The sequence below is a fragment of the Amycolatopsis sp. NPDC041971 genome (assembly GCF_055588925.1).
Genome location: NZ_JBVJCE010000021.1, coordinates 72,574 through 130,244, shown reverse-complemented (window position 1 = coordinate 130,244; position 57,671 = coordinate 72,574). Strand labels below are relative to the sequence as shown.

General features: G+C 67.2%; 51 protein-coding genes and 2 pseudogenes (1 of these 53 running past the window's edge). 30 read left to right on the top strand and 23 right to left on the bottom strand.

Annotated elements, in window-relative coordinates; all coding sequences use genetic code 11:
• On the bottom strand, positions 1–1,151 hold the start of the coding sequence (locus tag ACZ6DT_RS33585) for a LamG domain-containing protein (protein ID WP_465602852.1). The gene continues 5,458 nt to the left of window position 1, outside the view; the window shows 1,151 of its 6,609 coding nt (coding positions 1–1,151); its start codon is at positions 1,149–1,151; its stop codon lies off the left edge, out of view.
• Between the two features lie 479 nt (positions 1,152–1,630).
• Between ACZ6DT_RS33585 and ACZ6DT_RS33580 the strand changes: the two genes are divergently transcribed.
• The gene (locus ACZ6DT_RS33580) at positions 1,631–2,140 is read left to right on the top strand and encodes a hypothetical protein (RefSeq protein WP_465602850.1); all 510 of its coding nucleotides are present in this window, start codon (positions 1,631–1,633) and stop codon (positions 2,138–2,140) included.
• 100 nt (positions 2,141–2,240) lie between these two features.
• On the opposite strand, the gene ACZ6DT_RS33575 is transcribed toward ACZ6DT_RS33580, so the two are convergent.
• The 4 genes from ACZ6DT_RS33575 to ACZ6DT_RS33560 form a co-directional block, all read right to left on the bottom strand.
• The gene (locus ACZ6DT_RS33575) at positions 2,241–3,596 is read right to left on the bottom strand and encodes a hypothetical protein (protein WP_465602848.1); all 1,356 of its coding nucleotides are present in this window, start codon (positions 3,594–3,596) and stop codon (positions 2,241–2,243) included.
• A gap of 217 nt (positions 3,597–3,813) precedes the next feature.
• Positions 3,814–4,032 carry a hypothetical protein gene (locus ACZ6DT_RS33570; RefSeq protein ID WP_465602847.1) on the bottom strand — a complete coding sequence of 73 codons (219 nt, stop codon included), beginning with the start codon at positions 4,030–4,032 and terminating at the stop codon, positions 3,814–3,816.
• 255 nt (positions 4,033–4,287) lie between these two features.
• Positions 4,288–5,547 carry an RICIN domain-containing protein gene (locus tag ACZ6DT_RS33565; protein WP_465602845.1) on the bottom strand — a complete coding sequence of 420 codons (1,260 nt, stop codon included), beginning with the start codon at positions 5,545–5,547 and terminating at the stop codon, positions 4,288–4,290.
• Between the two features lie 280 nt (positions 5,548–5,827).
• Positions 5,828–6,370 carry a GNAT family N-acetyltransferase gene (locus tag ACZ6DT_RS33560; protein WP_465602844.1) on the bottom strand — a complete coding sequence of 181 codons (543 nt, stop codon included), beginning with the start codon at positions 6,368–6,370 and terminating at the stop codon, positions 5,828–5,830.
• A gap of 162 nt (positions 6,371–6,532) precedes the next feature.
• Between ACZ6DT_RS33560 and ACZ6DT_RS33555 the strand changes: the two are divergent.
• The 3 genes and pseudogenes from ACZ6DT_RS33555 to ACZ6DT_RS33545 all read left to right on the top strand — a co-directional run.
• Positions 6,533–6,676: pseudogene (locus ACZ6DT_RS33555) on the top strand (IS5/IS1182 family transposase); the annotation flags it as partial.
• A 303-nt stretch (positions 6,677–6,979) separates the two neighbouring features.
• A complete protein-coding gene (locus ACZ6DT_RS33550) occupies positions 6,980–8,317 on the top strand; it encodes an LLM class flavin-dependent oxidoreductase (RefSeq protein WP_465602842.1) in 1,338 nt (445 codons plus the stop codon).
• Between the two features lie 430 nt (positions 8,318–8,747).
• Positions 8,748–9,242 (top strand): MarR family winged helix-turn-helix transcriptional regulator, encoded by a 495-nt coding sequence (locus ACZ6DT_RS33545; protein ID WP_465602840.1) that lies wholly within the window; start codon positions 8,748–8,750, stop codon positions 9,240–9,242.
• Positions 9,243–9,248: 6 nt separating this feature from the next.
• Here ACZ6DT_RS33545 and ACZ6DT_RS33540 read toward each other — a convergent pair whose 3' ends face one another.
• On the bottom strand, positions 9,249–9,854 hold the full coding sequence (locus ACZ6DT_RS33540; protein ID WP_465602839.1) for a DUF6506 family protein: 606 nt from the start codon (positions 9,852–9,854) through the stop codon (positions 9,249–9,251).
• Between the two features lie 676 nt (positions 9,855–10,530).
• Here ACZ6DT_RS33540 and ACZ6DT_RS33535 point away from each other — a divergent pair.
• The 3 genes from ACZ6DT_RS33535 (at position 10,531) to ACZ6DT_RS33525 (ending at position 12,597) form a co-directional block, all read left to right on the top strand.
• Complete coding sequence (locus ACZ6DT_RS33535) at positions 10,531–10,941, top strand: hypothetical protein (RefSeq protein ID WP_465602837.1); 411 nt, start codon at positions 10,531–10,533, stop codon at positions 10,939–10,941.
• Between the two features lie 234 nt (positions 10,942–11,175).
• On the top strand, positions 11,176–11,658 hold the full coding sequence (locus ACZ6DT_RS33530; protein ID WP_465602835.1) for a hypothetical protein: 483 nt from the start codon (positions 11,176–11,178) through the stop codon (positions 11,656–11,658).
• Positions 11,659–11,703: 45 nt separating this feature from the next.
• Positions 11,704–12,597 (top strand): carbon-nitrogen hydrolase family protein, encoded by an 894-nt coding sequence (locus ACZ6DT_RS33525; RefSeq protein ID WP_465602833.1) that lies wholly within the window; start codon positions 11,704–11,706, stop codon positions 12,595–12,597.
• 526 nt (positions 12,598–13,123) lie between these two features.
• On the opposite strand, the gene ACZ6DT_RS33520 is transcribed toward ACZ6DT_RS33525, so the two are convergent.
• On the bottom strand, positions 13,124–14,245 hold the full coding sequence (locus ACZ6DT_RS33520; RefSeq protein WP_465602831.1) for an epoxide hydrolase family protein: 1,122 nt from the start codon (positions 14,243–14,245) through the stop codon (positions 13,124–13,126).
• Positions 14,246–14,297: 52 nt separating this feature from the next.
• Positions 14,298–15,698, bottom strand: a complete 1,401-nt coding sequence (locus tag ACZ6DT_RS33515; RefSeq protein WP_465602829.1) for an MFS transporter — start codon at positions 15,696–15,698, stop codon at positions 14,298–14,300.
• An 83-nt stretch (positions 15,699–15,781) separates the two neighbouring features.
• Here ACZ6DT_RS33515 and ACZ6DT_RS33510 point away from each other — a divergent pair, with 83 nt between their 5' ends.
• From ACZ6DT_RS33510 to ACZ6DT_RS33500, 3 genes are all read left to right on the top strand, one after another.
• Positions 15,782–16,366, top strand: coding sequence for a CGNR zinc finger domain-containing protein (locus ACZ6DT_RS33510; protein WP_465602827.1), 585 nt, complete (start codon positions 15,782–15,784; stop codon positions 16,364–16,366).
• A 695-nt stretch (positions 16,367–17,061) separates the two neighbouring features.
• A complete protein-coding gene (locus tag ACZ6DT_RS33505; protein ID WP_465602825.1) occupies positions 17,062–17,865 on the top strand; it encodes an SDR family oxidoreductase in 804 nt (267 codons plus the stop codon).
• Between the two features lie 112 nt (positions 17,866–17,977).
• Complete coding sequence (locus ACZ6DT_RS33500) at positions 17,978–18,868, top strand: MmyB family transcriptional regulator (RefSeq protein ID WP_465602824.1); 891 nt, start codon at positions 17,978–17,980, stop codon at positions 18,866–18,868.
• 463 nt (positions 18,869–19,331) lie between these two features.
• Here ACZ6DT_RS33500 and ACZ6DT_RS33495 read toward each other — a convergent pair whose 3' ends face one another.
• Positions 19,332–19,964, bottom strand: coding sequence for a TMEM175 family protein (locus ACZ6DT_RS33495; protein WP_465602823.1), 633 nt, complete (start codon positions 19,962–19,964; stop codon positions 19,332–19,334).
• Between the two features lie 22 nt (positions 19,965–19,986).
• Complete coding sequence (locus ACZ6DT_RS33490) at positions 19,987–20,511, bottom strand: DUF6790 family protein (protein ID WP_465602821.1); 525 nt, start codon at positions 20,509–20,511, stop codon at positions 19,987–19,989.
• A 56-nt stretch (positions 20,512–20,567) separates the two neighbouring features.
• On the opposite strand from ACZ6DT_RS33490, the gene ACZ6DT_RS33485 reads away from it, so the two are divergent.
• From ACZ6DT_RS33485 to ACZ6DT_RS33465, 5 genes are all read left to right on the top strand, one after another.
• On the top strand, positions 20,568–20,987 hold the full coding sequence (locus ACZ6DT_RS33485) for a MarR family winged helix-turn-helix transcriptional regulator (protein WP_465602820.1): 420 nt from the start codon (positions 20,568–20,570) through the stop codon (positions 20,985–20,987).
• A 268-nt stretch (positions 20,988–21,255) separates the two neighbouring features.
• Entirely contained in the window at positions 21,256–25,827 is a 4,572-nt protein-coding gene (locus tag ACZ6DT_RS33480; protein WP_465602818.1) for a DUF6531 domain-containing protein, read from the top strand.
• Positions 25,828–25,838: 11 nt separating this feature from the next.
• Positions 25,839–26,210, top strand: a complete 372-nt coding sequence (locus ACZ6DT_RS33475; protein WP_465602817.1) for a hypothetical protein — start codon at positions 25,839–25,841, stop codon at positions 26,208–26,210.
• Between the two features lie 769 nt (positions 26,211–26,979).
• Entirely contained in the window at positions 26,980–27,789 is an 810-nt protein-coding gene (locus tag ACZ6DT_RS33470) for an ESX secretion-associated protein EspG (protein WP_465602937.1), read from the top strand.
• 386 nt (positions 27,790–28,175) lie between these two features.
• A complete protein-coding gene (locus tag ACZ6DT_RS33465; RefSeq protein ID WP_465602815.1) occupies positions 28,176–28,343 on the top strand; it encodes a hypothetical protein in 168 nt (55 codons plus the stop codon).
• Between the two features lie 156 nt (positions 28,344–28,499).
• Here ACZ6DT_RS33465 and ACZ6DT_RS33460 read toward each other — a convergent pair whose 3' ends face one another.
• From ACZ6DT_RS33460 to ACZ6DT_RS33445, 4 genes are all read right to left on the bottom strand, one after another.
• Positions 28,500–29,708, bottom strand: coding sequence for a PP2C family protein-serine/threonine phosphatase (locus ACZ6DT_RS33460; protein ID WP_465602813.1), 1,209 nt, complete (start codon positions 29,706–29,708; stop codon positions 28,500–28,502).
• Positions 29,709–29,776: 68 nt separating this feature from the next.
• Entirely contained in the window at positions 29,777–30,679 is a 903-nt protein-coding gene (locus ACZ6DT_RS33455; RefSeq protein WP_465602812.1) for an alpha/beta fold hydrolase, read from the bottom strand.
• Between the two features lie 117 nt (positions 30,680–30,796).
• A complete protein-coding gene (locus tag ACZ6DT_RS33450) occupies positions 30,797–31,009 on the bottom strand; it encodes a DUF3072 domain-containing protein (protein WP_465602810.1) in 213 nt (70 codons plus the stop codon).
• Positions 31,010–31,295: 286 nt separating this feature from the next.
• Positions 31,296–31,508, bottom strand: a complete 213-nt coding sequence (locus ACZ6DT_RS33445) for a hypothetical protein (RefSeq protein ID WP_465602808.1) — start codon at positions 31,506–31,508, stop codon at positions 31,296–31,298.
• Between the two features lie 451 nt (positions 31,509–31,959).
• On the opposite strand from ACZ6DT_RS33445, the gene ACZ6DT_RS33440 reads away from it, so the two are divergent.
• A complete protein-coding gene (locus tag ACZ6DT_RS33440; protein ID WP_465602806.1) occupies positions 31,960–32,694 on the top strand; it encodes a phosphotransferase family protein in 735 nt (244 codons plus the stop codon).
• Positions 32,695–33,035: 341 nt separating this feature from the next.
• Here ACZ6DT_RS33440 and ACZ6DT_RS33435 read toward each other — a convergent pair.
• Positions 33,036–33,332: pseudogene (locus ACZ6DT_RS33435) on the bottom strand (peptidase inhibitor family I36 protein); the annotation flags it as partial.
• A 785-nt stretch (positions 33,333–34,117) separates the two neighbouring features.
• Between ACZ6DT_RS33435 and ACZ6DT_RS33430 the strand changes: the two are divergent.
• The 3 genes from ACZ6DT_RS33430 (at position 34,118) to ACZ6DT_RS33420 (ending at position 37,523) form a co-directional block, all read left to right on the top strand.
• A complete protein-coding gene (locus tag ACZ6DT_RS33430; RefSeq protein WP_465602935.1) occupies positions 34,118–34,942 on the top strand; it encodes an SAM-dependent methyltransferase in 825 nt (274 codons plus the stop codon).
• A gap of 526 nt (positions 34,943–35,468) precedes the next feature.
• On the top strand, positions 35,469–36,326 hold the full coding sequence (locus ACZ6DT_RS33425) for a phosphotransferase family protein (RefSeq protein WP_465602805.1): 858 nt from the start codon (positions 35,469–35,471) through the stop codon (positions 36,324–36,326).
• Between the two features lie 663 nt (positions 36,327–36,989).
• Positions 36,990–37,523: a GNAT family N-acetyltransferase gene (locus tag ACZ6DT_RS33420; RefSeq protein ID WP_465602804.1), complete on the top strand. Its 534-nt coding sequence runs from the start codon at positions 36,990–36,992 to the stop codon at positions 37,521–37,523.
• A 940-nt stretch (positions 37,524–38,463) separates the two neighbouring features.
• On the opposite strand, the gene ACZ6DT_RS33415 is transcribed toward ACZ6DT_RS33420, so the two are convergent.
• Complete coding sequence (locus ACZ6DT_RS33415) at positions 38,464–38,994, bottom strand: TetR/AcrR family transcriptional regulator (protein ID WP_465602802.1); 531 nt, start codon at positions 38,992–38,994, stop codon at positions 38,464–38,466.
• A gap of 119 nt (positions 38,995–39,113) precedes the next feature.
• On the opposite strand from ACZ6DT_RS33415, the gene ACZ6DT_RS33410 reads away from it, so the two are divergent.
• Positions 39,114–40,469, top strand: a complete 1,356-nt coding sequence (locus ACZ6DT_RS33410; protein ID WP_465602800.1) for a carotenoid oxygenase family protein — start codon at positions 39,114–39,116, stop codon at positions 40,467–40,469.
• A gap of 96 nt (positions 40,470–40,565) precedes the next feature.
• Here the strand turns inward: ACZ6DT_RS33410 and soxR are convergent, their stop codons facing one another.
• Positions 40,566–41,069 (bottom strand): redox-sensitive transcriptional activator SoxR, encoded by a 504-nt coding sequence (soxR, locus tag ACZ6DT_RS33405; protein WP_465602799.1) that lies wholly within the window; start codon positions 41,067–41,069, stop codon positions 40,566–40,568.
• 34 nt (positions 41,070–41,103) lie between these two features.
• Positions 41,104–42,531, bottom strand: a complete 1,428-nt coding sequence (locus ACZ6DT_RS33400; RefSeq protein WP_465602797.1) for an MFS transporter — start codon at positions 42,529–42,531, stop codon at positions 41,104–41,106.
• A 678-nt stretch (positions 42,532–43,209) separates the two neighbouring features.
• Here ACZ6DT_RS33400 and ACZ6DT_RS33395 point away from each other — a divergent pair.
• Complete coding sequence (locus ACZ6DT_RS33395; protein WP_465602795.1) at positions 43,210–43,938, top strand: hypothetical protein; 729 nt, start codon at positions 43,210–43,212, stop codon at positions 43,936–43,938.
• Between the two features lie 2 nt (positions 43,939–43,940).
• On the opposite strand, the gene ACZ6DT_RS33390 is transcribed toward ACZ6DT_RS33395, so the two are convergent.
• Positions 43,941–44,195 (bottom strand): FHA domain-containing protein, encoded by a 255-nt coding sequence (locus ACZ6DT_RS33390; protein ID WP_465602793.1) that lies wholly within the window; start codon positions 44,193–44,195, stop codon positions 43,941–43,943.
• A gap of 492 nt (positions 44,196–44,687) precedes the next feature.
• Here ACZ6DT_RS33390 and ACZ6DT_RS33385 point away from each other — a divergent pair, with 492 nt between their 5' ends.
• Both ACZ6DT_RS33385 and ACZ6DT_RS33380 read left to right on the top strand, forming a co-directional pair.
• Complete coding sequence (locus tag ACZ6DT_RS33385) at positions 44,688–45,710, top strand: LLM class flavin-dependent oxidoreductase (RefSeq protein WP_465602792.1); 1,023 nt, start codon at positions 44,688–44,690, stop codon at positions 45,708–45,710.
• A gap of 76 nt (positions 45,711–45,786) precedes the next feature.
• Positions 45,787–46,452: a S1 family peptidase gene (locus ACZ6DT_RS33380; protein ID WP_465602791.1), complete on the top strand. Its 666-nt coding sequence runs from the start codon at positions 45,787–45,789 to the stop codon at positions 46,450–46,452.
• On the opposite strand, the gene ACZ6DT_RS33375 is transcribed toward ACZ6DT_RS33380, so the two are convergent.
• Entirely contained in the window at positions 46,449–47,834 is a 1,386-nt protein-coding gene (locus tag ACZ6DT_RS33375; RefSeq protein ID WP_465602789.1) for a DUF6351 family protein, read from the bottom strand. The two genes, ACZ6DT_RS33380 and ACZ6DT_RS33375, sit on opposite strands and share 4 nt — an antisense overlap.
• A 224-nt stretch (positions 47,835–48,058) precedes the next feature.
• Between ACZ6DT_RS33375 and ACZ6DT_RS33370 the strand changes: the two genes are divergently transcribed.
• The 5 genes from ACZ6DT_RS33370 (at position 48,059) to ACZ6DT_RS33350 (ending at position 54,617) form a co-directional block, all read left to right on the top strand.
• Positions 48,059–49,234 (top strand): acyl-CoA dehydrogenase family protein, encoded by a 1,176-nt coding sequence (locus tag ACZ6DT_RS33370; protein ID WP_465602787.1) that lies wholly within the window; start codon positions 48,059–48,061, stop codon positions 49,232–49,234.
• Positions 49,231–50,397 carry a CaiB/BaiF CoA transferase family protein gene (locus tag ACZ6DT_RS33365; protein WP_465602785.1) on the top strand — a complete coding sequence of 389 codons (1,167 nt, stop codon included), beginning with the start codon at positions 49,231–49,233 and terminating at the stop codon, positions 50,395–50,397. Before ACZ6DT_RS33370 ends, ACZ6DT_RS33365 begins: the two co-directional genes overlap by 4 nt.
• A 46-nt stretch (positions 50,398–50,443) precedes the next feature.
• The gene (locus tag ACZ6DT_RS33360; RefSeq protein ID WP_465602783.1) at positions 50,444–51,283 is read left to right on the top strand and encodes an LLM class F420-dependent oxidoreductase; all 840 of its coding nucleotides are present in this window, start codon (positions 50,444–50,446) and stop codon (positions 51,281–51,283) included.
• A 116-nt stretch (positions 51,284–51,399) separates the two neighbouring features.
• The gene (locus ACZ6DT_RS33355) at positions 51,400–53,028 is read left to right on the top strand and encodes a GMC family oxidoreductase (RefSeq protein WP_465602781.1); all 1,629 of its coding nucleotides are present in this window, start codon (positions 51,400–51,402) and stop codon (positions 53,026–53,028) included.
• Positions 53,029–53,042: 14 nt separating this feature from the next.
• The gene (locus ACZ6DT_RS33350; RefSeq protein ID WP_465602779.1) at positions 53,043–54,617 is read left to right on the top strand and encodes a succinic semialdehyde dehydrogenase; all 1,575 of its coding nucleotides are present in this window, start codon (positions 53,043–53,045) and stop codon (positions 54,615–54,617) included.
• On the opposite strand, the gene ACZ6DT_RS33345 is transcribed toward ACZ6DT_RS33350, so the two are convergent.
• From ACZ6DT_RS33345 to ACZ6DT_RS33335, 3 genes are all read right to left on the bottom strand, one after another.
• Positions 54,614–54,781, bottom strand: coding sequence for a hypothetical protein (locus ACZ6DT_RS33345; RefSeq protein ID WP_465602778.1), 168 nt, complete (start codon positions 54,779–54,781; stop codon positions 54,614–54,616). The two genes, ACZ6DT_RS33350 and ACZ6DT_RS33345, sit on opposite strands and share 4 nt — an antisense overlap.
• Positions 54,782–54,935: 154 nt before the next feature.
• Positions 54,936–55,829, bottom strand: coding sequence for an NAD(P)H-binding protein (locus ACZ6DT_RS33340; RefSeq protein ID WP_465602776.1), 894 nt, complete (start codon positions 55,827–55,829; stop codon positions 54,936–54,938).
• Entirely contained in the window at positions 55,826–56,209 is a 384-nt protein-coding gene (locus ACZ6DT_RS33335; RefSeq protein WP_465602774.1) for a nuclear transport factor 2 family protein, read from the bottom strand. Before ACZ6DT_RS33335 ends, ACZ6DT_RS33340 begins: the two co-directional genes overlap by 4 nt.
• A 120-nt stretch (positions 56,210–56,329) precedes the next feature.
• On the opposite strand from ACZ6DT_RS33335, the gene ACZ6DT_RS33330 reads away from it, so the two are divergent.
• Positions 56,330–56,920 (top strand): TetR/AcrR family transcriptional regulator, encoded by a 591-nt coding sequence (locus ACZ6DT_RS33330; RefSeq protein WP_465602772.1) that lies wholly within the window; start codon positions 56,330–56,332, stop codon positions 56,918–56,920.
• 31 nt (positions 56,921–56,951) lie between these two features.
• A complete protein-coding gene (locus tag ACZ6DT_RS33325) occupies positions 56,952–57,563 on the top strand; it encodes a SecDF P1 head subdomain-containing protein (RefSeq protein WP_465602770.1) in 612 nt (203 codons plus the stop codon).
• The last annotated feature ends 108 nt before the right edge of the window (positions 57,564–57,671 follow it).

Here is a 57,671-nt window from a genome sequence, read left to right as displayed (position 1 = left end):
GTGCCCAGCAGGACCGCGCTCACCGTGCCGGCACCGGCCGAGCGCACCGCCTTGGCGGGGACGGGGTGGTCGCCGGTGTCAGGGGTGAAACCGCCGTCGTTCAACGTGCCGTCGATCAGCACACAGCCGATCCCCGCCGGGAACATCGGGATGGTCCCGTCCGGTAGCACGCCGAAGTCGTAGACGGCCAGCGCTCCCGGCAGCCCGGCCCCGGCGTTGGCGACCGGGACGGTGACGCCCAGCCGGACGGCCCTGCGCAGGCTCGACGGCAGACTCGGCTCCGCACCGGTCCTTTCCTGCTCGGCGTACAGGCTCGCGCCGACACCGGCGGTCGGGGTCAACGGGGTGCTCTTTCCCGAATTCCAGACCGTGGGGGTGATCGTGAAGGTACGTGCCAGCGCCGGATCGACCTCGATGCCGCCGGTGCTGTCCTGCGGATACGAGACGAAGGTGAGGACTTCGCCGGTGACGGCGATGATGTGCCAGCGGCGGACATCGGCGTCCGAGGTGGGCGCGAGAACGACGTCGAAACGGCCGCCGGTGATACCGGCCAGCGCCGACAGTTCGATGGTGGGCTCCGGGAACGGCTCGTCGATCATGTTGCGGAAGCCGAGTTCGTCGCCGGGGCCCGCCGGCGCGTCGCGGCGCTCACTGCGCCGGTACCGCACCTCCCACACCCGCTCCATCCGCCAGTCGCCTTGGTTCTCACCGTCACGCGAGCCGCTGGTCTGCTGAGGCGGAGTCCGCACGAGCGCGAAGCGATCCACGTAGAGAGTGCCGGTGGCGGACTGGCGGAAGCACGAGATGTACCTGCCGTCGGTGACGGCCCGGAAAGGCGCATCCGCGGGCTTCGGAGCGGCGACGGCCGAATCGACGGTGATCAGGTCCATGCCGGCGATCCGCAACAGTGGACGGTCATCCGCCGCCCCGGCGGTTTTCCCGGTGAGCCGCAGTTCGTTCCAGCCCGCCCATTCCTGGGGAACGCCGGGGTCCGCCCCGGAGACACGCACGTTGTAATACAGCGAAGTGACCGTCGTGGCGGCTTTTCGGGCGAGTAGCACCACTGTTCCCGCGAGGGTGAGACCGACGGGATCGACCAGCGTAATACCGTTGCAGTCGGTCGAGGGCCAGGTCTGTTCCGAGGTCGTCATAACCATCCCTCACTCGGGGAAAACGTCGGCGACCTTTCATGTTATTGAGGCGGGAGCACGCGGACAGCCCCCTGGAATGGTGAAAAAAGGTGACGCACCGTTTTCCGGACGGCGGTTGGTGAGCCTGTTCGGGACGATGGCTTTCCGACAGTGTGTTTCTCGAGCTTTCAGCGCGGCGGTCAGTTCTTCTGAAGCCCGTAGACCGTGCCGAACGTCGAGGACGGCGCCGATGGTCTTCACTTGGCGCCCGCGGTCCTGGAGTCCACCGGCTCGGCCTGGCAGAGCGGATTCGTGCCTCTCGAGTGGATCGTGGGGCGTGCGGAAGCGCGTGGCCTGTCGCACAGGACGAAAGCCGCGCTCGTCACTGACCTGGCCGCGAGGTTCCGGGACCTGCCCGCACCCGCGCCGCCCACGACCCATCGAGCCGGGGGCGGGCGGATCTCGGCGCCATTCGCCATCGCCTGGCCGAGGGCGTCGATGTGCACATCGCCGAGAACTGCAGCCGCTACACGCCGCTGCATTTCGCGGTGCAGGAAGGCAACGTGGACGCCGCCCGGGCGCTGCTCGACGCCGGAGCGGACGTCCAGGCTGTCTACACACCGGGGGGCGACACCGCTGCATCTCGCGATCATCCGGTGGCGCATATCGTCCGACGGCGCGAGGACCAAGCTCCTGCTCGACCACGGCGCGGACAAGACCGCGACCGAGACCAACGGGAACACCCCGGCCGAGATCACCAAAGGCCAGTTCGGATTTCCCGCCGACCTGACGGAGCTGCTGCAACCATGACCGATCAGGCCCTCTCCGACCATCTCACCCGCTACCTAGGCCAGGGCAGGCAAGAGACCGACGTCGACGGAACCGAACTGGCCAACGAGATCTTCCAATACCTCGAGATCTTCCACAACCGGCAACGCCGCCATTCCAAGCTTGGCTACCTCACCCCAGTCGAGTCTGAAAGACTCCACGAACTACAACAACGCGCCTGACACTTCGCAGGCGACGGTCCGGAAAACCGGGGCAACGCCAAGGTGTCCGGACAACCGGGGGAACTCCCGACCAGGGAAAGCGCCTCCACGGCGTCACCACTCAGGTGCGGCTCAAGAGCCGCCTGGCTCCCGCGACGACCGCGGTCGCCAGCAGCCAGCCCGCGACCACCAGCGCCATCGCCACGATTTTGTCGGTGCTGACGGGATCCCAGGCTTTCTCCTGACCGAGGTCGACAATCGGTACCACGAGATCGAGCGCGTACACGAACGGATCCCAGGTAGGGTGCTCGTTCTGCTTGAGCGGGCGCACCGGGTGGCCGGAGAACCACCATCCCCCGGCGCCGACCATGGCCGTGAGCCATAGGAGCGCCCTTGTCGTAACGAATCCGTACCCGAACAACGCGTCCTGGATCCTGCCCCAGACCCGGCCCGCGAAGTGACGGCGGCGCAGGAGATGCCGTTCCCTTGCCAGCCGGACCGACCGGGCGGACCGCTCGTCACCCGCGCTCTGATAGTGCGTGGCCAGTCGCTCGAATGAGGCCGCGCTCACTTCCGGATCACGGGTGAGCCAGCCGATCCGCTCGCGGGCCGTCAGGGACTCCGTGGCCCCGATCCGGTCGTACCCCAGTCCTTCCAAGTCCAGGTCGCCATCGGCGGGCCAGGCCGAAACCGCATCGATCAGTGAGCTGACCCGTACGTCGCGCAGGATGAGGCGCCCGCTCGGAGCGACGCGGGTGTCCAGCCTGAGACGCGAGGTCGTGAGCCTGGTGAGGTTCGCCGAGGTCGGCGATCCGCGCAGTTCGGCGTCGTGGAACGTGACGATGTTTCCAGCCTGCATGGCCAGCAGATCCACCGGGCCGGACGCAACGAACCCGTGCGCGGCGAAGAAGCCGCCGCTCACCGTCACGATGCTCGCGTCAACCTCGCCGACTTCCGCCCCGTCGAGCACGATGGAGTTCGCCAGTTCCGCTTCCCAGAGACTGATTCCACTGGTCGCATGGAGTCGACTGGCGATCAACGACCCGGACGCCCCCAGCCGCGGCGCGTAGAGCGCCCACCTCTCGCCGGTGCGGATCGTGGCCTCCGACAGGACGACGTCGCCGTCGATTCGGCTGCTCGTCAGGGTCACCGGAGCGACCACGTCCCGGTCCGGTGTCCGTATCGGAGTCTGCACCTGGTCACCTTTGCGACGGCGGAACTCCTGCGTGGCGGACCGTGGTCCGCTCTGGTTCGCCTGCCCTATCCGGGCCTGGTGCAGCACGAGGTCGCCGCCTATCCGGGCGCCGGCGGCGAGGAAGGCGTTCATCTCGGTGCCGGACAGCTCGATCGAACCGACGGTGGTGCCCGCGAGGATCAGCCCGCCGGAGATCACGCATCCCGCCAGATCCAGGTCGCAGGCCAGGCGAAGGTGAGAGAGATCCAGAGAACCGATGATATGGATATCGCGGATCCGCACGGGGCGCAGTGACGATATCTTGTGCTGTGCGCACGCCAGTAAAAGTTCTCGTACTTCTTCTGCGGGCATCGAAAGGCCACGGTCGGTCCCGTCGATTCCGCCGTCGAGCACTGTTTTGATCGAGTGTCGCGACCTCCTCCGGCGATTCAGCACTGGTTTCCCTCGTTTCCGTCGACGGCGAATCACCGAATATAGCGACGTGGGACGAGCGGTCCGGCTATTTCACGCCACAGTCCGCCGGATAGGCGGTGCTGTTCCCGATGTCCGCGTTCGACACGCAGCCCGCCGCGTTGCCACTGGACACCGGCGGGTTCGAGGTGGAAGCGTGCCGGGTGCGCGGCGCCAGGTCGCGGCCTGGCTGGTGGAGCACCACCACGAGTTTCCAGCGGACGGCTATCCCTGGATCGAGCGAAAGCAGTCCAGGGACACCGCGCATCACGCCTGCTGCAGCGTCCGCGCGGGGACTGTGAAACGAGTGTGTAGCTCCTGATCATGCAAATGCACCGGGTGACAGACATGATGTTCGGCGTGGAGAACGCTGAGGACTCGAAGCCAGCTGGAAGTCCGGGTACTGGGGTAGGCCGCCGGGGTCGTGGCCGGGGCGCTGACTTTGCATCGCCCCGGCCGTCCTGAAATGGGTGACTCCGGACAATTTCAATGATGGGTTGGAAGAACGATGGCCTCGAGTTGCTCAGATGTTGAGGTACCAGCGCTGGTTGACACGGCCGCCGTCGCAGGTGTGCAGGCTCAGCTGGTCGTCGTGGCCCTCATAGGTCGCGCAGAGGCCATTTTCGTCGTTCCGAAGCTGTTTCTGGTTGCGCTCTCCCAGGACGCGCCACCGCTGCCCCGGGTCGTCGCCGTTGCAGTCCGCGCCGATGACCCGGCCGTAGTGGGCGGTGGCGCACAAGTCGGTTCCCGTGTTCTGGATCGTCCGGTTCCCCCAGAAAATCCAGTGCTGGTTGTCGCTGCCACGGAAATCCCCGGTGATGGTGGGCTCGCCGTCCCACCACGTCTGCTGCCACACTCGCTCCGTGCCGTTCGCCGACTCGATCACGTAATCGGCCGGTTCGTCCGCGGCGGCGGACGGCACGATCAGGGCTCCGGCCGCGGCCGCGGCGAGCAGGGTGGTGAACGCGGTACGCACCAACATGAGTTCTCCTTGTTCTCGAAGGTTTTCGGCGCACGCCAGTACAACTCGCCCGGCTTCATCCCGGGGCGCGATGAACACCATCGAGAAACCGAACCACCCACCCTTTGAGCGAATCCCGGATACGAACACTCTCCGTAACCGGCGTCCTTGGCTGGGGACGGCAGATTCGAGCCACGACGACAGGGTGTCGATCGCCCCAGCGTCAGCATCGAAATCCACGCGGCCCACACGGCATCCGCAGTCCGGGCATCGGTGCGTGGTGACCACCTGCTCGGCACGGACGGAGGGCGACATCTTGGAGCGCCCCTGTTTGAAGTAGACGTCGCGCATTCGGGTGATCACTCCGTCAAAGCGGGCGCTCTTCGGGAACTGTGGGTCGGGGTTTTCGAGCTTGATCTGGTCGGCGTGAAGGAAGAGTTCCATCTCCTCCGGCGTGTAGTCCTTCAGCGGCTTCGATCGGTCGAACAGGCCAGTGTGGGCGAAGCGCTTCCACCGATACACGCCCGGACGGAACATGCTGAAGCGCACCGGGCCTTGGTCGATGTTCTTCTCAAGGCCGATGAGCTCATCGACCTTGATGTCGAAGACGGTGCCGAGCCCTTCGCAGGTCGGGCACATCCCGGAGGGGTCGTTGAACGAGTAGGCGGGGGAGTAACCCGCCGACGGCTCGCCGACCCGAGAGAACACCAGCCGCAGAAGCGGTGCGAGATCGGCGGCGGTCGCGACGGTGGAGCGCGAGTTGCCGGTGAAACGGCGCTGATCAATGAGGACCGCGAAGGTCAGGCCGTCCGTCGCCTGCACCTCCCTGATACTCGCCCCATTCATCGCCAGTGTTATCCGTGTACACGACCGGCCATTGATCGGCAGCTTGCCCTGCAACGGGTCGCCAGAAATAAGTGTGCTCGTCTCCGTCGGTCCAGGAATCAACCCGCCAGGTTCAGGGTAAAAGAGGTGTGGATAATCTTCAGGAATCTTTTACCTCGCCTCCATGAAATAGGTACCCTTCGAGTCCAGCTTCCACTTGTACGCCTTAAGCCATTGAGCCTTTCCCACCTCACTCTGAACAGGTTGGGAGGAGTGCTCATGGCGTTCCGGGACAATGCTCTGAGCGGAGCAGGCCGTAGACGAGCACATCGACATACTCGCCGTGTTGGAAGGACCTGCCGTGCATGACCCCTTCCCGGCGGAACCCCAGGCGTTCGAGGGCTTTCTGCTCGCCGAGGTTACCGCCATTGGTGAGGGCTTCGATTCTGTTCGCAGTCGTGCGGCCGAACAGGTAGTCCACGAGCAGCCTCTGCGCCACCGTGCCCACCCCCTGTCCACGATGCTCGGGTAGCACCCCCACTCCGATCTCGTAGGTGACACCCGAGGGGAAGCCGCGGGGCTTCCAGGTGGCGATGCCGATAACCGTGTCGTCGGCCCGCGCGATCGCAACCGCCGCGGACTCGGCGGAGATATACCCGTCGATCTCCCATCGCTTGCGGCGTGCCCTCGGATCACCGAATCCGGGCCACTCGAACTCGCCGAGCGCATCGGGATCCGTGCAGAGACGGTCGAGAAAGGCGAGGTCGGCCTCGGTGAACGCCCTCAAGTGGACTTTGCCTGGGCGGTTCGCTGGAGTCATGAAGGCCAGTATCGCGCCCGGAACATCACCTGTCAGGCAGTGAGCACTTCCCAACCTTGTTGCGACAGGCTGGAGTTTGTCGGTTCCCAGGTGCTGAATGTGGCGAAGCTCCTGATAGCGGAGTTCACGACCAAGATCACTCGCTCGACCAGGAGCTTCGCCATGCTTGGCTACCCATCCGCGATCGACCTGTCCAGTTCGCACCTGCGGTTCCTCGCCGGGCACCTGCGACGGCGTCGCCGCGAACGAGGCACTCGGTGGCGCAGGCTACCGGTGCACCGCCAGGCACTGCTCGTGCTCGCGCACCGCTCATCATGAGCAACGGGGGAGTGGAGCCCCCGATGAGCAGTTCTTGCGCTACGCCAACGGCAATCCCATCACTGGTCGCCGCTACGACTACCTCTTCCGGCGCGTCCCAGCCCACCTTGACTGAGCGAGAGCACTGCAGATCAGCGCAAGCGGACGATGCGAGGGGCCGGAATGGCACCCCGTACTTGATCTCCGAAGATCGCGAAGTGGAGCCACAACTCGCCCCGCCGATAGCGGAGCCAAAACTCGTTCCCGAAATCAAGTGCGCCGCCAAGGGGTAATGACCTTAAGGTGGCGAACATGGCCGAGGTTCGCGTGGGTGTGGTGTTCCGTCCGCAGTTGCCGCCGGAGGAGCTGAGGGAGACCGTCATCGCGGCCGACGAAGGGGGCATCGACGAGCTGTGGCTGTGGGAGGACTGCTTCCGCGAGGGCGGCCTCACCGCTGCGGCGGCTTCGCTGGCGTGGAGTGAACGGCTCACCGTCGGGATTGGGCTGATGCCGGTTCCGTTGCGCAACCCCGCCGTCACCGCCATGGAGATCAGCACGCTGGCGCGGTTGTTCCCCGGTCGTTTCGTTCCGGCCGTCGGGCACGGTGTGCTCGACTGGATGGCGCAGGTCGGCGCCCGCGTCGAGTCGCCGATGGCGTTGCTGGGTGAGCACGTCGACGTTATCCGGCGGTTGCTGCACAGCGAGACCGTCAGCGTGACCGGGCGGTACGTGCGGCTCGACGAGGTGGCGCTGGACTGGCCGCCGGAGCAGGTGCCACCGCTCATCGTCGGCGCGCGGGGCCCGAAGACCGTGGCGCTCGCGGGCGATCTGGGCGACGGTGTGCTGCTGGACGCCGAGCTCGTCACCCCGGAGTACGTCGCATCGGTGGCTGCCCGCGTCACCGAGGCCGCAAAGGCTGCCGGGCGGCCCGCGCCCCAGGTCGTCGCCTTCGCGGAGATCCAAGCGGGCGCCCCCGCCCTCGACGACCGCGCCCGCGCTCTGATCGCCAAGCTGGCCTCCGCCGGCGCCACCTCCGTCATCCTGCAGTGCCTCTCTTACGACCCCGACCCGGGCCCGCTCATCGCCGCGCTGTCTCATCGGGAGCAGCCATCCGTGCCCCCGCGGACTGTGCTCAGCCATGACGGCGAGTCACCCGGAGCGGGAAGCGTGCCGAGCGGGACAGAGGTTGGGATGAGTGACAACAGGGCGGAACTCCGCAGAGAAGCCCGGACGATCATCAACGACTCACTGGAGTTACTGGGGCGCGACCTCAGTAAGCTCAAGAGAAAGTTTTCGCCGATCGCCTTCGCCGAAGAGGGCGGATTAGTCCGGATTGTCCCGGGTGGTTCGTACCTAATCACTGAGGAGACAGCAAGGGTCGACTACGGAACAGGCGGCGTGCACTCGGCAGAGGCGCTGACGCCGGGACGTCTCTGGAAATTCCAGAACGCGCGGTGGGGCTACTGCGAATTGACCCTTACCGTGAATGCGCAGCGCAAGCCACAACTGACCCTCACCGTGAACGCGCAGCGCAATGCCGAGTTTCGGCAGAATTCAAAAACCTACCCCGGGGATACGGCGGGCTGGCAACAGATGTTGACGGACTTACCTACTCGGAGTCGGGGCTGGGGTCGCTTCAGAGGTAGGTGACCGCAAGACACCCATCTGCGCCGAAGTCGGCGGCAATGGAACTCGACGATCTTAAACACAAGGTCGTTTGTAAGTTCAGAGAATTGAAGACGTTGCCGAAGCCGAAGAGGAAGGTCTCCGAGTGAATGAGATGGTTGCCAGGACTGCCGTCGCACACCATCGACCGTGTCGATCAGTACGACGGCAGGTCGGTCCATCCCGCTCGGTTCTGCCGCGACTGGCGCTGCATGTGCAAGGGCATCTCCACCCGACGGCTGAGGAGTACGACACTCAGCTGTGAAAGGGCGCGCATGCATCAAGACGCCGACCGTACAAGGCCGCGGACCGGGTTGTCCATTGTGCGCACTTTCCGCGATACCCGAGCAAAGAGGGATTCCACGACGGCGTTGTCGCCGCAGGTGCCGGGTCGCGTGGCAGCTACGCTCTTGCGGTGCCGAAGGATTCCATAGACCGCATGGTCGACGAGTGGGCCGTCAGTGACGGCGAGCGAGATGTCAGCGCGCTCCAGGTGGTCGGCCGGTTGTTCCGGAGCGCCGGGCACGGCCAGGCCGCCGTCGTCGACGCGCTCCGCCCGTTCGGCCTGAGCTACGGCGACTTCGATGTCCTGAACACCCTCCGGCGACGCGACGATCCCGGCGGGACGCATCCGCGGGACCTCGCGGAGACCGCGCTGATCACCTCCGGCGCGATGACCGCGCGGCTCGACCGGCTGGAGCGGAGCGGCCTGGTGAAGCGCCGCCCCGACCCCGAAGACCGGCGCGCGGTGCGGATCCGGCTCACGAAGGCCGGGGCGGACCTCGCCACCAAGGCTCTCGACGCGGTACTGGTGGCCGACGAGGAGTTGCTGGCTCCGCTTACCCCGGCGCAGCGGCGCACACTGGCCGCGTTGCTGAAGAAGATGCTCCTGCACGCGGAGGCCGGCTGACGTCGGTCAGGCGTTTTCGGCTTCGAATTCCGCCTTGAACGCGGCCGCACGCTCGATCGAATCGACCGGCCACGCGACCAGGCTCACCGGCACCCGGTCACCGACCGCCGCCGCGACATCACGAGCCACCCCCAGCGAGGTGCCGCCGCAGATCTCGATCACTTCGGCACCGTCGTCGACCAGTTTCCGGGCGACCGTGACGGCGGTCCGGGAGTCCGGCACCGACACGGCGATGGTCTTGCCGCCACCGGCGTGTTCGCGGACCACGCGGTGCCTGGCCGGGTCGGCGCTGGGATGACCGACGAAGATCGTGGCGGAATCGCGGATCGGGTGCGCGGTGGACGTTCCGAAGCCGAACGCCGCCACACCGACCGCCGCCCGTCCGTCGACGGCGTCGATGACCTGACCGGCCGAGGCCAGGTCGAACCCGCGATACAACTCGACGAGCTTGACACCGGCGGCCACCGCTTCGGACGCGACTCGCGCCGCGGCGGCACCGTCCGGAACCCACGCGAGCAGCGCTTCGGCCTCGCCGAGGTCCTGCACCACGCGATCGTTCTCCGGGTCGGATCCCGGTTCAAGGAACAAAAACAGCTCCACACTCTCGCTCATGACACCCTCCAGTTAGCTTGCCATTGAACTACTTGATGGCAAGCGTAACCCACCTCGGCAACCTCAGTGGCCGACGAAGTACCACTTGCCCCCGAAGACGCTGGCGTCGAAGCAGTCGCCGGTCGGGCCCTTCCGCAATGCCCTTGCGGTCAGGCAATTCTGCTGATGAGGAAACGGGGCGAATACCCATTCTTTCGCGAGGGTCGTGGTGATCGGAATTTTCGACAGATGTGTCGACGCGCCGACGGGTGTGGCCGCGCGGCCGCTGGAGCCAATGCTACGTTTCCTGCCGTGATACCGGCGGCAAGATCATCGCTGTAATCAGCTTTGCGATACTCGGCATTTCTTCTCCTTTATTTCGCGCCATTCTTCGCGCATATGAATGAGGTCGAATGCCGATCTCGCGGGTCGGCACACGCCCACTTTCGGGGCTCGGTGCCGGGACGACATCGGCCAGGTGGCCGACGTTGTGGCGAGATCGCCGAGCTGGCATCCTGGCCACCAGTCGGATGCCGAGGTCTGGCCGCGAAGCGGATCTGTGCACGGGGAGCGGTCCGTCGCGGCTATCACGGCCCTGGCCGGCCAAGATCACGAAGCCCGGGCTGGAGTACTAGCGTTTGCGACGCAAGTCCGAGAGGCGCGGGCTGGCAGCACGTCGACCAACTAGTCTCCGTATATGATCGCTGTCTTGGCTGGAGTCATCGGTGCGCTGCTCGGTTTCTCGGGTGCCCTGCTCGGGGCCTGGATCAAGAGCAGGGGTGAGCAGCAGAGATGGCTGCGCGATCAGAAACTGACCGGTGCCGCCGAGTTGGTGAGCGCAGGCACCAACATCTACGAACTCCGCAGCGGCAGCAAAGACTGGCTCGAATCATTCGAACCAAGCGAGCTGCGTGAATGGCAGACCCAATTGCAGAAAGGCCGCGCGGCCATCCACCTGCTGTGCGCTCAGGAGACTCGTGATCACGCGGACTCCTTCGCCCAGTCATGCTGGCGTGCGAAGACAGGTGACCGGGAGCATAAGGACAAGACCATCGCGGCACTGCGCGCGTTCACCACGTCGCTCCGTAAGGAGATCGGCAGCGAATAATCGTCAAGCCCGCTCGGCGCTGTTCACCCTGGTCGACATCCTCGACCTGGAGGCCACCAGCGCGGATCACAGCGTACTGGACGCGGTGGCGATCGACATCGACTTCGTCACCGAGGCGTGGCGTGGCGCAAGATCCTGGCGGCGAAGGACCGGCCGGGCAAGCTGGTGCGCCGCCACCTGGAGGTGTGCGTGTTCTCCTAACTCGCCTCTGAGCTGCGCTCCGGGGACATCGCCGTGGTCGGCGCCGACTCTTACGCCAACCTGCACGCGCAGCTGATGTCATGGGATGAGTGCGTTCCTCTGGCCGAGCGATTCTGTGGCCAGGCCGGGATCCCGTCGGACCCGAAGGAGCTCATGGCGCACTACCGGGCGGCGCTGGGTGATGTCGCCGCGGTGGTGGACGCCGGGTTCTCGCACAACACTGGCCTGTCCTTCGAGGACGAGCGCCCGGTGCTGCGCCGCCGCAAGGGCGCCGATCGGCGGCCGTCCGCGCTGGCGTTGGAGGAGTCGATCCACCAGTGGCTGCCCGAACGTGGGCTGTTGACATCCTGGGCCCGCACCGCGCACCTGGTCGGCTGGCCGCGGCACTTCGGGCCGGCGACGCGGCGATGCCGGCCCACGACGGGAACCGGCCGCAAGACAGCCGGGGCAAGCGGCGTAAGCCACGGAAGGTGTAGGAACCAGCAGCTCAAGAGCGATCTACAGCTGGAGTGTTAGGCGGGTTGGGGTCGGCTGACCGACCAGGGTTGGCAAGATGGTCGGATGAGTCGGACGCTGCGGTTGGCCGTCGCGCAGAGCATGGTGCCAGAGGATCCGTCGGATCGGGACCTTCTTCGTCAGAGTGGATCGGAGATCCGGGCTTTGATGCGGGAGGCGAGTGACGCGGGGGCCCGGTTGGTGCAGTTCCCGGAGGGTGCGATCACCTACCCTGACAAGTATGTCGTAGCAGGGGACGGCGACAGGGGGTTGTGTGAGGCGGATTGGTCGCGCGCAGCTTGGGATGTCATACGGGACGAAGCGGAGGCGGTCGCGGACCTCGCCGGTGTGCTCGGGATCTGGACGGTATTTGGCTCGATCCATCGGTTGTCCGGGGCGAATCGCCCGCACAACAGCCTGTATGTGGTCTCCGACCGGGGCGAGCTGGTCGGCCGCTATGACAAGCGGTATCTGTCGCACAGCGAGATCAGTTACATGTACACGCCGGGGGTAGCGCCACTGGTCTTCGAGGTCGACGGCTTCCGGTTCGGCTGTGTCCTCTGTATCGAGGTCAACTTCCCCGAGCTGTTCGCCGAGTACGAGAATCTCGACGTTGATTGTGTGCTGGTGTCGGTGATGGTCGATGATCTGCCGAGGTCGGTTGTGGCCCAGGCCTACGGGACGGTCTACAACTACTGGGTCGCCTACTCGGTCCCGGCCCAGTTCAGCGCGACGGCTCCAGCAGGCCTGATCGCACCCGGTGGGCGATGGATTGAACGCGCTAACCGCGACGGACTGCCCGGTCTCGCCGTCGCGGAACTTGATCGCAGCACGCCGGATACCGACATCGATATGGCAGTACGACTCGCACGGCCATGGCGCCGCACTGCGAGAGCGGGACTCTACGAACCCCATATCGTACAGGGTGATCCGCGCAGTGACAGGCGTACCGCCTTCTGAACTATTTCTTGTTCCCGATGACAGTTCAAGTTTCCTTTCGCCTGCACGGCGTACAGAAACGCGCACTGCGGCGAGGCAGCTGCGGAACTGTCATTGTTCCTCCGGAATCAACACTATTGATCAACGTGCGAGCCGGGTAGCTCCCGCGTAGTCGTCGCCGGATAACGGTTTGCGCGACCTGGCCGAAGTCCGGCGCGTTCACCATCTTTCCTTTTCCTGTGTGAAGCCCACGTGCCGGATTTTCGAAGGCGTGCCGTAGAAGAAACAGCATCAACGACCTGGGGAGTGGCCTCCCGCTCCGGGGTCAACGCCGAGAACACCCGGCCCGCGTTCGCCGAGGGCCTTCATCCGGGAGAACGAAGCGCTGGGGGAGAAGTTGGCGAAGATCACCCGGGAACGTGACGACTTCAGGGCGGGCAACGAGCAGTTCGACCATTGCACCGCCCCACAACGTGCTCTGCCGGTAACCCGGGTGATGGACAGGACCATCCCTGGGCGCGGGCTTCCCAGGGAATGGCACGGACGGTCAGCGGAACAGGCGGAAGAACCCGCGCACCTGCTTGACCAGCGACTCCGGCTGCTCCAGCGCGGCGAAGTGGCCACCATGCGGCAGCTCCTCGAACCAGCGCAGGTCGGTGAACCGCAGCTCGGCCTCCCGCCTCGACGGGCGGGTTATGTCGCACGGGTAGACCGACAGCCCGGATGGCGCGGTCACCTTGTCCCGGAAGTGGGCGAAGCTCTCCCAGTACAAACGCGCCGACGACGTGGCCGACGCGGTGAACCAATAGACCGAGATCTCGTCGAGGATCGTCTGCCGCGACAACGCGTCCTCGGGATGGCCGTCGTTGTCCGTCCACGCCCAGAACTTCTCGGCGATCCAGGCGGCCTGCCCCGCCGGGGAGTCGGTGAGGCCGTAGCCGAGCGTCTGCGGCCGGGTCGCCTGGATCGCCGAGTACCCCCGGCCGGTGCGTTGCATCTCCTTCTCGGCCTCGAAATTCGCCAGCTCCGCGGGCGTCGGGTCGTCGAACGTACCCGCCGCCACGGATCCCAGGTTCAGGTGCACGCCGGCGACCCGCTCGGGCGCCACCTCGCCCAGCGTCGCGGACACCGCCGAACCCCAGTCACCGCCCTGCGCGCCGTACCGTTCGTAACCCAGCGAGACCATCAACGTGTCCCAGGCGCGCGCGGTGCGAGTGGTGCCCCACCCGGTCGTCGACGGCTTGTCGCTCCAGCCGTACCCGGGCAACGACGGCGCGACCACGTGGAACGCGTCCGCCGGGTCACCGCCGTGCGCGCGCGGGTCGGTCAGCGGGCCGAGGACCTCCAGGAACTCGAGCACCGAACCCGGCCACCCATGCGTGAGCACGAGCGGGAACGCGTCCGGCTCCGGCGAGCGGACGTGCAGGAAGTGGATGCCCAGCCCGTCGATCGTGTCGCGGTACTGCGGGAACACGTTCAGCCGCTCGGCGAACCCGAAGTCGTAGTCCTCGGCCCAGCCGCGGCAAAGCTCCTGCGCATACACCAGCGGTAAACCCTGTGACCAGTCGTCCACCGGTTCGCGCTCGGGCCACCGTGTCCGTCGCAATCGTGCACGCAGGTCCGCGATTTCGGCTTCGGTGATGCTGACCTCGAATGGCTCGGCGGACATGGCAAGGCTCCTTACTGGTCAAGGCGTTATCGGATCAGATGCAGGTGGACCGTCATCGCGGGCTCCCCTGCGTGACGTCGGGTTCGGGGCGCCGGGTCAGGCTGAGGACGAGTCCGGCCAGGGGGAGTGCCGCGAGCACGGCGAGGGCCACCGGGGCCGGCACGATGCCGGACAGACCCGCGACAGCGGCCGGGCCGATCCCGCCACCCAGGGCGTTCATGAAGTTGAACAGGCCCTGTGCGGTGTCGCGGTCGTCCGCGGCGACCAGGTCCGGCGCGAGGCTCACCAGTACGGCTTGGGTGCCGGCGAACCCGCACACGGTCAACGCCGTGCCGACGACGATCGGGATCGGCCCGGTGAAGATCGCGACCACGAGCACGCCGACGACGGTGAGTGCCGCGAGCCCGGCCGACACCTGCCAGCCGGTGAACCGGTCGGTCAAGGTGCCGACCAGCCGCCCGGCCAGCACCGAGCAGGCGGCGGCCGGGACCAAGAGCACGCCGGCTTCCAAGGGGCCACCGCCCGTGGCCTGCTCGATCAGGGACGGGGCGCGGAACAGCACCCCGTAGTAGCCGGCGAAGACGGTCCCGCCGATGAGCCCGGCCGCCAGGAAGCCGCGGGATGCGATCTCCCGCCGAGGCACGAACCCGTCGGGGGTGCTTCGCACGCGCCACCACAGTCCCACGACGGCGAGCGCTCCGGCGGCAGCCACGACGAGCGTGACCGGAGCGGACAAGCCGACCGAGTGTGCCTGCAGCAACGTGATCAAGGAGCCGGCGAGTACCGACAGCACGGCCGCGCCGACGACATCGAGTCGCCCGGTCGAGCCGTTTCGCTCGCCGCTACCGCTACGCGTCAGCGCTTGCCTACTCGGCAATGCGGCCAGCAGGAGGGGCAGCGCGAGGACCGGGATCGCGAGCACGGCCCGCCACCCGAGCCATACGGTCACCGCCCCGCCCAACAGTGTCCCGCACCCCGACGCCGTCGCGCTGGCGGCCGCGATGATTCCCAGGGCGCGGATCCGTTCCCGCCCGGGAAGGGCGGTGGACGCGGCGAAGACGGCGATCACGGTCGCGCCCGCCCCGGCACCGCCGATCAGTCGGCCGACGATCACGACGGACAGTGTCGGTCCGGCAGCGGCGAGCGCGGAGCCCGCGGCGAGCGCCACGACTCCGGCGACGAGGACCTGGAAAGGGTTCCAGCGGACCAGCAGCCGTCCCGCGACCGGCATCGCGAGCGCCGAGGTCAGCGACCACGCGGCGAGAATCCATGCGGTGGCCCCGAATGGCACCGCGAGTGCGCGGCCGATGGCAGGCAGGGCCACCGACGGCGCGCCCAGTGCCACGTACATCGGCAGCACCAGCATCCCCAAAGTCAGCCCCAGCCGACGCCCGTCCGGGGCGCGGTTCGATCCCCCGCTGGGGGCTCCTACGGCGGGGACCGTCTGCGGCATCGTCGCCTCCTTCCGGGTACGTCTTGTGACATGTGAAAGCTACTATGGGTGTCACATTATGGAACGATGAGGAGACACGTCAAATGCTTGATGCGTGTTACACGACTTCGGCGGTCCAGACGGCCGTCGACCTGGCCAACACCTTGAGGCCGATCAAGGGAGAGGACACGCTCGAGACCGTGGAGCAGCTCCGGGACTTCCTTGACGACCATCCCGCGGCTGAGCCTCCGAGTTCGGCCGCGAACCAAGGGGCCGATCCGCCGCAGCTCACCCGCGCCGACCTGGCGGAAGTCCGCGCGTTGCGCGAGACGGTGCGTGAGGTGCTAGAACGGGCGAACGCGGAGGCGGTCGAAGCTGCGGCTCTGCTCAACGACGGTCTGCGCCGCAGCCGCGCCACCCCGGTACTGCGCCACGAGGACGATCGCTGGTGGACCGAGGTGACCTCCGACATCGACCGCCCCTCGGCGCACCTTGCCGCGACTGCGCTCAGCGCACTGGCCTCCGTGATCGCCACACTCGGTCCCGCTCGTCTCGGCGTATGTGCCGGGCTGACCTGCCGGGCCACTTTCGTGGACCTCTCGCGCAACGGCTCGAAGCAGTACTGCACCCGAACCTGCGCACATCGGGCCAGCGTCGCTGCCTACCGGAGCCGGAGCAGCCCGCGTTGAGCGCCGGTACCTGACCCTGCCAGGCCGCTCCGGGGTTTCGTCCGGACCCGCCTTCGACGAACTCGTTCGGGCCTCCGAGGGCGTTGCTCGCGACACGATCTGCATCGCCGCGAAAACCGCAATGCGGGCCCGAGACCGCAAGATCTCCGTTCCGATCGTCCAGGACGCAGCGCGAGCACGGCAATCGCTAGCTTCAAGATCATTTCGGTTAAGCCTGCATCCGGTGCCGGCCTCACTGGACAGGCCGGCCCGCAACCGAACTCTCAAAGGAAATTACCTTGCCGTGCAACGGATCGGCGGGAGGCGGGTGGCTGACAGGTCGATTCACGACGACGATGCCGGGTCGCGACGCAGATCAAAGCAATCAAGAAAACGACTGTGCAGGAGGGATTGTGGCGGCGCGCCACCAGACAAGGGAGGCTCTCACAGTACCTGTATCGCCAGGGGCTCCCAGACGTCCAGGACGCCTGTCAACCTGTTTGAGTCGGCTTCCAGTTACACGAAGGAGAAGTAACGGGATCCATGGGAGGGGCGCACTGCGGCCGCCTGAGAATCCGTCCCAGGAGCCCTGAACGAGAGCGCCGACAACACTTCATGGACACGCACGGCCGCTTTACCCCCATCAGCTCAATTCGGCTGCGCTGGACGCGTGACCGTGTCAGCACATGCTTCCACGATAGAACGGACGAAGACCAATGGCGGACAACCAGTTCACCACGCACTCGGACCTTTTCGATCTGAGTGGTAAGTACGCACTCGTCACTGGCGGCACCAGGGGCATCGGGATGATGATCGCGCGCGGCCTTCTGCAGGCGGGCGCCCGCGTCGTCGTCAGCTCACGCAAGGCGGACGCGTGCGCGGAGGCGCAGCGTCTACTGTCCGAATTCGGCGACGTTCAAGCGATCCCCGCCGACCTGTCCAGGTACGACGAGTGTCAGCGCCTCGCTGATCTGGTCAAGGCCGACTCGGAACGCCTGGACATCCTCGTCAACAACGCGGGAGCGATGTGGCGGGAGCCGCTGGAGACGTTCCCGGCCGAGGCCTGGGACGCAGTGATCGACCTCAACCTCAAATCGCCGTTCTGGCTGGTGCAGGCGCTGCTGCCCGCACTGCGCGAAGCGGGCACCGCCGATGATCCCGCGCGGATCATCAACATCGGCAGTATCGCCGCCATCCACGTCGCCGAGGCGCCCAACTACTCGTACGCCAGCAGCAAAGCGGCACTCCATCAACTCACCAGGGTGCTCGCGAGGGAACTGGGCCCACAGCACGTCACGGTGAACGCGGTAGCCCCAGGAGTGTTCCCGTCGCAGATGATGGCGGCCACGATCGATGCCATCGGCGACACAATCGCGGCGAAGGCACCCCTGCGCCGGCTCGGCCGCGACGACGACATGGCAGGTATCGCCGTGTTCCTCGCTAGCCGGGCCGGATCTTACCTGACGGGCACCATCGTCCCGGTCGACGGCGGCACCGCCACGACCGCGTCGGGTACCTAGGCGTCGGCGCGAGGCTTCGCCGGCGGGCCCTCGTGAATACCTCCAAGTCGGGTCTCGATGGGGGTACGTGCAGGACCTCCCTTCGCTTGCGGACAGGGCCTATGGTGAAGGGGTGACCAAGATCGATCCGCGCACTGAGATCAAGGAATTCCTGAGCTCCCGTCGCGCGCGGATCACGCCCGAGCGGGCCGGACTGCGCGCCTACGGTGGCAACCGCCGGGTCAAAGGTCTGCGTCGCGAAGAGGTAGCTCTCCTGGCAGGGGTATCGGTCGACTACTACGTGCGTATGGAGCGCGGCAGCCTCGCCGGTGCCTCCGATGGGGTGCTCGACGCGTTGGCCGCTGCCTTGCAGCTTGACGAGGCCGAGCGCGATCACCTATTCCACCTCGCGCGGCAGTCCAGGGCGCCCAGCGGTCCACGCCGCCGGCGACCCGCCGTGACGGTGCGTCCGGCGCTACAGCAGGTGCTCGACGCCATCACCGATGCGCCGGCGTGGATTTGCACCAGCCGATATGACGTGCTGGCGATGAATCACCTTGCCCGGGCGCTGTATTCACCGGTGCTGGCCGACACGCGACGGCCGGCGAACACCGCGCGGTTCGTGTATCTGGATCCCGAGGCGGCAAAAACGTTCTTCGTCGACTATGACCGAATCGTCCGCGATGTGGCCGCGAAGCTACGCATGGAAGCCGGCCGCAATCCGCACGACGAGGAGCTGATCGCCCTGGTCGGTGAGTTGTCGACGCGCAGTGAACTTTTTCGGCGGCGGTGGGCATCTCAGGGCGTTCGGCTCCACCGGTCCGGACGCAAGCGTGTGCACCATCCGGTAGTGGGCCGGCTCGACCTGGACGTCGAGTCGATGGAGCTGCCTGCCGAACCCGGCCTGCTCCTGAACGTCTACACCGCGCCCGCCGGCACGGCGACCGCGGACGGTCTGGCCCTGTTGGCGTCGTGGGCGGCCGGCCAGGAGAGGCTGGCGACCGAGATTCAAGCACTCAGCTGATAGTTCAACCTTTTCAGTCCGTCTGAGTCAGCGCTGAACGATCGGCGAGAGCGTCCGGCCCACGTTGGGAAGGCCTTTCGAGTGATCGTAAGTTGACCTGGGCATCCGCAGTCGGGGCGCAGCAAACCCAGTTCCCGGCTGCCAGCTCGAGGTAAGGCTTGAGTCCGCTCACGCACTCCGGACCCAGGCGGGACACAGTCAACTCGCAGAACCGTTGTTCGAAGGTGGCCCGCGCCGAGCCGATGATCCGCTCGATCCGGCCCCCGGAATCCCCATGGCGGCTCGAGGGTCCTCCCGTTACCCGGAGAAGCCCCAGCGTGCGAGGTGCAGCGACGAGGCCTGAGCTCAACGCCGGTAGTGGACCTCAACGATCTTGCTCGGATTTCCGTCGCTCCGCACGGAATCAGCGGCGTCCAAGTCGATGCGAACGCGGTGTCTGACAGCTCTGCGGAGGTGATTCCGATCAGTTGTCGGACGGCTTGCGGTCCTGCACGCGGCGGGCGATGGCGAGTGCGATCGGCGCGAGGAGCCAGCACAGGTACGCGCCGGTGTCCCCGGTCAGGAACGAGACCGGAATCGAGATCCCGAACACCGCGGCCAAACAGACGCTGCGCAGCAGGCTTTGGGCGAACACCCAGGGCGGGCCGTCGGTCCGATACAGGTGTTCGCGCCGGATCTCCCGGATGATCAGCGCGAACGACGCGGAGGCCAGAACCTGCACCATCGCGTACAGGCTGAACCGGAGCGGAAACGCTCCCTCGGCGGTGATCACCCGAGTCGCGAACGGCATCAGGACCTGCATGAACAGCCAGCCCAGGGTGAGGCTGATCAGGCGGCTGCTCAGTGAGCGGACATAGGGGAAGATCTCGTGGTGGGCGCGCCAGTGGGCGGCGATCACCGCGAAGCTGAGCGCGAAGGCGACGTATTCCTTGCCGTGGGCCGAGATCGAGCTCAACATGGCGTCGGTGGTGTCGCCGTGGGGGATCGGGAGATCCAGCGCCAGCAAGGTGAGCGCGATCGCGATCACCGCGTCGGCGAAGATGGTGAGCCGCTCGGCGGCGGCCTTCTCGATCGTGTGGTCCGTCTGGGCCGTCATGGTGAGGAACAGCTCCGCGTTCTCAGGCGGCGATTTCCGCGGCCGGTCGTGGGGCGGGTGCGAGCCGCCGTGCTCGCACGGCCAGGATGATCATGACCGCCGGGATCAGGATGTCGGTGACGAGGACTCCGCCGGTGTTGCCGGGGGCGTGGTCACCGCCCGCGAACCATTGGTAGACGTGGCCGATCACGGCTCCCCAGAGGAACATTCCGCCGGCGAGGCCGATGGTGATGCGTTCGCGCGCGGACGCCGAGGCGGCCCGGAAGCCCAAGACGGCCATGCCGAGGTTGGCGAAGGCGATCTCGAACATGAACGGCGTCCGGTCGAAGCCGATCGCCGTGGCCATGACGTCCGGGAAGGCGAGGAACGCGACCGTCATCCACAGGCTGCCGCAGCCGAAGGCACCGATGGCCCACCAGCGCTGCCAGATCTCCAGCCGTTCCTGAGGTGACGTCGCGTGGCGGGCCCGGAAGAAGGCTCCGACGGCGGGCACGACGATCCAGATCAGCGGGAACGCGGATTGGGCGAGGTAAGAGAAGTTGTCCATGACCTCAGTCTTACCTAGTTAATATTAACAAGTCAACACTCTGGTATGGTGAGGTCGTGGATGACGGACTCGCAGACCTGCTGCACCGCGTGGTCATGCTGATGGGCGAAGCGACTCGGCGGCGCGCCGATGGCCCCGACGGTTTGACCTACAGTCAGATACGGCTTTTGGGCACACTCGAGGACATCGAGCCGACGACGCAGCATCGGCTCGCCCAGGCGTTGTCGATCTCTGATCCGGCGGTCAGCCGGGCCTTGCGGCCACTCGAAGCGGACGGTCTGGTGCGGATCGCCGTCGACCCGGAACACGCGCGGCGTCGGCTGGTCCGGCTCACCGATCCCGGCCGGAAAGCCTTTCATGCCGCGGGAAAACCGCTCTCCGACGAGCTCCGCGAGGGGCTCATCGCGGCCGGCTTCCCTTATGAGCGTTACCTCGAAGACACCCTTCGGCTGGCCGAAATCCTCGCGGTCGACTGAAGTCTGCCTCCGCTGCCGGATGCTTTCTGCGTTGCAGGTCAGGGCTCGAGGCGGGCGACTGAGCCGCCTGTTCGTTCGAGCGTCACCGCGGCACCGGCGGGGGACATCGAATGATCGATGCCGGAAATCTTGCTGGCAAGGGTTTTCAGGCAATCCCGGGTAGTCGTTCGGGCAGAGGTCCGCGTGTTCGTGGTGTCCCTGCCCGAAGATCACTAGCGTCGGCGGACGCGTCCAGGTCGAGTCGGATTCACGAGGGGTTGTTCGCTGCATGGCTAATCCGTTGGTCGCACCGGTGAAGGAGACATCGGCGGTGGCCGGGGTTCCGTTGCTGGAGGATGCGACGGGGCTCAAGGAAGCGATCGAGAGCAAGAACTGGGCGGCGGTCGCGATCGGCGCCGTCGGCACCGCTCTGGACGTGCTGACCGCGGTGATGGATCCGTTCGGCGCGGTCTTCGCCGCCGGTGTCGGCTGGCTGATGGAGCACGTCGGCCCGCTCAAGGAAGCCCTCGACGCGCTCACCGGAAACGCCGACGAGGTCAAGGCCCAGGCCGAGACGTGGATCAACGTCGCCAAAGAGCTGGAGAGCGTCGCGGCGGAGCTGACGGATCTGGTCAAGAAGGATCTGCAGGAGTGGAAGGGCGACGCCGCCGACGCCTACCGTAAACGGGCCGACGACACCTCGGCCTTGATCGCCAGCGCCCAGAAGGGCTCCGAAGGCGCCGCCAGCGGAGTCAAGACCGCCGGTGAAATCGTCGCGGCCGTGCGATCGCTGGTGCGCGACACCATCGCCGACCTGATCGGCCACCTGATCTCCTGGGCGTTGCAGGTCGTGTTCACCCTCGGTATCGGGTTGGCCTGGGTCGTGCCGCAGGTCGTGTCCGCGGTGGCCAAGACCGCGTCGAGGATCGCCCAGGTCACCACCAAGCTGGTCAAAGCCCTCAAGGCCCTGATGCCGCTGCTGAAGAAGGCCGGGACGCTGTTCGAGGACGCCACCAAGGCGCTCAAGGGGCTCAAGGGCGGCAAGTCCAAGCCGCCGGACAAGCCCAAGGGCATCGACACGAAGGGCCCGCCCGGCGGCAAAGGCGGCAAGAACGGTGACGACGGCGTCACCCCCTCCGGTGACCACGGCTCCCCGCCGCCGAGGAACGGCGGTGGAGACGGCACCTCGTCGAGCAGTGCCTCCGGCGGTGGAAATCATGGCGGCGGGAAGGACGGGCAGGGCTCGGGCGGCGGGCAGTCGTCCGGCGGTCATGACTCCCCAGCCGGTGGCGGGGGATCCCACGGAAGCGGCGGTTCCGGCGGTGGTACCGGTCCGTCGGGCTCACGCGGTGGTGGCGGACTGCGCGGCGAGAAGCCGAACCCGCGTTCGCCGGACAACACGCGGTGTGTGACGGACCCGATCGACGTGTCGACCGGGCAGATGGTGCTCGACCAGACCGATGCCGAGTTCCTCGGCGTTCTCCCGCTGGTCTTCGAGCGCACGCACTTCTCGAACCACCGGGCCGGCCGCTGGTTCGGGTCGAGCTGGGTGTCCACAGTGGACCAGCGGCTGGAGGTGGACGACTCCGGCGTCACTTTCGCCGCCGCGGACGGGACCCTTCAGCACTATCCGGTACCGGCCCCCGGCTCCGCGGTGTCCAGCGACCAGGGACCGGCACGCTTGCTGTGCCGTGGCGAAGACGGCGGTTACCTGATCGAGGACCGTTCCCAGGCGCTGACCCTGTCCTTCGCGCCGGGCGCGGCGGTGCTGCCCGTGTCGTCGATCGCCGACCGGAAAGGCAACCGGATCGACTTCGGCTACGACGAGCGGGGAGTGCCTCAGGAGATCACCCACAGCGCGGGGTACCGGATCCGGATCGAAACCGCGGGCAACCTGGTCACGGCCCTGCACGCGATCGCCGCCGACGGCGGTGAAACCGAGCTCATGCGCTACGGCTACACGGCGGGCCGGCTCACGGAGGTGATCAACCCCTCGGGGCTGCCCACTCGCTTCGACTACGACGTCGAGGGCCGGATCGTCGGCTGGACCGACCGCAACGACAAGTGGTATCGCTACGTCTACGACGGCGCGGGCCGGTGCGTGCGCACCGAAGGATCCGGCGGGTTCCTGTCCAGCACCCTGGAGTACGACACCGAGAACCGCACCACGTATTTCACCGACTCGCTGGGCCACCGCAGCGTGTTCCAGATGAACGAAGCCGACCAGGTGGTCCGGGAAGTCGATCCGCTCGGCGCCACGATCGTGTCCGAATGGGACCGCTTCGACCGCTTGCTCCGCCGGACGGACCCGCTGGGCCGCATCAGCCGCTTCGACTACGACGACGCGGGCAACCCCGTCACCGTCACCCGGCCCGACGGGTCGCAGACCAGGTTCGAGTACGGCGAGCTGGGGCTGCCGGTCACCATCGTCCAGCCGGACGGCGCGGTGGTCCGCCGCGAGTACGACGAGCACGGCAACCTCGCCCGGCTCACCGACGCCGCCGGGGCGGTCACGACCTTCGACCACGACGAGCGGGGCAGGCTCGGCAACGTCACCGACGCGCTGGGCCACAGCTGGAGGATGAGCACCGACGGGGCCGGGCTCCCGGTCTCCCTGACCGACCCGCTCGGCGCGACCGTCCGCTACGAGCGCGACCAGTTCGGCCGGGTCACCTCCATCACCGATCCGCTGGGCGAGCGGACCCGGCTCGGCTGGACCACGGACGGCAAACCGGCCTGGCGAGAGTGGGTGGACGGGACCAGCGAACGCTGGACCTACGACGGTGAGGGAAACCTGCGCGAGTACACCGACAGGCAGGCGCGGACGACCCAGATCGAGGTGACGTACTTCGACCTGCCATCCGTGCAGACCGGTCCGGACGGCAGCCGGCTGAGCTTCGGTTACGACACCGAGCGGCAGCTGGTGAGCGTCACGAACGAGCAGGGGCTGGTCTGGCGCTACGAGTACGACCCGGCCGGGAACACCGTCGCCGAAACAGATTTCAACAACCGCACGATCCGGTACCGGCACGACGCGGCCGGTCAGCTCGTCGAACGCATCAACGGCGCCGGGGAAGTCACCCGGCTCGCCTACGACCCGTTGGGCAACATCATCGAACGTGGCAACGCCACCACGAGCGCGACCTTCCGCTACGACCCGATGGGCAGGCTTGTCGAGGCACGCGACGCCGAAACCCAAGTCGTGATCCAGCGAGACGTGCTCGGCCAGGTCGTCTCCGAGAGCATCAACGGCCGGGCCGTGCACTCGGTCTACGACGCGGTGGGACGCCGGGTGCGGCGGCAGACCCCGTCGGGCGTGGCGTCGGCGTGGGAATTCGACGCCGCCGGCCATCCGATGTCCCTGCGATCCGCGGGCCGGCTGGTGCGGTTCGTCCACGACGTCGCCGGTCAGGAGATCCAGCGCAGCTTCGGCGATCAGCTCTTTCTGTCCCAAGGCTGGGACAACCAGCATCGGCTGAGCAGCCAGGTGCTCACCGGAACCGGCGGGAACGTGCTGCAACAGCGGTCCTACCAGTACGCCGCCGGTGAGCAGGCGATCGCCATGCACGACCGGCTCACCGGGCCCCGTACGTTCACCCATGACCGGGCCGACAGGGTCACCCAGGTGAGCGGACCGAACTGGACCGAGCGCTACCTCTACGACGCGGCGGGCAACACGACCGACGCGGTCTGGCCGCAAGCCCCGGGCGCGGCACCCGCGGAGGAGATCGGCGAACGGGAGTACCGCGGCACCCTCCTGCTCCGGGCGGGCGGCGTCCGCTACGGCTACGACGGTCAGGGGCGGCTCGTGCTGCGCCAGCGGAAACGCCTGTCGCGCAAACCCGACACCTGGCAGTACTCCTGGGATTCCGAAGACCGGCTGATCGGGGTACGCACCCCGGACGGCACCCAGTGGCGGTACCGGTACGACCCGATGGGCAGGCGCGTGGCCAAACTGCGGCTGAACCCGGACGGTTCGGTCGCCGAGCAGGTCGACTTCGCCTGGGACGGCGCCGTGGTGACCGAACAGGCGCACAGCGGCCCGGCGGCCCAGACCCGGGTGACCGCGTGGGAGTACGAGCCGGACTCGTTCCGGCCGCTGCTGCAGCACGAGCGCTCGTTCCTGCGCGACGCGCCCCAGCAGTGGGTGGACGAACAGTTCTACGGGATCGTGACCGACTTGGCCGGCACCCCCGCCGAACTCGTCGGCGAACAGGGCGGAATCGCGTGGCACCGGCGGGCCACGCTGTGGGGTGAGACGATCGAGCAGAGCAGCACCGGTGTGTCCATCCCGCTGCGGTTCGCCGGCCAGTACCACGACCGGGAAACCGGATTCGACTACAACTTCTTCCGCCACTACGACCCTTCGACCGGGCGCTACGGCAGCGCCGACCCGCTGGGACTGGGCGGAGGCTTCCAGCCGCACAACTACGTCCCGAACCCGCAGGCGCTCGTCGACCCGTTCGGCCTCGCCCCCTGCCCGGAGGGACGGCTCAACAACGCCGTCGGGAAGTACGGCGGCCGGCCGCACACCTCCGGGTCCGGCGCGGGTGGCTACATGTTCCCCAGCCGGAAGGCCGCGCGCCAGGCGGCCGCGGAGTACATCGGGGACATGGGCCACGGCACGCAGGCGATCCGCATGAGCGACTTCCGCGGGGACAAGTGGATGAGCCCGAACGGGGTCATCGGACGCCAGAGCCACGACGGCAAGATCGGCTGGCGCGACGACCGGATGGGGCACGACTTCGGGGGTACCGACGGGAAGGTCGGACCGCACGTCAACGTCTGGGGGAACGGGACCAACCACAAGCTCCACTTCTTCTATCCCGACCTGCCTCGAACCTCTTATATCGGTAGATAAGGTAGGCAGCCGTGTGGTGGATGATGCAGTGCGAGGACAGTCATGTGTGGTGGCGGCTGGTCGGCGAAGGGCTTTCCGAGCCGCCGCCCGAGGTTCTCCGATGCCCGGAGGACGGCACCGAAGCCATCGTGGCCATGCGCCATCCCCTAGCCGACCGGGTGACGGTCGCCCTCGTCCCCGCCGCGTGGGAACGCGAGGGTAAGACCGGCTTCCGCGACCGGTACTTCCTGGAGATCTCCAGCAGCCGGTTCGCGGAAACCCTGCGCTCGGCCAGAACCTACTCGTGGGACAAAGCCCTCGAGCGTCTTTCCTGGTTCAAGGACGTCGACTGGGAAGCCGCCCAACGCCGCTGGACGCGGGGCGACTTCATCAAACCGGAGTAGCTTCGCGGCCTCACCTTTTGTCGGCAGCCGGTCGAACGTGCCCGCTTGGCGACGATCACCCCACCGATCGCCGCTCCGGGGGAGCGACCGTCTGCCAGGCCATGCCTTCCGGGGCCGGGTCTTCGTCGCCGTGACGGTATTCGCCCGGCGGCCTCGGCGGATTGCGCTCGTGGTAACCGAATTGGGTGAACGGGGTTCATCAAATCTTGGCAGTGCGCGAGCGCGGTCGGAGCGTTACCGAGCCGTCGAGGTCGCGTGCCGCGACGAACAGTGTCCGCGTTGGGCCCAAGGCCGGTCGTAGCCGGCTGACCTCGTATGAACACGCCTCGTTCACCGCGAGCACCAGCGGTTTACTCCACTCGAGCATCTCGACGGCTTTGACCAGCACCGCGTTGCCTCACTAGGGCTCGCCAGGGCCTTGGAGCGGCGAACCCAGGGATGTGGTCCCCAGGTCGAGCTGCGCAGGATGCTGGACACGTGCGACTTCACCGCATCCTCCCCGACGTGGGGTGCCTCGCGCAACGGCGGGCGAACCGTGGGAGTGACCCGACGGATTCCGCCGCCGACGCGATCACAACGTATACGGTCAAGGTGTCGGCCGAACCGGACGACGGGTCTTGGTGGCGTTTCGATTTCGGGAGGCTGAAATTCTGACCGACTCGAACCATGGCCGGCGACCGTGGCCGGAAAACTTACTACGAACCGGGCTCGGGCCCGCTCCGGCGAACAGGCAGGCGGTGGTGTCGAGATGATCCGCAGTTCTGTGACGATGACACTGCCCACCCTTCCTGCGCTGGTTTACGAAGTGGTGTGGGAACGGCTCGGCCTCGGACCTATGCCGTCGTCTCTTGTGGTGCGCCGCCACGGCCGCGATGAAGCGGAGCGACAGGAGTGTCGTGTTCGCGCACACCGATGGCTGGCATCCCACGGTCTCGGAGACGCGGACAACCTCGACGACGACCTGCGGCAGGCGTTGCAGGCGATGGACGCCCGCGACCTTGCGCTGTCCTTGCGCTACGGCGACTCCGCCGCACGGGTGGCGATCGGCTGTTTTCCTCAGCCCACCGGCCGGGCGCTGCGCGTGATAATGCGGGACGAGTCTGTGGAACTGGGATGGATGAACGCGACGAGAATGGCGGAAGGCATGCTCGAGGTACTGCCGGACGCCCAGCCGGGTTGCGGGCGGCCCCTCCGCGTTGGCGAACTCGCTCTGATCCGGTCGGGTCGGCAGTGGCGGCGATCGGGGCTGCTCAGCCAGGGAAAGCTATCTTTGATCGAGCACGGGGTGGACGCTGACAGCGCGGAGTGGTTCCTGCGTGTCCTGTCGAGGGCGACGGCGATCGGACAGGCGAGTGCGGCGCGATCGGGAGCTGCCGGGAAAGAACTGACAGTCAGCCGCCCACTGTCCTTCGTGGACAGTTTTGATGGTCGGTACATCGTCGTACCGAGCTACGGATCGGTCACGCTCATGCCTGCCGACGGTGCTACGTTGGCGGCCAGGATCAGAGGTCTCGCACACGATGACTTCATCGAGAGCCGGCCCGCACGCGATACAGGTGCGTTCAGTCATCTCTGGTGATCTGCTGTGCGTGGCTTCCGCCGAAGAACGCACCACCTATACGCCGCTGCATTTCGCGGTGCGGGAACGCCAAGTGGACGCTGCACAACGCCGGTGCGGACGTCATGGGCGGGTTTGAGGCCAAACCGAACAACTACGACAGCGTAAAATCTGGGCAGGATCTCGACGCCACATTACTGACCAAGCTCGGCTACATCTCGTTGGCGTCGGCCGCGGTGTCGGCCACTCGCTCGTGACCGGTCCCACAGCAGGCCGTGTGCGGCAGGGCCGACGAGGTGGGCCCATCCACGGTTCGACGTGACCGGCGTCCGCGGATGCATGGTTCAACCATGTCCGGAAGGGAACCCAGTTCGCACGTGAACAGGGCGTAGTCAGGAGGAACAGTGATGAGCACACCTGAGATCGACCCGGTGACCGCCGAGAGTATGGCGGCGGACGAGGACTTTGCGGAGGAGCACACGGAGCCGACGTTCCGTGATCAGCGACCATACCCGGACGAAGGCACGGGGAAAGAGGGTGACGGTGGCGATCAGGGCGGCATGATGTCAGGGTGATCCGCGTCGAACCGGACCGTGATCCGCGGCGGCCTCTTTCTCGGTGGTCCGGCGTTCATCGACTCCTACGGAGCCCCTTAAGTGGCCGCAGCCTGAACCCGCCGACGACCGCCGCGTCGTCGACGGCAGCTTCCTCCGCCGACATGGGCGGCAACGTCACGTGCCCTGATGAGGCAATTCGTCATCCTGGATGGGTGTGACGCCGAGGGCGAGCAGAGCCGCGTCGTCGCTGAGGCCGTCACCGAAACTGTCTAGCAGGTCGGTGAGGTCGGCGATGAGCGCTTCCGGTGATACGGGCGCCAGTGCACCGGCGCGGGAGCAGAGGGCTTCCTCGCCGTAGAGGGCACGGTCGTGGCCGATGCGAGCTTCGGTGAGCCCGTCGGTGTAGAGCAGCATCGTGTCTCCCGGGCGTAACACCGTCTCGGCCGCAGTGAAGACAGGGTTGGGCAGGCATCCGATCAGCATTCCGCCCGGGGTGGGGAGATAGTCGGCCCCACCGTCCGCGCGGGTGATGAGCGCCGGCGGGTGCCCACCCGCGGCGAGCCGCACCCGCATGGAGTCCCCTTGAGGTTCCAGAGTGCCGAAGATCGTTGTGCAGAAACGGGGGTCACCGCCGGTGTATCGCTGGTACAGCACGGCGTTCAATGTGGTCAGCGTGGCGATCGGGTCGGGATTGTGCATTGCGGCGGTGCGCAGGGTGTAACGGGTGAGCGAGGTCACCGACGCCGCCTCGGGGCCTTTGCCACAGACGTCGCCGAGAAAGAACGCCCACCGGTCGCCCGCGAGCGGGAACAGGTCGTAGAAATCGCCGCCCAACTGGTCGGGAGAGGCCGTGTGATAGTGGGCGGCGGACCGGAGGTTCGGTACCTGCGGCAGGGCCGCGGGCAGCAAGCTCTTCTGCAGGACCGCCAGCGCCTGCTGCAATCGTGCCCGGTCGGCGTCCGCGTGCTTGCGCGCTTCTTCGGCGATGCGGCGTCCGCGCAGGAGTTCCTGTTCGTAGGAGCGGCGTTCGCGCGCGTCGAAGATCGTGGTGCGGATCAGCAGTGGCTCGCCTCCACTGCCGCGTTTCACCACCGAGGTCACCAGCACCGGCAACTGGTCGCGGGTTGCGGTGCGCAATTCCAGCGCGATGCCCTTCGCTTCGCCGTGGAGGTGCAGCAACGGCGCGAAATGCGTTTCGTGGTAAAGCTTCCCGCCGACGCTGAGCAGGTCGGAGAACCGCATGCGGCCGACAACCTCGTCGCGCCGGTAGCCCAGCCACTCCAGCAGCGTGCCATTGATCTTCGCGATCTTGCCGTCCATGAGGGTGGACAGATAACCGCAGGGAGCGTTCTCGTAGAGCTCCTCGGCGCTGTCCTCCAACAAGGCCGAGAAGGATACGTCCGTTCCCGCGTCGTCGGGCTGCTGTGGCGGGCAATGCCCGCGGGGGGACATCAATTCCGGTATTCCAGGAATTCCAGGATGGCGCCGGCCGTCGCTTCCGGTGCGCTCAGCTGCGGGCAGTGTCCGACCGCGTCGAGGGTGCGCAGCCGGCTGCCCGGGATCGACGCCTGCACGAAGGCACCGACCTCCGGCGGGGAGATCACGTCTTGGGTGCAGTCCAGGATCAGCGTCGGGATGTCCACTCCGGCCAGATCGGCGCGCGAGTCGGAGAGAAAGGTCGTGCGTGCGAACACCCGGGCGATCGCCGGATCCGTGGCGCAGAAGCTGGCGGTCAGCTCCTCGCCCAGTTCCGGCCGGTCGGGGTTGCCCATGATCACCGGCGCCATGGCCGACGCCCAGCCGAGGTAGTTGGATTCCAGCGACTCCAAGAGTTCCTCGATGTCCTCGGCGCTGAACCCACCGCGATAGTCCCCATCGTCGATGTAGCGGGGCGACGGTACGAGCAGAACCAGCGACTCGAACCGTTCGCGCGCCGCCTTCGCCGCGAGCACGCCCGCCATCGCGCTCACCGAGTGCCCGACGAACGTGACCTCGCGCAGGTCGAGTTCCTCGCAGATATCCAGCACATCGCGTGCGTAACCGTCCAGAGACGAATACCGCCGTTCATCCCAGGCCGACCATTCCGATCGCCCCGAACCGACGTAGTCGAACAACACCACGCGATGGCGCTCGGCCAGCACCGGCGCCACCAGACGCCACATGTTCTGGTCACATCCGAACCCGTGCGCCAGCATCACCACCTGCCCGTCCGGGGGCCCCGTGACGACGACGTTGTTCCTTCGCCTGACATCCATCCGCGCATCCTCACATCCCGCTCCGCCGCCGTCGAACGTAGCAACCAGGCGAGCTGCGCCGCCGTCTGGGTGATCGAGTGATTCGGTCTGGTCATCCATGGCACGCACCGGTCCGTTCTGTGTCGGCTGCGGCGGCAAAGGTGTGGCCGTGGTCACCGGCAGGGACATGATGTCGGCTGTGCCGGGCAGGATCCGCGTGCCGATGCGGAAGGCGCGTTATTGCCCACGCCCGGTCTGGTTCTGGAGCCGGTCGATCAGCTCTGACGCTTCTGCTTTGGTCAAGGTCTCCGGGACCGTCTCGCCCGCCTCCTGGGCGAGAGTGCCCAGGTAGGAGCGCTGGGGCCCGGTCATCGGCTCGTCGCCGGTCGCCCAGTCCTCGCGAGGTTTCTCCGGGCTCGGAGTATCGCTCGGCTGCGTGCTGTCACTCATTTGACGTCCTTTGGTTTGGTGCACAGTCGTGCAGCGGTTACCCAGTCAGGAGCAATGACACACCTCCGGATGGTCGGGCGCGACCACGCCTGCCGCGAAATGCATTCGCAGGCAGCCGGAGAGCGACGCGCTCGCTCGTCGAGGACTTCCAGCGGCAGGAACCCGGTACACCGAGGCCCGACGGCTGCGACCTCGGTCAGGCGGCATGGTCGCTAGGCGGAAGGTCGTGCTCGCGTACGTCGTGAAGGTCACAGCCGTAGAAGTTGCCGACTGTGCCGCGGGCCTTTCAGTCGACGTCGGCGTCGCCGTCGACGCCACTGTCGTCGCCAGGGGGCCCGCTGCTGCTGTGCGGCCCTTCGGGGAAGCCGGTGATCGCGGCACCCACGGTCGTCAGCCCCAAGACGCCGTAGACCAGCCCGAGCAGTATGCGGGTGAAGATATCGGTGGTGGGCTCGCCCGCGCCGTTTATAACGGCGGTGTCGCCTGTCATGATCAGCACGGCCAAGACTGTCAGGCCAGCTCCGAACAGGGACCCGGCCACGCGGCCCACCAGTCCCCAGAAGCGTAGAGCGGGCTTCTGTCCCTTGGACATGGCCAAGACGCTACGCGGGCTTAAACGCCTGGTGCACCGCCGACCGGAGGCCGAAACGGAGTGACCTAGTCACGCGTCCACCCGAGGTCGGCCCCGAACACCAGGTAGGCATCCCGTTCAGGTCGGCGTAGGCGACCTCGCACCGCTCGGCCAGCGCATGCGCGCCCCGCCCAGGAGATGATCAAACGTCGGCACGGCGGCATCCTCCGCCTTCGCCCGGACAGGACACCGGCGTCCGCCACCGGATGGGGGAGAAAACCGTTGATCAGACCTGGTGGTGACATCACAAGCCGCCAGGATTCACCCTCAACCGAAAATTCCGGCGACGTCGGTGGCCTTTTTCGCGACAATGGCAGGTATGGATGTCGAAGTCGTCGTCGCCCATCATGAATGCGCGACCTTGCGCGTCGGCGACGTGTTCCTGAAGATCGACGCCCATCAGGCGCGTACCGACATCGAGGTCGAGGCGATGACCCTGGCCCCGATCCCGACTCCGAAGGTCCTGTGGCGCAAGCCGCCCGTGCTCGCGCTCGCCGCCCTTCCGGGCAAGGCGCTCGGCCGCCTCGGCGAACCGTCGACAGCGTCGCCGTCGGCCTGGGTCGCGGCGGGTGCCGCCGTGCGGATGCTGCACGACGCGCCGCTACCACCCCGGCCCGGCCGAAGCCCCGGCGAGTTCGCATCGCGACTCGACGCCGAATGTGAGTGGCTCCTTGAAAACGGCGTCCTCCCCGCCGAGCTGGTCACGCGGAACCGCCAGGTCGCCGAGGCCGCGCTCCGACCGTGGACACCGGTGTTCACGCACGGCGACCTGCAGGTCAGCCACGTGTTCGTCGACGGTGACGAGATCACCGGCGTGATCGACTGGACCGAGGCGGCACGGGGTGATGCCCTGTTCGATCTCGCCACCTTGACGCTCGGCCACGGGGAACACCTCGGTGACGTCGTCGCCGGCTACGGCACCGATGTCGACCGCGACGTGATCCGCGCGTGGTGGTCGTTGCGGAGCCTGCTGGGGATCCGCTGGCTGGCCGAGCACGGCTTCGATCCGGCCGCGCCGGGCTGCGAGATCGACGTACTGAAAGCCACTATGTGAAGCAGGCTCGAATCACGCCGAGCCCATGTCTCCGGCCACACCGCGATCGTCGAACGCGTCCAACAGTGGTGGCGTGACTCACGGACCCCGAACTTTCCCCTGTTTCCGGACTGTTCTTGCAGTTCTTCTCCGGCACGAGCCTGGTCCTCAAGGACGAAGCCGATATCAGGGCTTTCCTCATCGGCTTCCACCCGCAAACACCACGGCACCACCGACGACGGCGTCGATCACGGCACCTCGGCCGACGTCGACCGGCCGCTAGCGCTCGACGCCGTCGCGCTTTCGATCTTGCGTGGGCAGCTCGCGCCCTGCCCGCTGCGGCGAGACTCCGGGGAAGCTTGTCAGCCGAATCGGTGGCTGGCCACGTTGTTTCTGAGTGACGACTTCAAGTTACGCGCTGCGCCTGGCGCGAACACTTCGGAATCGCCACCGTAATTGCTGTTGAAATACACGGTAACCGGCTTACTGGAACGATTCTGTGCTGATTTCGATTTGTTCTTCATGCATTGACCCGCGCCGGCTCCAGGTCCTATGAATTCGTAGCACGTCGGCTGCGACGAACCGTAGTTGGGGACGGAGGTGACGAAATCAGACACCGCACCCGACAAGTTCAGGTTGTAGTTCAGGCAGAACTCGCCGACCTCACAGCGTCAATTTCGAGCTGCCGGTGCGGCGCTGGCGACGCTCGTCAGACCCATGATCATCACTACGCAGCCGGCCAACACCGTCATCGCTCTGGCCACACGGTGAGCAAAATTCGACACGCGAACCTCCTCGTTGGTATCTCTTGGCCCTGCTGCTGCTCCGGGCGCCAGCTCTCATGGCGCACCGTGACAAGCACAATAGGCCAGTTCTCGCACGACCTTGCCGCTCGTGCGGGACTTCTCTTGGCGGCCATCGAGAACCGGTCGATTCTGGGTACTGCCGGCCGGGCAACGGGAAATCGTATCTCAGCGCAGTCGCGACGGCGATACCCGCATCTGCTCGCCAACAAAATAGCTAAAATGATGACTGTGCCAGACAGTTGACGCTCATGACTTTCATTCATTCGGGTGCGGTGCATCGCGAATAGGGCATGGCAGAGTCGGCCCCCAAGGTGTGGATACTGGTTCGCCGCGTCGAATGAACAGGTTCCGGACCCGTGCCCCGGAAGACGACCGAGCCGTGGCGCCACGACCAAGGTCTGCCGACCTTGTCCGTCAACTGGAGCGCCTGGGGCAGGGCCGGCCGCGCGACGACGCCCGGTCGGCGTCCGGGCGACCAGCCCGCGTGCAGGATCAGCCAAAAGGCGCTGCCTGATCGGAACTCGTCATGTCAGCGTCATACGAGGTGATGATTCGGACCTCGAGCTGTTCCGGACCCGGTAGTGTGCCGGTACTTGCTGTACCACCTGCCAAATGATCCTTGGGGGATCGGGATGAGCATGGATGAAGCCGCACGGGTGGCCGCGTCGGTGGACAAGGTTTCGGTGGGGCGGGTGTATGACTACCTGCTCGGTGGGACGCACAACTACGCCGTCGACCAGGCTTTCGCCGAGAAGCAGTTGGCTGTGCTGCCGGAGATCCGGGACTTCGCCCGCGCGAACCGGGCTTTTCTCGGTCGTGCTGTCCGTTTCATGGTGGGGCAAGGGATCCGGCAGTTCGTGGACATCGGGTCCGGGTTGCCGACGCAGGGCAATGTGCACGAGGTCGCTGATGAGGTGGCGCCGGGGGAGTGCCGGGTGGTGTACATCGACAACGAACCGATCGCCCGAGCGCACGCGCAGATCCTGCTGGAGGAGACGGCGGATCCGGTCCGGCACGCGGCGCTGGATGCCGATTTCTTCGACCGGCGCCAGTTGTGGGACCGCGTGCTGGACACCGGTCTGATCGATCGGAGCGAGCCGGTCGGGTTGCTGCTGGTGGCGCTGTTGCATTTCATGCCCGATGAGCGGAATCCGCATGCCGCGCTGGGTTTTCACCGGGCGATGCTGCCGCCGGGCAGCTTTCTGGCGGTGTCGCATATTCATGTCGCGCCTGAGGATGTGGAGACGCAGAACGCGGGTAAGCGGGTGGCGCAGGAGTACGGGCGCCGGACCAACCACACTGCGATCATGCGCTCGCGTGAGCAGATCGCCGAGTTCTTCGGAGACCTGGAGCTGGTCGAGCCCGGTCTGGTATGGCTGCCTCGATGGCGCCCCGACACCCCTGGCGCAGACAAGGACGCTCCACGCTCGCGCGGCCTGGCCGGCGTGGCACGCACCCACTGAACACAAGAGACTTCCGAGCAGCGGGCTAGGTTTCACGGGGTTTACGTGCCTCGCATGGTATCGACGCTGGGATATGCCGCGGTGAGGTCTGCTTCCGTGAACGGCTCCAGCCCGACCGGCCGAGGTCGCGTGTTGACTTCGGCCGCGTCGTCGAGCGGGTGCAGTACCCCCTTCCCGGGAAGCACAAGGCTGGGACACCGGGCATCGGTGGCGACTGGGCCGGGTTGGGATCTGGGATGGGGTCAGTCCGTGCTGGTGTCCTCGGCGCGGCACCGCGGGTGGTGACAAATGTGCCGGTCGCGGCTGCGTGGTCTTCGAGCTGGTAGGGCTGTCGCCATCCCAGCGGTCCGTTCCACACGGTCCTCGTCGGGCAGACCGGTGACGCGAGCACCCCCGGCGCTCCACCACTTGTGCTCGCGTCGTCAGGACTCGATCTTCTCGATGACCCAAGCTGGTGTTGCGTATCGAAGGACACAAGCCAGCGTCCGCTCATGCCGATGAGCGAGCACGTGCGAGGATCCTCGTAGTGGAGACGGAGATCGTTTCGCGTGCGATGGCCGCGGCGACAGCACTGGCAGGAGAGCTGCATCTGCGGGTCGACGACGCAGTCGTGATTCGCAACTCGAACATGCTCGCTCTACGTCTGCTGCCGTGTGGCGTCTTCGCCCGAGTAGCCTTGGTGGGGCAAGAGGTAGCCGCGCTTGAGGTCGAGCTCGCTCTGCGACTCGCTGCGACCGCGAGCCCCGTCGCCGCGCTGGAGCCCCGGGTTGAGCCGCGGGTCTACGAACGCGACGGCTTCGCCGTGACCTACTGGACTTACTACGACGTTGTGACTCCTGGTCTGGATTTCCCAGGCGCATATGCAGACGCGCTCCAACGCCTTCATACCGGCATGCGAAGCGTCGAGATCACGACCCCGCATTTCCTGGACCGAGCCGCAGAGGCTGAACGGTTAGTCACGCGCCGAGACCAAACCCCCGCGCTCACCGAGGCCGACCGGCATCTCCTCCTAAGCACGCTGCGGAGCGCTCGTGAACGGATCCACAGCCGCGGCGCTGCCGATCAGTTGCTGCACGGCGAACCGCATCCTGGCAACCTCCTCAATACCCGTGACGGCCTGCTGTTCATCGACTTGGAGACGTGCTGCCGTGGCCCCGTCGAGTTTGATATGGCCCAGGTGCCGGAGGAGGTCAGCGCGCGTTATCCGGACGTCGATCAAGTTCTGCTCGCGGAGTGTCGGCGACTCGTGCTTGCGATGGTCGCGGCCTGGCGTTGGGACATTCGTGATCATTTCCCGGATGGGCATCAGCACGGCCGAAACATCCTGTCCTTGCTCCGCCAGGGTCCGCCGTGGCCCGCACTCGGCGCTCTCGGCGCCGAATAGCGGAAGGCACTCACATGCCGCTGGTCGCGCCGTCACGGCGCACGTGCCTGCCCACGAGCCAAGGGAGTCGACTTTCGGGGTTCACGATGCCAGGCAGGTCAGTGCGCCAGCCACTGTCAGCGAACCAGGCCGCATCCGAAGCAGCGGCGCTTTGGCGACCCGACACGGCCACGACCGCGCGGATCACGTCGACCTCATCACCGTTGCGAGAATTGTTCCGACCGACGACACCGGGTACTCCGAATCCCGCCAAGTGTCATCCACCAGCCAGTGAACGGCGTTCGTAAGGTCAGGAAATCGCGTGTCCCGGCCACACCGTCCAGCTGAGGCGGCGCCAGCGCCGCCTCACCAGCCCCGACAAGTGCCTCCGGACACCGACATCACCATCGACAACTAGCTCCGCACATCCGATAACTTCAGGCGGACGAGACACGTGCTGTCCTGTCCACTCGAACTTGGGGGCGGAACGAGCCGCTGAGTTGCGGCTCGCCACATAGATCCGGACGCGAACGGGCGAAGTGTCCGGACCTAGTTGGCGGAATCGGTGACAACGGGATCGGGCATGTCCGGCTCGGTGGTGCGCTTGTGGCCGTCGACGGGCTCGAAGTCGACGTCGTCCGGCGTGCTGGAATCAGTCAGGTTGCGTCGGTATCTTCAGTCACCATGAGGTACTTCGGCTCCGATGTCGTCACCGTCGCGGACGAGCTCGTCGACGCCTACGTCGACGTCTTCACCGCTCCGCCATGGGAACATCAAGATCCGGACGAAACCCGGTCGGCGTTTCGGGAGCGGCTGGAGGCAGATGCCCAGCGTCCCGGCTTCCGCGCCATCCTGGCCTTTTCCGACACCGGCGAGGTAGACGGCTTCGTTACCGGCTGGACCACTTCGGCTCCATTTCGGACCGATCGCGCCTACTCCAAGGTCACCGAGCGGCTCGGCATCGACCGGGTCGGTGAACTGCTGGTCGGAGCTTTCGAGATCGACGAACTCGGGGTGCGTCCCCGCACCCGCGGGACCGGACTCGGACGGCGACTGCTGTCGAATCTCACCGCGACCGCACCCGACGCTCGCGCCTGGCTGCTGACCTGGCACCAAGCCCACGACACGCTCGCCTTCTACCGCCGGATCGGATGGCGTGAACCCGAGCCCCGGCCGGGCAAGGAAACCGACATCGTCGTGTTCCTGTCGCCGGACTGACCCGGAGCCAAGCCTCGTGAACGAGAAGCTGACGTCGCGCAGGGTGGCGGGGTTCCGCTCCGTGCAGTACTCCCAGCGCCCATGACCACCATGCCGATTACGAAGCCGCGTCCCGTCGTGTTGCCCGGACACCCGCCAACCAGCCCGCCACCTACGCCGGACTCCGCCGACTTCTTCCAGAGAGGACATCCCGGGTGTCCTGTCCAGCCGAACCTTGCGGAACCGAACGACGCTGAGCTGCGGTCCGAAAAGTAGGTTCGGACGGTGAGCGCTCGAGGTGTCCGGACCTGCTTTTCGGAATCGGTGGTACCAGGGTCGAGCATGTTCAACTCCGGATGTCACGATCACTCGGTTCCGAAGCTGATCAGTGTCGCCGGTGAGGGCCCCCCGATGCCGGAGGACCCGGATTCGACCGCACTGACCAGTGTCACCTGTTCCTGCGGGCGGTCAAAAGCGCCGCTCCCAGCTGAGCGGGGCCGTTCATGACCATGGAAGGGTTCGGCGAGAGGAGGTCCGCCGCCGCGGTAACCACGTCGTTCGGCGAGCGGGTCATGCCGCTCAGCCTTGGCTGACTCCGGCCAGGACTTCAGTCATAGAACCCGGATTTGGGCACGCCGAGATGACCACACATGAACGTGACAGGGTAGGCGTACTTCTTCTCTTCAACCTTCGCAACTCGATAAACTCGTACTACCGGTCACTGTTCATTCTGAGCAAGGTACGCCGCACTTTTTTGGGAACTCGCTCTCTATTTCGAATTCCCGGGCTGCCGCTTCAGCTCTCCAAGCCGCGCACGCTCGTCAAGGTCCAGGGTCGGCTCGTCATCCACATGATCCCGCCGAGACGATGTACGTGGGTGACCACCGGGACAACGACGTAGCGATCGCGGCTGGACACGAGCGGTGATCCGGGCCGGATCGGAACCCGGCGTCGGAGCGGGTCACTCCGGCGAAGGGTCACCGGCGAGGGCCTTCAGGCCGCGAATGACCGTTTCGGCGCTGGGAGCCCGCTCGGGAGCGACGAGGTGCTGCATCATCACGCCGGCGATGAGGGCGAACTGGACGGCGCCGGCCGCGTCGGCATCGGTGCGCGACAGGCGTTCGCCGAGGACCTTCCGGGCTTCGTCCTGCGCGTCGGCGAGTCGTTCGCGGAGGTTCGGGAAGCGGACGGCCTGGGTGGCGCTTTCGAGGACGGCGGTCCACATGTCGCGCTGCTCGGTGAAGGAGTCGATGAGGCCTTGCCAGGTGGCGGTCAGCGACGTTCCGGCCGGTTCGCGCAGCCGCTCGACCGCCTCGGTCGAGAGTTCGATCATGGCCTCGTTCATGAGGGCCTCTTTGGAGCCGAAGTGGTACCCGATGGAGCCGAGGTTCGCACCCGAGGCGGCGGTGATATCGCGCGCGGTGGTGTGCGCGTAGCCGCGTTCGACCAGGCAGCGCTTGGCTCCGTCGAGGAGGTCCTCTCGTTGTCCCATGCCTTGATCCTAGCGGGAGACTGTGACAAGCGTCTTATACATACGTCTTATACAAACGTATAAGACGCTTGTATGGTCGTTGGTGCCGGAACGAGCCGGCCTCGCACGAGGGAATGACGATGAACCCCAACCGCTACATCCTTGGCAACTTCGCCCCGGTCGCCGAAGAGATCACCGCCTTCGACCTGCCCATCACCGGAAAAATCCCGGACGACCTCGATGGCCGCTACCTGCGCATCGGCCCGAACCCGCTTGGTCTGGAAGACGCGGCGGCGCACATTTGGACCCTCGGGGAAGGCATGGTCCACGGCGTGCGCCTGCGCGACGGCCGCGCCGAGTGGTACCGCAACCGCTGGGTCCGGTCGGCTTCCGTGGCCGACCGGCTCGGGGAACCGCGCCGCGGGCAGGTCGCCGACGAGCGGATGGACTTCGCGCCGAACGTCCAGGTCGCAAGCCACGGTGGGCGTCTCTACGCGCTGATCGAAGGGGGTTTGGCCCCGTACGAGCTGACCGGTGAACTCGACACCGTCGGACCCGCCTCCCTGGGTGCCACGGCACAGGGCTTCTCGGCCAACGCGCACAGCAAGTACGACCACGCGACCGGCGAACTGCACTCGCTGGCCTTCCGTTACGGCGCGGATTTCGTGCAGCACATCGTGATCGGGCCCGACGGGGAGAACCGGAGCGTCACCGACATCCCGGCGCCGACCCTGCCGTACATGCACGACTTCGCGCTCACCGAGCACTACGTGGTGCTCTACGAATCCCCGATGGTCTTCGACCCCGAGCGCCTGGCGACCGGGGTGCCGTTCCACTGGAACCGGGACCTGCCCTCACGGCTGGGTCTGCTGCCGAGAGCGGGCGGGACGGTGCGCTGGTTGGAAACCGCACCGGTCATGGTCGGTCACACCCTGAACGCCTTCGAGGAGAACGGCAAAATAGTGGTGGATGTGGTCGTGCATCCCCGGCCGGTGGACTTCGCCGACATCGGCGCCTCGAAGCCCGTGCTCGAACGCTGGACCGCCGACCTCACGCTCAACCGCGTCACGCGAACGCCGCTGCACGACCGCCCGCAGGACTTCCCGCGCCTGAACGGCCGTTTCAGCGGCAAGCCCTACCGCTTCGGCTACTCGACGGCGGCCGAACTCTATGCCACACCGAGCACCACCGAGCCGGACCGCCCTGACGAGGGCTTCAGCAGTGCTCTCTTCAAACACGACCTCCTGACCGGTGCCACCGAAACACACGAGTTCGGCCGTGACGCGAGCGCGGGCGAGACCGTGTTCGTCCCCGCGGGCCGGACGGGAGCGGAGGACGACGGCTACAACTTGGTCTACGTCCACAACCCCGATCGGGGCGCGGCGGACCTGGTGATCCTGGCCGCCCAAGACTTCGCCGGCGAACCCCTCGCCAGGGTCCATCTGCCCGCACGCGTCCCACTGGGGTTGCACGGCAGCTGGCTTCCCGTCGCGTGATTCGGTCACCGAATGTGAGAGGTATCGGTCACCAGGGGGCTCACTTTCGCCCCGTCAATGACGGTCTGTCGTCCGTGCTGTCGCTGGCTTCATGCGTCAGGTCTTGTGCTCATCGTGCGGATGGGCCGCGAGGCCGCTGGTAAAGGGGGCGCTGGGCTGCTGGAGCCGCACCGGTCCGGGGCCACGGCCCTGGAGGGCGTCGTCGGGGTTGAGGAGCAGGCACGCCTTCATCGACAGGCAGCCGCAGCCGATGCAACCGGTGAGTTCGTGTTCGAGGGACTCGAGGGCGCGGCGGCGTTCCTCCAGTTGTCGCTTCCAGCGCCGGGAGACCCGCTGCCAGTCCTGGTGGGTGGGGGCGCGATCGGCGGGGAGGCCGACGAAGACCTCGGCGACGTCCGTCAGCGGAATGCGGAGGCGTTTGGCCACGAGGATCAAGGAGATCCGGCGGAGCATGTGCCGGGAGAAGATCCGCTGATTGTTGCCGGTGCGTTCGCTGAAGATCAGGCCCTTGCGTTCGTAGAAGTGCAAGGCGGAGGCGGGCACGCCGGTCCGGTGGATGACCTCACCGATCGTGAGATGGTCCTCGGGACTGGCGCGCACTTGTCCGCTCCTCGCTCGTTCGGGACGCCGGTGGTCAGGTGCTGCGACGGGACGTCGCGCGGCGGTGGATCAGGACGGTCACGACGATCGACAGGACCAGGCAGAGCAGGCCGACGCCGAGCTGGGTGAGCTGCCATGACCAGGTGAAGGCGTCCAGTTCCACCGCCTCGGCTCCCCCGGTGAGGCGTCCGGCGCCGACCTTGGCGGCGTGGGCCGGGTCGTCGAGCCTCGCCGTGAGGAGGCCGACGATGGAGGCACTGTACGCGGCGATCACGAGAGCCTCGGCCGCTCCCCGCAGGGTGTTGAGGAAGCCGGCCGCCATGCCGACGGCGTCGGCCGGGACGAGGGCCATGGCCTGGCCGTCGGTGATGCCGAAGGACGCACCCATGCCCACCCCGATCATCACCAGCGGCGCCGCGACGACCGCGACCGCGTCCTCGGCGTTCAACGTCACCAGCCACAGATTCCCGGCCACGACCAGCACCAGGGCGATCATGATCAGCAGCCGGGCCGGAACGCCCTTGTTCACCAGCGCCACCGCGACCATGGGCATGATCAGCACCGGGGCCGTCAGCAACAGCATCGTCACCCCCGAGGCGGCGGGGGAGAGCCCGGCCGCTGCCTGCAAGTAGGTGGGTAGGAAGACCAGGACGCCGAGGAATCCGACGGACGTGGTCAGGGTCGCCAGGCTCCAGCCGAGGAAACCGCGATTGGCGACCAGTTCGGGTGCCAGTACCGGAGCGGCGCTGCGCCGCTGCGCGACGCCGAAGACAACCAGCACGACCAGGCCGGCGATCCCGGTGAGCAGGATGACCGGGTGGGACCAGCCGAGCGACGGCGCCTCCAGTAGCGCGAACATCAGCAATGCCAGCGCGGCGACGAACAGGACACTGCCCACCCAGTCCGCCCGGCCGGTGTCGGTCGCGCGGGACTCGCGGGCACGGGTCCCGCCCAAGGCGACCAGCAAGCCGATGACCGTGAAGACCGCGAAGCTCCCCCTCCAGCCGGTAGCACTGATCAGCAAGCCCGACAGGGTGGGGCCGATGGCGATGCCGACCCCGGCCATGGTGCCCATCAGGGCAAAGGCTCGATTGCGGGCCGCCCCCTCGTAGCTGGAGGCGAGGATGGCACCGCCGGCCGCCATGATCCCGGCACCGCCGACACCGGAGACGACGCGGGCGACGTCGGTGACGACGATCGCCGGGCTCAGCGCCGTCCCGAAAAATCCGGCCGCGAAGACCAGCGCCGAGACGACGAACACCCGTCGCCTGCCGATCCGGTCGGCCGCCGATCCCGTGATGAGCGTCATGGCCGCGAAGGCCAGGTTGTAACCGGCCACGACCCAGTTCAACGGGGAGCCGGAGGTATCGAGATCACGGCCGATGCTCGGCAGCGCCACCGCGGTCCCCGAGATGGACATCGCCACCAGGACGACGCCGACCAGGACCACCGGAAGTGTCAACGGAGACGGTCGATCCACCGAAGCCGGTTGCGGAGAGGGATTTGTGGTCGTTCTGTCCGTGCTGTTCGCCATAGCTGTTCGCTTTCTTGTCCTGAGGTCGACAGCGAGCAGCCCATCAGCTCAACCTAAGTTGATGTCAAACGCGCTGGTGAAGGCATGTCTGTACGAGGCCGTCGAGCACGTGTGGTCAGTCATGTGTGGTCAGTTCGGTCGCCGACCACGGCGGTCGAGTCGTCGCGGGGCCGGTGGCTGCGGCCGACAACGATCTTGGTGACAGATAGCGCTCGCAGATGACAACCAGGGCTCACAGGCACACGACCGCGACGGACCGATTTCAGTCACTCGGATCATGACGCTCCGCAGGAACTCCTGAGGCCGCCTCCATGCAGTGGGCCGAGCCACTGCGCCGCTCCAGCAATTCCAACAGGGCCCACACCCCGGAGACAGAAGAGCTTCCCCCGGTTGTCCGGGCACTCACCTGAGGGGACCGTCGGTCACCAGAGAGGATGTTCTGGTGCCTGCACCACACCCGCCTGAGTTTCGTCAGCGTGCTGTCGAGGTGAGAACCATGTCGTCACGTCGGAACTGCTGGAGAAACTGGGTGCGGACCGGGAGACCGCGATCGAGCGGGCGCGGGTCACCACCGCCGGACTGCTCGGCGGAACCGGCGGGGCCGAGGTGAAGATCGGTGACGGCGGCCTGGCGAAGAGTTTCGCCGTGCGGTCCGTGCGGAGTTCTCGCCGCACCATTCCGCTCGTGGTCCCGGCTGTGCTGGAGCCGTGGCGGAATCGGGTGCCGGGTGAACTCATCGTCCTGCCCGCCTGCGACGACGACATCATGATCAGCGGTGCGGACGGCGAGTATCTCGAAGTCATGGTGAGCAGCGCGATCGACCGCTTCCGGTATTCGGGAAACCGGCGATTGTCTCCCGAGCCCTACGCGATCGTCGACGGCGCACTCGGCCCGTGGCGGCCGTCGGAGGATTCACCGGCATACCCGACGGTGCGCGAAGCCGAGGTGATCCAGCGGGTCGTCGCGTACGCCGATTTCGTCGGCCACCTCCGTGAGCACCTGCACGGTGCCGAAGCGGACGTCGCGGCGGCGCAACGGGGCGAGAATGTGAAGGCCTCGCTCCCGTTCAGCTACAGCTCCACGACCCTGGTCGGCCCGACCCAGTACCTTCCGTTCGTCGAGTACGTCGGGTTCGAAAACCTGGACCCCCAGCAGGACGACCTAAGCCTGGATCCCCTTCGACGGGCTTCGCGACCTTCCCGGCGTGACGATGACGCCCGCCTGGCAGTACGGCCTGCCGGTCGTCCGCTTCGAGCCGCCCGCGGACCCCGGCACCCGGCGGCGGATCTCGGCCGCGCTTCGCGAGTACGCCGAAAATCCTTGGTGACGTCGTAGGTTCAGAAACGGGTGGTCCCGTCGACCGCACTGACCGGAGTTCCGTCGCTCGCCACCGCCGGCACCATGGCGCCGCAGCGGACGAGGTCGCAGGGGGAGAGCGGGACGGGTTTCCCGACGCGTTCGCCGTTGGGGAAGGTCCCGTTGCGGAAACCGAAATCCGCCAGGTCGGGCCCGTTCGCGCCGACGGTGATCTCGGCGTGGTTGCGGGGCACGGCACCGTCGTGGGGCAACGCCACTGCACGGCGACGACCCACACCTCCAGCTATGGGTTCCACCCACCGGAGTCGACGTTGTACGAGCGATGCAGCTGCCTCTCTTGGTGCTCGGACTGCAGACGCTGGACGGGATCCATGGTGTACGTCGCCCGCGAGACAGGCCTCCTCGACCCTCTGGCCGAGCTTGATCCCGGACAACGCGAGCGGCTACACCGCAAGGAATACGCCCTGGTGCGCCACCTTGACCGACCGGTTCGCCGAACACCAGGCCCTGACAGCGCCCACCGCCCAACGCGCGCTCATGCCGCGATGTGGCGCGCTCCCCGGCCTTGTGTAAGGAGCGATTTCACCCAGCATCGGAGGTCATGGAGCCCTCAGGGCTGGACGAAACTGTGTAGACCAGGTCGCCGTTCGCGGATTGGTTTCACCGCCCGCGATCTGCGGCTCGACTGCGGTCGGTCTCTCGACCGCGCGTTCTCCAGGTCGACCGGCCGGGGAATCAAACCTGGTCATCAGGCGCTTACCCGTGCTGTGAAGAAGATAGGTTTCCTCTCGTTCGGTCACTGGTCGGCGAGCGCGCACTCCGAGACCCGGTCCGCCGCGGACTTCCTGCATCAGTCGATCGACTTGGCGGTCGCGGCCGAGGAACTGGGCGTGGACGGCGCGTACTTTCGTGTGCATCACTTCGCGCGCCAGGCGGGCAGTCCGTTCCCGTTGCTGTCGGCGATCGGCGCCCGGACCTCGAAGATCGAGATCGGGACCGGCGTGATCGACATGCGTTACGAGAACCCGATGTACATGGCCGAGGAGGCGGGCGCAGCCGACCTCATCTCGAGGGGCAGGCTCCAGCTCGGGGTCAGCCGGGGATCCCCGGAGCAGGTGATCGACGGGTGGCGGTACTTCGGTTACGGACCGGCGGAGGGGCAGACCGCCGCGGACATGGCCCGGCAGCGCACCGAGGTCTTCCTCAAGCTGCTCGACGGCGAGGGCTTCGCGCAGCCGAATCCGCGGCCGATGTTCGCCAATCCGCCGGGGTTGCTGCGGCTCGAGCCGTACTCGGAGGGATTGCGTGAGCGGATCTGGTGGGGGTCCAGTTCGAACGCGACCGCGGTGTGGGCGGCGGAGCAGGGGATGAATCTGCAGAGTTCCACGCTCAAGGACGACGAAACGGGCGAGCCGCTGCACGTTCAGCAGCGCAAGCAGATCGAGGCCTACCGGGAAGCCTGGAAGGAGGCCGGCCACGTGTGGGAGCCGCGGGTGTCGGTCAGTCGCAGTATCTTCGCGTTGACCAACGACCTGGACCGCGCCTACTTCGGCCGCGATCGGAACTCGCGGGACCAGGTCGGCATGATCGACGAGACGACCAGGGCGATCTTCGGGCGGTCGTATGCCGCGGAGCCGGACGAGCTGGTGCGGGCGCTCAAGGAGGACGAGGCGATCGAGGCCGCGGACACCTTGTTGCTGACCATCCCGAACCAGCTCGGTGTCGAGTACAACGCGCACGTGCTGGAGAGCATCCTCACGCACGTGGCGCCGGAGCTCGGCTGGCGCTGAGAATGCGCGATTCGGCGGATGGGCCGGGGTGCTCGCCTCGCTAGGATCGGGGCATCCCCGGCCATCGGAGGGTCCCATGAGACTGCCCCGATCCCGCTTTCTGTTCGGCCTCGCCTTGGTCTTCTGCCTGGCCCTGCCGCCGACGGCGCGAGCGAGCGCGCCGGCCCCGCTCGGCGGCGGGAGCGTGTTGCAGACCGGCGTTTCGTCCCGGTGCACGGCGGGATTCGCCGCCGTTTCCGGCAGTACCGGTCACCTGATCGCGAGTTCCGCCTGCGGCAGGCCCGGCGACACCGTCCGCAGCGCGGGCCGCGTGGTCGGGGTGGTCGCGGCGGCCCAGGCCCCGCCGACGGGCGCGATCGTCATCCGGGTCACCAACACGACCGACTGGCGGCTGGTGGGATCGATCCCGCCCACCGACAGCCGTGTCACGATCACCGGTTCGGTCGAGGCCCCGGTCGGCGCGTCGGTGTGCAAGTACGGCGCGACCACCGGCTGGCGCTGCGGGATCATCCAGGCGAAGAACGTGTCGATCACCTTTCCCGAAGGAACGCTGACCGGCTTGACCCGCACCTCCGTCTGTGCCGAACCGGGTGACAACGGCGGACCGTTCGTCAGCGGGACGCAGGCGCAAGGGGTGCTGGTCACCGGCAGCGGGAACTGCTCCAGCGGCGGCACCACCTACTTCTTCCCGGTCAACCGCGTCCTGTCGGCCTATGGGCTGACGATCCTCACCGGAACCTAGAACGGCAGGACCCTCGGATACGGGGGAGGGGAGTGCCGCGCGAACGCCGGCGTGGTCGTCACCCGGGCTTGCCCGACGGTGTCGAAGATCGTCTGGTGTTCCGGTGCCAGCTTGCCGGCTTCGGCGTTCAGCGCGGCAGGCCCGCTCGACGGCCAGTGTCCGCGGTCCAGCCGTCGCTCCAGTGTGCGCAGGGCGGCGATCTCCTCGGACGCGGTGAACACACAGTGACCGGCCCGGTTCACGAACAACTGACGAAGGTTTCCCGGATCACCTGCCAGCGCGACTCGCTCGGCGTAGGCGCGTTCGTGCGCCGCCGGCGCGGCGCCGTCCGCGACGGTGTGCGTGGTCAGCACCGGGAACGGCGTGCGTCCCAGCGGCAGCCCGAACCGGGCCAGATAGCCGGCCGCGGCCGGATCGGGGGAGACGCGCGGGGCCTTCGCCAACTTGTCGAGGTCGGCGCCGAGATCGAGGCCCGCCTCCGCGTAGGCGCGTTCCACCAGCGGCCGCTCGCCTGCCTTCGCCAGGATCCGCCGGTAGTCGACACCCACGTTCCAGCTCGGATTGCCGCCCGCGCGCTGTTCCAACGCGACCCTGTCGGCACCGAACGCACTGACGCGGTAGAAGCGATCCCATAAGCCCTGCCAGAAGACCTGCTCCGCGACATCCGGCGGCCGGGGCCGGGTCGCGTCGAACCAGCCGGGAATCTCGGCCAGCGCGTTCGCCAGCGCGAGCCGGGCCTGGCCTCGCGGGTTCGCGGTAGCCGCCTGCACCACGTCGGCGAACCGGCCCACATTGGCCGCGGGGTCGGTGATCCGCACCAGTTCCAGCCGTGCGTCCAGCAGCGTGTTCAGCGCGTATCCGAGATCGAGCCCGGAGTTCCAGTGCGCGGCCCCGCCGGCGAGATTGCCGCAGAAGGTCATCAGGCCGTCGAACCGGCGCGGGTTCCGCTCGGCGAGCAAGGTCGCGGTGATCGCGCCGACCGATTCGCCCGTTGCGATGGTCCGTCGCGGCGGGCCGACCGTGCGGGCGAACCAGTCGTGCAACCGGATCTGGTCGGTCAGCGCTTCTTCGATCGACCAGCCGCGTACGTTCCGGTACTGCGACGCGGCCAGCGCGTAACCCTGTTCCAGCAGGAAAGTCTCGGTCGTGGGTTGTGAGGTCAGCGCGATCCGCTTCGGCTCCGGATACGCCAGGGAGTACATCCCGTGACTCCACAGCATGAGCGTGCCGTTCCAGTTTTCCGGCACCAGCACCAGATAACGCGCGCCTTCGAGTTCGCCTTCGTACCTGGTGACCGGGCCGGCGGCCGAGGCGCGGGGAACGAACACCAGCCCCAGCACGATGGTGAGCAGAACAAGGAAAGTCAGACGGCGCCGCGCCATGTCAACCACCCCCGAGGAGTCATCTTCCCGCCGCGCGGGGTGAATTGTCCAGATCCGCTCGGTCGAACCGCGGCCACCATCGGGGCGGAGCGAAGGTAGGAGTCGCTTTCGCATTCGCCGCCGGGTGGGTCCGCCAGGTGCCGATCCGGAGCTCCGGTAGGTCTCACGGCCAGGTCCACTCGGGAGTGTGGACCGAGCCCGGCCGGTGATCGATAGTGAGGGGCATGTACACCGGCAACCCCGACGTCCCCGACGACGTGTTCGCGGACGTCCTCGGCCAGATCGACGACTTCGTGCGCACCCGCGTGATGCCTCGCGAGCGGGAGATCATGAGCACGGACGCCATCCCGGCGGATCTGCGGGCGCGGGCGGCGGAGATGGGGTTGTTCGGATACGCGATCCCGCAGGAGTGGGGTGGGCTCGGCCTCGACCTGGTCCAGGACGTCGAGGTGGCGATGGCGCTGGGGTACACGTCCTTGGCGTTGCGGTCGATGTTCGGGACGAACAACGGGATCGCGGGGCAGGTACTGGTGGGGTTCGGCACGGAGGACCAACGGGCGCGGTGGCTGCCCGGGATCGCGTCGGGTGAGGTCGTCGCGTCGTTCGCGCTGACCGAGCCGGGCGCCGGATCGAATCCGGCCGGCCTGCGGACCAGTGCGAAGCCGGATGGTGACGGCTGGATCCTCGATGGCGGCAAGCAGTTCATCACTAATGCCACCGACGCGGGCTTGTTCGTGGTGTTCGCCCGGACGAAGCCCGCGTCGGAATCCGGGATGGGGATCGCGGTGTTCCTCGTGCCCGCTGACACTCCGGGGATCCAGGTCGGCGCGAAAGACGCGAAGATGGGGCAGGAAGGCTCGCGCACCGCGGATGTCACCTTCTCTCAGGTGCGTGTCGGGCCGGAAGCACTCGTCGGCGGGGACGGGGACGTCGGGTACAAGGCGGCGATGACGTCGTTGGCCCGCGGCCGGATCCATCTGGCGGGGCTGGCGGTCGGGGCGGCGCAGCGTGCGCTCGACGAGTCGGTCTCGTATGCCGCGACGGCGACTCAGGGCGGGACGCCGATCGGGGATTTTCAGTTGGTGCAGGCGATGCTCGCCGATCAGCAGACCGGTGTGCTCGCCGGCCGGGCGCTCGCGCGTGAGGCGGCGCGGTTGTATGTGACGGGGGAGGATCGGCGGATCGCGCCGTCCGCGGCGAAGCTGTTCTGCACCGAGATGGCGGGGAAGGCCGCGGATCTGGCGGTGCAGGTGCACGGCGGCAGCGGGTACATGCGAGAGGTCCCGGTCGAGCGCATCTACCGGGACGTCCGGCTGATGCGGCTGTACGAGGGGACCAGTGAGATCCAGCGGCTGATCATCGGTGGCGGGCTGGTGCGGGCCGAGAAGAAGAAAGCATGACCCGGCCGCTCGAAGGGGTCACGGTCGTCGCCGTCGAACAGGCTGTCGCCGCTCCGCTGGCCACCCGTAACCTCGCCGACCTCGGCGCGCGCGTGATCAAGGTCGAACGCGTCGACGGCGGGGACTTCGCGCGCGCCTACGACCACGCCGTACACGGCACCGGCGCGCATTTCGTGTGGCTGAACCGCGGGAAGGAGTCGCTCGCCGTCGACCTCAAGACAGCCGAAGGCCGGGACGTCGTCCGGCGGCTGGTCTCGAAGGCCGACGTTTTCGTGCAGAACCTCGCGCCCGGCGCGGCCGAGCGGCTCGGTTTCGGTGATCTGCGGGCGGATCATCCGGAGCTGGTCGTGGTGAACCTGTCCGGATTCGGAGCGGGCGGGCCGATGGAACAGCGCAAGGCCTATGACATGTTGATCCAGGCCGAAGCCGGCCTCATCGCGATCACCGGCACCCCGGACGCTCCGGCGAAGACCGGGATCCCGACCGCCGACATCGCGTCCGGCATGTATTGCGCGCAGGCGGTCCTGGCGGCGTTGCTGCGCCGCTGGCGCACCGGCGAGGGCGCGACGATCGAGGTCTCGATGCTCGAAGCCACCGTCGAATGGATGGGATACGCGCTCAACACCCGGATGTACGCCGGAACCGAGCCCGACCGGATGGGGCTGAGCCACAGTTCGATCGCGCCGTATGACGCTTTCCCCACCCGCGACGGCCAGATGCTGATCGGCGTCCAGAACGATTCCGGCTGGCGCACGCTCGTCACCGACGTCCTCGACGCGCCCGAACTCGCCGACGACCCGCGCTTCACCACCAACGTGCAACGCGTGGCCCACCGCGCGGAATGCGACGCCGCTGTCGCCGCCCGGACTTCGCAGTGGTCCGACAGCGAACTCGACGAACGCCTCGCCGCGGCCGGGGTTCCCGCCGCCCAGCTCAAAGACGTCGGCCAGGTCGCCGATCATCCCCAGTTGCGGGCCCGTGACCGCTGGCGCGAGGTCGGCACCGAATTCGCCCGGATCGACGCCTTGCTGCCGCCGGTGACCTTCGACGATTTCGAGGCGTGCATGGGCGACGTCCCGGCACTGGGGGAGCACACGCACGCCCTGCTCGTCGAGTCCGGAGTGGACGCCGACGGCTACCTTCGCCGCGGTATCGCCGGCTAGATTCCGGCCGCGCGACTGGAGGAACTCCAGGTTTACGATCAAGATCATGCGATTCGCCATCAAGACTTCGCCGCAGGACACCGTTTGGTCCGACATGCTCGCCGTCTGGCAGGCCGCCGACGAGATCGAACTCTTCGAGTCCGGTTGGACCTTCGATCACTTCTATCCCATTTTCTCGGATTCGACCGGTCCGTGCCTGGAAGGGTGGGTGACCCTCACCGCGCTCGCGCAGGCCACGAAACGGCTCCGGCTGGGCACACTGGTCAGCGGGATCCACTATCGGCACCCCGCACTTCTCGCGAACATGGCCGCGACACTGGACATCGTGTCCGGCGGCCGGCTGGAGATCGGTGTCGGCGCGGGCTGGAACGAAGAGGAATCCGGCGCGTACGGCATGGAACTCGGCACCATCAAGGAACGCAGTGACCGGTTCGAGGAAGCCTGCGAGGTGCTCGTCGGCCTGCTCACTCAGGAGACCACCACCTTCCAGGGCGAGCACTACCAGCTGACCGGCGCCCGCTGCGAACCGAAGGGCGTGCAGAAGCCGCATCCGCCGATCTGCATCGGCGGCAGCGGCGAGAAGCGAACCTTGCGTACGGCCGCGAAGTACGCCCAGCATTGGAACTTCGTCGGCGGCACGCCGGAGGAGTTCGCGCACAAGCGTGAGGTGCTGCATCGGCACTGCGCGGACATCGGCCGGGATCCGAGCGAGATCACCTTGTCCTCGCATGTCCCCTTCGGCACGGACGGTGATTACGCCAAGGTCGCCGCGGACGTCGAAGCACTCGGCGAAGCGGGTCTCGACCTGGCGATCATCTACCTGCCGCCGCCGCACAACCCCGCGGTGCTGGAGCCGCTCGCGAAGGCACTCGAGCCGCTGCGCTGAGGTCTCGAAGACCGGCCGGGAGTGAAGGCCCGTTGCGGAACCGGCCGGTCTCGCTATACGGTGACAGAACTAGAACAGGTTGCAGTTCTGCACGGTGGGCGGACCGAGGAGCGGACATGGCGAACAGGGCTGCGCGCGGCGACGAGGCCGACTACGTGGTCGTCGGATCGGGCAGCTCGGGCGCCGCGATCGCGGGCAGGCTGGCGGAGTCCGGTGCCAGCGTGATCGTGCTCGAGGCGGGAAAGAGCGACGACAGGCTGCTCGTCCGGAAGCCGGGGCTGGTCGGCCCGATGCACGCGGTGCCCCAGCTCAAGAAACCCTTCGACTGGGGTTACTACTCGGTGCCGCAGAAACACGTTCTCGATCGCCGGATGCCGGTGCCGCGCGGCAAGGTCGTCGGCGGCTCCAGCTCCATCAACGGCATGGTCTACGTCCGGGGCAACCGCGCCAACTTCGACTCCTGGGCCGCCGAGGGCAACAAGGGCTGGGACGCCGACAGCGTCAACGCCGCGTACAAGCGCATGGAGGACTTCGAGGACGGCGAGAGCGAGTTCCGGGGCGCGGGCGGGCCGATCCGGATCACCCGCAACAAGACCCCGCAGGAGGGCACGCTCCAGTTCCTCCAGGCGACCGCCGAGGCGATCGGCTGCGAGGTCCTCGACGACTACAACGCCGGGTCCCAAGAGGGCGTCAGCCGGATGCAGCAGAACGCCGCCGACGGCCTGCGGTACAGCGCCTCGCGCGGTTACATCCACCATCTCGCGCCCGCCACGCTGCAGGTCCAGTCCGGCGTGCTGGCGAAGAAGGTGCTCATCGAGAACGGCCGCGCCGTCGGCGTCGAGGTCGTCGACGCGAACGGGGGACAGCGAACCCTCCGCGCGGGCAAGGAGGTCATCCTCTCGGGAGGCTTCATCGGATCCGCGCAGCTGCTGATGTTGTCCGGGATCGGCCACGCCGAGCACCTCAGGGAGCACGGCATCGACGTCGTCGCGGACCTGCCGGTCGGCGACAACCTGCACGATCACATGTTCCACGCGCTGACCTTCCGTGCGTCGTCGAGCAAGAACAGGGGCACGCCGCCGTACTTCGCGCGCGGCCTCGTCAGCGAACTGATGCGGCCCGGCACGACGTTCCTGGCGAACTCGGTCTTCGAGGCGGTCGCCTTCCTCAAGACCTCTCAGGCCGCCGGGGTGCCCGATCTTCAGCTGCATCTCCTGCCGTGGGCGTACGTGACGCCCAATCAGGACGCGCCGATCCGGCACGACGTCGACAAACGGCCCGCGCTCACCGTGCTGACCACGCTGATCTACCCGAAGAGCCGCGGCACGCTGCGCCTCGCCTCGGCCGATCCCACGGCGGCACCGCTCATCGACCCCCAGTACCTGTCCGACCCGGCCGATCTCGAACTGCTCGGCGAGGGCTCGGAGATGGTCCGCGAGATCTTCGCGTCGGGAGCGTTCGACGGTTCGATCAAGGAAGAACTCCACCCGGGCAAGGGGTTGCGGGGGCAAGAGCTGCGCGACGCGATCCTGAACCGCGCGACCTCGGTCTACCACGGCGTCGGCACCTGCCGGATGGGCGTCGACGAACTCGCCGTCGTCGGTCCCGACCTCAAGGTCCGCGGCGTCGACGGCCTGCGGGTCTGCGACGCCTCGATCATGCCGTCGATCACCGGCGGCAACACCAACGCGCCCGCCATCATGATCGGCGAGATGGGCGCGCAGCTCGTCCTCTCGGACAACTGACGGAAAAGAGGACCATGACCGTCACACCGCTCGCGCTCACCCGTCCGGCGTCGGTGACCGACGCGTTTCTCCATCGGCTCGCCGCCCGCGTGCCGGGCTCGTCCGGCGCGACCTGGAAACTCACCGAGGTCTACACCGGTGACGTGCTCGTCGAGCTGCCCCAGTCGACACCCGCCGACATCGAGCAGGCGTTCACCACGGCGCGCGCCGCGCAGGAGAAATGGGCCACCACCCCGCTCAGACGACGGCTCGAGGTGTTCAAACGGGCGCACACCCTCTTCGTCGACAACGCGCCGGCCGTCACCGACCTCATCCAGGTCGAGAGCGGCAAGAACCGGCGGATGGCGATCGAGGAGACCTGCGATCCGGCGATGGTGATGAGCCATTACCTCACGCGGGCCACCAAACTGCTGGCGCCGACCAAACGCGGCGGACCGGTCCCGTTCCTGACGACGTCGACCGAGATCCGGCAGCCGAAGGGCGTGGTCGGCGTCATCGCGCCGTGGAACTTCCCGTTCGCCACCGGCATTTCCGACGCCGTACCAGCCTTGATGGCCGGGAACGCGGTGGTGTTGAAACCCGACAACAAGACCGCGCTCTCGCCGCTTTACGGCATCGAACTGCTGGAGAAGGCCGGGCTGCCGAAGGGCGTGTTCCAGGTGGTGTGCGGGGAAGGACCGGACGTCGGCCCCACCCTCATCGACCAGGCGAACTACGTGATGTTCACCGGTTCGACGGCGACCGGCCGGGTGATCGGCGAACGGGCGGGCCGCAACCTCATCGGCTGCTGTCTCGAACTCGGCGGCAAGAACCCCATGATCGTGCTCGAAGACGCCGACCTGGCCGAGACCGTGCAGGGCGCGATCTTCGGCGCTTTCGGCAACACCGGGCAGATCTGCATGCACATCGAGCGGATCTACCTGCCGGAGTCCCGGTACGACGAGTTCAAGAACGCGTACGTGGCCAAAACCAAGGCACTCGACGTCCGCGCCGCCTACGACTTCGGGCCGGACATGGGCTCGCTCGTCTCCGTCGACCACCTGAGCCGGGTCAAGTCGCATGTCGACGACGCCGTCTCGAAGGGCGCGACCGTCCTTTGTGGAGGAAGGGCGCGGCCCGACCTCGGTCCGGCGTTCTTCGAGCCGACGATCCTCGAAGGCGTCACGAAGGACATGCTCTGCGGAGTCACCGAAACCTTCGGGCCCGTTGTCGCACTGCACAAGTACCGCACGGTCGACGAGGCCGTCGCGTTCGCGAACGACACCGAGTACGGCCTCAACGCCTCGATCTGGGGCGGCGACGTCGACGCCGCCCGCGCAGTGGCCGCACGGATCGAATCCGGCAACGTCAACATCAACGACATCCTCGCCACCGCGTACGCCGCGAAGGGCACGCCGTCCGGCGGCGTCAAGAATTCGGGCGTCGGCGCCCGCCACGGGGACCAGGGCCTGCTCAAGTACACCGACGTGAAGAACGTGGCGGTGCTCAAGAAACAGGTCATGGGTCCCCGCGGTGGCCAGACCTACGAGAAGTACGTCGACGGGATGCGGTCCGGGCTGAAACTCATGCGGCGTCTGCGCATCCGCTAGACCGTGTCCGGTGAGTCGGTGTGCTGCGGCGCCGCCAGCACACAGGGGATGCTGAGCACGCACATGCCGGCCAGACACTGCCCGTCGCCTGGAAGCCCATGTGCCGATCTGGGCAGGCAGCCGACGAGGAAGGTCGCCGCGCCCAGCATGGTCAGGGTCACCACGAGCGCGGTCTTGCGGCCTGCTCGGTCAAGACACCCTCGGCAGGCAGTTCCGTGTAGCCGCCCGACATCCTGCCGAGTCCGTGAAGGGCTCCTTGAGGGACCCAGAGTCCCTCAAGGAGGCCTTCACGGACCGATGCCCGGCGCATCTACGGCTTTACTTCCCCGGGGTCCGGGGTGTCGGCGATCGAGGCGACGCTCGGAGTTCTCGAGCGGACGGTGCGGCGACGCGCGCGAGGTGCGCACGGAAGCTGATCGGAGGTCGGCCGGTGACCCGGTGAACCGTGTCGGTGACGCGGTTTTCGGCGCCGTTCGCGATGGAGCGATCCATTCCGGCCAGCAGGGCGGCGAACTCCGGCGGCAGCTGGGTGGAGAGCCGGGTCAGCAGTTGGTCGTGGGTCAGGCTCCGGTGGATCACATCGCGGCCGGTGACCTCGGTGAGGATCGTGGCGATGTCGTCGTGGCTCAAGGCCTCCGGCCCGGTGAGGACGAGATCGGTGTTCGGCGGCCGGTCGTCGATCAGGGCGCGCACGGCGACGGCGGCGATGTCGTCGGCATCGACGAAGCCGACCCGGCCACTCCCGGTGGCGGTCAGGATGACCCCGTCCTCGCGGATCCCCTTGGCGTGGAGATGCGTGCCGGTGAAGTTCTGCATGAACCAGGACGGCCGCAGAACGGCCCACTCCTCGAACAGGCCGGGAAGTGCCTGGTGCACCAGGCCGACGGCCGGGCCGCCCTCGGGGAAGGCCGACGCGCTGAGGAGTACCGCGCGACGGACGCCGGCGAGGCGGGCCTGACGGAGAAACGGCAGCATCACCGCCGCCGGGTCCGGGTCGCCCAGCGGGGGAATGAGGTAGACGCTGGCCGCCCCTGCGATGGCATCGGCGTGACCGGCGGGTTCGTACCAGTCGAAACCCACGGATTCCGCGCCGGGGAACGGGACGGCGCGACGGCTCGCCGCTGTGACGCGATGGCCTTCGGCGAGCAGCCGGGCGGTGATCCGGCCGCCGGTCGTGCCGGTGGCACCGACGACGAGGGTGGTTCCGGTCATCGGCCGCTCCCGGTGAAATCGGCGCCGGGGCGCTGGATCGCCAGGGGATTCCAATAGTCGCGGTAGGAACTGATCAGACCGTGCCGGACGGTCACCACCGCGATGTAGGTCATGTCGAAGGGCTCACCTGTCCTCACCAGGCTCCCGACTCCGCGCATCTCGACCACGATGGTCTCCGGATCGAGGGTGCGGGGGATCAGGAGAGCGGGGAAATCGCGCAGGTCGATGTGCTCGGGATAGTCGCGCATGTAGGCGGCGACGGCGTCCCGGCCTTCGAGGCGCGTGGGCCAGCCTTCGGGCGCGAAAGGGAATTCCATGACCCCGTCGTCGGCCCAGAGGCCGACCCAGCCGGTGATGTCCTTGGCCAGGAGGAGGCGCAAGCCGTGGCGGAACAGATCCGCGGGTTCGGTGTGGATGGGTGGCTCCTCACATAGAATCGGACTGTGGGTCCGTTTCAATAATACGGACCTGGGGTCCGCTTTGTAAACCTGAGGAGCCGAGTGACCGAGCGCAAACCTCGTAAAGACGCCGTCCGGAACCGGGCGGCCGTCCTCGCCGCCGCCGACGCCCTGTTCTCCCGCTGTGAAAGTCCTGACGAGGTGTCCATGGCCGACGTCGCGACGTCGGCCGGTGTCGGCAAGGGAACGCTGTTCCGTGCCTTCGGCGATCGGGCAGGGCTGATCCGCGCGTTGTACGAGGCGCGGCTCGAACCGGTCAGGGAGGCCGTAGAGGCGGGTCCACCGCCACTGGGGCCCGCCACTTCGCCGCTTGAGCGGATTCCCGCCGTCCTCGACGCACTTCTCTGTTTCAAGCTCGACAACCGGAGTCTCGCGCTGGCCTTGGAAGCGACCGGGGACACCAGCCCGTACCTGACGGAACATTACGAGCGATGGCACGGCCTGGTGCGCACCATGTTGGAAGGGATTCCGGGCAGCGAGAACGCTTCCTTCACCGCGCACGCCCTGCTCGCCGCCACGCGGGCGGACCTCGTCGAGCATTTGGCGGGTAAGGAAGGCGTGCCGAGTGAAACGTTGCGAGCACGGCTTGCGGAGTTCACCGGCCGGGTCCTGCGTTTTTCCGGTTCTTCCTGACGGATCGGCCGCCTGCCGACAGAATGACTTCGTGCGAATCATCTTCGTTGCCCTCGCCCTCGTCCTGCTTGGTCTCACCGGTTGCCAGGGCGGGGTTTCCGGCCAAGCCGAGCCCGAGGGCGACAGCTTCGCGATCAAGGACGGGTCGCGGCTTCGGTTCCGGCCGGTCCTGGCCGAACTCCCGCCGGGGCCCGCGACAGGTTCGGCGACCGACCGGCAGAGCACGGACCCCGCCGGACAGCGGGCCGCCGCGGCGGCGCTGGATTGCTCGGAGGGGCCGGATCCGCTGGACGGCCGGGACGATCCGGCGCTCCCGCTGGTCAGCTGTGACCGTGTGGAGGGCACCAAGTACCTGCTCGGCCCGGCGTTCCTCACCGGAGCCGACCTCAGCCGGGCGAACGCCCAGCTCGATACGCAATCGGGAGGACCGCTCATCGGGCTCAGCTTCACCGACGCGGGTGCGCGGACGTGGGCCGACTGGACCGCGGGGAACGTCGGCAAGCAGGTCGCGATGGTGCTGAAGAGCCGGGTGCTGACCGCGCCGACGATCCAGTCCGCCATCACCGGCGGGGAAACTCAGATCACCGGCAAGTTCACCATGCCCGAGGCCCGCCAACTGGCACGCGACATCGCCGGCGCCTGAGCCCTTCGGTCCAGGTGGTGGGGGGGGGGGGGGGGGGGGGGGGGGGGGGGGGGGAGAAACAACAAACCACCACCCCCCCCAACCCCACCCCCCCTCTCCTCGCGCCCC

Bases quoted from the DNA above. Each gene is read 5' to 3' on its own strand.
- ACZ6DT_RS33525 (WP_465602833.1), top strand. From the start codon at position 11,704: ATGAGTCGGACGCTGCGGTTGGCCGTCGCGCAGAGCATGGTGCCAGAG.
- ACZ6DT_RS33490 (WP_465602821.1), bottom strand. From the start codon at position 20,511: ATGGACAACTTCTCTTACCTCGCCCAATCCGCGTTCCCGCTGATCTGG.
- ACZ6DT_RS33355 (WP_465602781.1), top strand. From the start codon at position 51,400: ATGGCGAACAGGGCTGCGCGCGGCGACGAGGCCGACTACGTGGTCGTC.
- ACZ6DT_RS33420 (WP_465602804.1), top strand. From the start codon at position 36,990: ATGAGGTACTTCGGCTCCGATGTCGTCACCGTCGCGGACGAGCTCGTC.
- ACZ6DT_RS33540 (WP_465602839.1), bottom strand. From the start codon at position 9,854: ATGAGCGAGAGTGTGGAGCTGTTTTTGTTCCTTGAACCGGGATCCGAC.
- ACZ6DT_RS33535 (WP_465602837.1), top strand. From the start codon at position 10,531: ATGATCGCTGTCTTGGCTGGAGTCATCGGTGCGCTGCTCGGTTTCTCG.
- ACZ6DT_RS33360 (WP_465602783.1), top strand. From the start codon at position 50,444: ATGCGATTCGCCATCAAGACTTCGCCGCAGGACACCGTTTGGTCCGAC.
- ACZ6DT_RS33430 (WP_465602935.1), top strand. From the start codon at position 34,118: ATGGATGAAGCCGCACGGGTGGCCGCGTCGGTGGACAAGGTTTCGGTG.
- ACZ6DT_RS33465 (WP_465602815.1), top strand. From the start codon at position 28,176: ATGAGCACACCTGAGATCGACCCGGTGACCGCCGAGAGTATGGCGGCG.
- ACZ6DT_RS33375 (WP_465602789.1), bottom strand. From the start codon at position 47,834: ATGGCGCGGCGCCGTCTGACTTTCCTTGTTCTGCTCACCATCGTGCTG.
- ACZ6DT_RS33515 (WP_465602829.1), bottom strand. From the start codon at position 15,698: ATGCCGCAGACGGTCCCCGCCGTAGGAGCCCCCAGCGGGGGATCGAAC.
- ACZ6DT_RS33560 (WP_465602844.1), bottom strand. From the start codon at position 6,370: ATGACTCCAGCGAACCGCCCAGGCAAAGTCCACTTGAGGGCGTTCACC.
- ACZ6DT_RS33550 (WP_465602842.1), top strand. From the start codon at position 6,980: ATGGCCGAGGTTCGCGTGGGTGTGGTGTTCCGTCCGCAGTTGCCGCCG.
- ACZ6DT_RS33455 (WP_465602812.1), bottom strand. From the start codon at position 30,679: ATGGATGACCAGACCGAATCACTCGATCACCCAGACGGCGGCGCAGCT.
- ACZ6DT_RS33365 (WP_465602785.1), top strand. From the start codon at position 49,231: ATGACCCGGCCGCTCGAAGGGGTCACGGTCGTCGCCGTCGAACAGGCT.
- ACZ6DT_RS33450 (WP_465602810.1), bottom strand. From the start codon at position 31,009: ATGAGTGACAGCACGCAGCCGAGCGATACTCCGAGCCCGGAGAAACCT.
- ACZ6DT_RS33505 (WP_465602825.1), top strand. From the start codon at position 17,062: ATGGCGGACAACCAGTTCACCACGCACTCGGACCTTTTCGATCTGAGT.
- ACZ6DT_RS33470 (WP_465602937.1), top strand. From the start codon at position 26,980: ATGACACTGCCCACCCTTCCTGCGCTGGTTTACGAAGTGGTGTGGGAA.
- ACZ6DT_RS33370 (WP_465602787.1), top strand. From the start codon at position 48,059: ATGTACACCGGCAACCCCGACGTCCCCGACGACGTGTTCGCGGACGTC.
- ACZ6DT_RS33510 (WP_465602827.1), top strand. From the start codon at position 15,782: ATGCTTGATGCGTGTTACACGACTTCGGCGGTCCAGACGGCCGTCGAC.
- ACZ6DT_RS33570 (WP_465602847.1), bottom strand. From the start codon at position 4,032: ATGCGCGGTGTCCCTGGACTGCTTTCGCTCGATCCAGGGATAGCCGTC.
- ACZ6DT_RS33415 (WP_465602802.1), bottom strand. From the start codon at position 38,994: ATGGGACAACGAGAGGACCTCCTCGACGGAGCCAAGCGCTGCCTGGTC.
- ACZ6DT_RS33495 (WP_465602823.1), bottom strand. From the start codon at position 19,964: ATGACGGCCCAGACGGACCACACGATCGAGAAGGCCGCCGCCGAGCGG.
- ACZ6DT_RS33480 (WP_465602818.1), top strand. From the start codon at position 21,256: ATGGCTAATCCGTTGGTCGCACCGGTGAAGGAGACATCGGCGGTGGCC.
- ACZ6DT_RS33440 (WP_465602806.1), top strand. From the start codon at position 31,960: ATGGATGTCGAAGTCGTCGTCGCCCATCATGAATGCGCGACCTTGCGC.
- ACZ6DT_RS33520 (WP_465602831.1), bottom strand. From the start codon at position 14,245: ATGTCCGCCGAGCCATTCGAGGTCAGCATCACCGAAGCCGAAATCGCG.
- ACZ6DT_RS33350 (WP_465602779.1), top strand. From the start codon at position 53,043: ATGACCGTCACACCGCTCGCGCTCACCCGTCCGGCGTCGGTGACCGAC.
- ACZ6DT_RS33410 (WP_465602800.1), top strand. From the start codon at position 39,114: ATGAACCCCAACCGCTACATCCTTGGCAACTTCGCCCCGGTCGCCGAA.
- ACZ6DT_RS33340 (WP_465602776.1), bottom strand. From the start codon at position 55,829: ATGACCGGAACCACCCTCGTCGTCGGTGCCACCGGCACGACCGGCGGC.
- ACZ6DT_RS33380 (WP_465602791.1), top strand. From the start codon at position 45,787: ATGAGACTGCCCCGATCCCGCTTTCTGTTCGGCCTCGCCTTGGTCTTC.